The sequence below is a fragment of the Bradyrhizobium sp. Rc2d genome, from assembly GCF_900099855.1.
GTDB lineage: Bacteria > Pseudomonadota > Alphaproteobacteria > Rhizobiales > Xanthobacteraceae > Bradyrhizobium.
Genome location: NZ_FNCU01000059.1, coordinates 1 through 51,632, shown reverse-complemented (window position 1 = coordinate 51,632; position 51,632 = coordinate 1). Strand labels below are relative to the sequence as shown.

The following is a 51,632-nucleotide window of genomic DNA, read 5'->3' as shown; positions in this document are numbered from 1 at the left end:
CCGTATTTCAGAAGGTCCTCAGGCTCGACGTGACGGAAGATCTCGCCGGTACGGCGGTCCTCCGGCGCGAGCACCTGGGCACCGAAGCCGATCGAGGTCGACCGCCCGCGCGCCGAGATGATCTTCTCGAGGCCGGCGAAGGCGCCGCCGCAGATGAATAGGATGTTGGTGGTATCCACCTGCAGGAACTCCTGCTGCGGATGCTTGCGGCCGCCCTGCGGCGGGACCGAAGCCACCGTGCCTTCCATGATTTTGAGCAGCGCCTGCTGCACGCCCTCACCCGACACGTCGCGCGTGATCGAGGGATTGTCGGACTTGCGGCTGATCTTGTCGATTTCGTCGATGTAGACGATGCCGCGCTGGGCGCGCTCGACATTGTAGTCGGCGGACTGAAGCAGCTTCAGGATGATATTCTCGACGTCCTCGCCGACATAGCCGGCTTCGGTCAGCGTCGTCGCGTCCGCCATCGTGAACGGCACGTCCAGGATGCGGGCGAGCGTCTGCGCGAGCAGCGTCTTGCCCGAACCGGTCGGACCGATCAGCAGGATGTTCGACTTCGCGAGCTCGACGTCGTTGTGCTTGGTCTGGTGATTGAGGCGCTTGTAGTGGTTGTGCACCGCGACCGACAGGACCTTCTTCGCATGGCTCTGGCCGATCACGTAGTCGTCCAGAACCTTGCAGATTTCCTTCGGCGTCGGAATGCCGTCGCGCGACTTGACCAGCGAGGATTTGTTCTCCTCGCGGATGATGTCCATGCAGAGCTCGACGCACTCGTCGCAGATGAAGACCGTGGGACCCGCGATCAGTTTGCGAAGAGCATTGTTGGAGAGTGACTGAACCGACATCGCGGCCTCAAACCACATCAAAGTGGTCATAACCGGGAACATGATCATCCGAGGACCTCGTGGTGGTGAGGATCAGCTTCCGCATTTCGTCGCAAACAGGTCGTTGAAAGCGTTGATCACGGAATTGAGCGCAGTAAACATCCGTGCGCCGTCGGCGCGCTCGGCAGCGGCTTGCCGCAGCATCTCGGACTCATAAAATGAAGCGGCGTAGGCGCGACAAGTCTTCCCATTGTCGACCGCATTATCCGATTTGCTGTGGACAATCGCCGATACAGCGCGAGCGGCATCAACATCCTTGTTTAACGTGGACTCCGCCGCAAAACCGGGAATTGTAGGTGCATTGATCAGAGCAGAAGCGATGAGAACAGCCATGATCCTCATGAGCGGCCTCCAGACGCGAGTTGTCGCGACGAGACTTACATTTCTGGCGGTCTATTTTCTATTGCACGTGGGTTGTTCGATGGTACGGCTCTCGTTGCGCCACATAAACCTTGGCTTAGAAAGCCGAGTGACTGTTTCGGATGCCGGCAGAGAGGCCGCCGCCCTTTCCCTCTTAACGATTTGACGGCGCTACACCCAGTCCGCTGCGGATCGGTCGCCTGTAGTTTCTAGCTAAATTGTTGCGCTCAATTCTCGCGAGCCGATATCGCGACTGAGGCGACGAAACAGTAGCCGCGTCCGGGGATGTTGATGATGAAGCGATTCCCGTCCCGACCGTCGCGCAACGCGCGACGCAACGCTGACATATGAACCGTGAGGTTGGCGGGTTCAACGAAAACATTGGGCCAAACGCGAGCCATCAAATCCTGCTTGCTAACTAACTCTCCGTGGCGTTCGAGCAAAGCAATCAGTATTTCCAGAGCGCGACTTCCAAGAGGCACGGGCTTGTCACCTTCCAGCAAAAGGAACTGCGTTCGAAGCAGGCGAAACGGTCCGAACGAAACCTCTGTTGGCGTCGAGCCGGTTGCTTCGGTTCGTTTCGCGAAGAGTGGCCTGGCCGCAGCGGGGTGCTGGATGATGCGTACGACGTTAAGCTGCGGCTCAAGATCAAATTGCTCCAAGCGTCCGAAAGCTGCAGTCGATCGCATACTGACCTCACTTGCTTTGACAAGACTAATCCAGGCAAAAGATGCTAGTGACCCGTAATCTGACCATTTGGAGTGTCGCGAGCTATTCCACGCGGGTGGGTCGCAATGACCGATTGGTTGCATCGCGTAAACCTAGATTTAGAAGCCGGGCGACGGCTTCAACTGGACGGCAGATTGTAAGTGCTGTGGCGGGATCAAGTCAGAGGATATCTCAGTCGTGATGGCAGCACTTGGCGCAAATCACACCGTCGCCCAACAACCGCGCAACCGCGCGGCACTTCGTGATCAATCAATCGGCGTCGGATTCGTTAATGAAACTTCCTCCGTACATCGCTGCACCGAGTTACGATAGAGACGGCGGTCCCCTGACTGCCAAGTGGACAGCAGCCCGCTCCTGGTTCGCTCTGGAACTCGGTGCAGAGAATCGCAGCGGAACCGGACCCGAGAGCCGCAGTAGCAAGAAAGGTCGGCGGCGTAGTGCCCGCCGGCCATTCTCTTGATATTTGCTTTGGAGATCGCGCTACTGCTTAACTCATCCGGCCTTGCGAATAAACTCGCCCAAGACCTTAAGAGCGCTGCGGCGTATCAGGCACCAGCTTGAGCTTGTCAGCCATCCGGCCGAGTTCTGGAAGCGAACCGGCCTGCATCTTCTGCATCGCCCTGCTGCGATGCACCTTCACGGTGGCTTCGGTGATGCCGATATCGTGAGCAATCTGTTTGCTCAGACGGCCCCGCGCCACCTGAATTACGATCTCGCGCTCCCGGGGGCTTAGGGAGGCGAAACGCTGCTTAAGGGAGACCAAGTCCTTATCATTCTCCCGCCGCGCACGATCCCGGGCCAAGCCAAGCTGAACGGCATCGAGAAGATCCTGGTCGCGGAACGGCTTGGTCAGGAACTCGATCGCACCCCGCTTCATTGCCTGCACAGACATCGGTATGTCTCCGTGGCCGGTGACGAATATGATCGGGATCTCCCTGTTCGCCGCAGCTAGCTCACGCTGGAAATCGAGGCCGCTTTGGTCGGGCAATCTGATATCGAGCACCAGGCAAGTGGGGCAATCCGGTGGATCGGACTTGAGGAAGTCGGAAATGGAGGCAAATAGCTGAACGTTAATGCCGAGGGATCGCAGCAGGCGCCCGACCGACGCGCGGAGATCCGGATCGTCGTCGATGACCAATACCGTGGAGGTTGCCTCAGACATCGCTGCCACTCGGAAGAGATCGCGAAAATCAGCCTGCATAGTGGTTTGCAGGTCCGGCAGACATCGCATTTCTAATCCCAATCCTAGAACCTGAACAGTCCTTTTTTCTGAAGGATGCGCACGGGGTAAACCAAAGCTCGCGCGCTGATGCAGCTCGCTCGCGTCCGAGCTCTGGTCGGCTTTCGGCCTAAGTTCGATCTCGCTCGGCCGATACTTGCTCAGGCCATCAGCTCACGTATGCGCTCGTATGCAGTGCTAACAGCGGACCAAGCAATGCTTTCCATCCTTGAGCGAAGCCTTCTCGGCTCGCCGCTCGTAGTCGTCGGCAAGTCCATTAAGTTGAGCCGCAATTGCTCGGTCCGTCATCGTTTTGGCATCCGCGAAGCAAAGTCTGCACTCTCTTCAAACTTGCTTGCCTCCTTGTGAGATCTGACTCGTCACGACGCCCTCGCATGGTTTTCAGGGGGCTGGTCAAGAACGATTTGGAACCAGCCCATCCAATTGTGGTCACTTTGGCGGCGCTCCTTGAGGCGATCGACGCACTCCCTGGAACAAAGCGGCGTTCGCCATGAATAGTGCCGAACGAGGCCAAACTTGCCCTCACAGACCGCACATCGCATGGCCCTATCAGAACTGTGACTTTCCAGGCGGTAAGGCATTGTGTTCTCCTTTTGGCCCGTGCACATTTCGGATGCACCAAGACTAAGAGGAATGTCATCAACCGCTCAATTGCGCGCAGGTTAAGCTCTGGCATCCAAAAGGGGCGGGTCGATGATACGAAGGCTTAGGACGCTTGGACGCGTCCTGACGTCGCCCGCTGCGATCCCGCGACTGCTTTCGTCCGGCGGACGCCTCGATCACAAGCCATGCCGGATTGGCATCGCAATCATCATCCAGATAAACCAAAGTTTACGGGGCACAGGCGGCACGCTGGTGGCATTCTCTGAGCTGACAGCCAATTCGGCGCGGAGCTCCACTCCAATTGGATAGTTGTCTGCCCGTAGACGCGTCCAGCGAACGGCCATGGGCGGTATGATGAAAAAGGTACTGGTTTCGGTCGTTGAAGATGATCCCTTCTTTCGTGAGTCCATGTACAGGCTCATGAGATCGCTGGGCTATACGGTCGAAGTTTTCTCGTCTGCACCCGATTTTCTCGGCTCGCCGCGGCTGGCCGAAACAGCATGCCTGATCGCTGACATCCATATGCCTGCCATGACCGGGCTCGAACTCTACCGGCGCCTTGTCGACACGGGCAACGCGATACCGACAATCCTCGTGACGGCGTTTCCCAGCGATGCTGACCGGGCTCGCGCCCTGAACGATGGGGTCTTGTGTTACCTGCGTAAGCCGGTGGATGAGGACCATCTCACACGATGTGTTTGCGCGGCTCTCAGTTCCGGTGGCTCGCCTGAAGAGGAGTCGTGAGCTCGCTTCCGGCGTCGGGCAACGTGAACTGAAATGCAGCGCCGCGAGGTTCGTTCGCTCCCGCCCATAGCTTGCCCCCATGAGCATGGATGATGGAGCGGCAAATCGACAACCCCATGCCTGTTCCACTGGACTTCGTGGTGTAGAAGGCGTCGAAGACCCGATCGAGATACGCCGGATCAATGCCCGGCCCGGAATCGCGCACGGCCACGAGGGCGCCTGCCTGGTCCTGCTCGGTGCTGATCAACAGCTCTCTTGCTTCCTCGTCAACCGAGCTCATCGCTTCAGCCGCATTTAGAATCAGATTCAGCAAGACTTGTTGCAGTTGAATGCGATCCCCCAGAACCGGGAGCAACCCCTCCGCAAGCCGGGTCTGGACCGAAACACGATTTTTGAGGGTTACGCTTCGCGCCAATACGATCACCTCATTGATTGCCGCATTAAGATCGAAACGTTGCTTTGGCGGCGGCACTTTCTTGATTTGCTCTCGGATGCGATCGATGATTTCTCCAACTCGATCAGCGTCCCCAACGACACAGGAGAGTGCCTCCCTGACCTCGCCCAGGTCCGGCGGCTGCATCCTCAGAAAATTCTGGGCCGCCCGGGCGTTGTTGCGCGCGCTGGCGATCGGCTGCGCGATCTCGTGAGAGAGCGAGGCTGCCAATTCTCCCATCATGCTCACGCGGTTCACGTGGGCGAAATCCGATTGCATCTGCTGCAACCGCGCCAACGCTTGTGTGCGATCGTCGATGTCAGTTAGCAGGCAGTACCAGCGCGTGATACGCCCGGACTCGTCGCGAATTGGGGCGCCGCGATTTTCAAACCACCGATATTCTCCGTCAAAGCGCCTCAGGCGTAGTTCGTGATGGAAGGGAGTACCAGCGGCGAGTGACCTCTCATAAGCTTCAAGGACACGGGGGAGGTCTTCAGGATGTACTGCATCGCTTGTCCCCCAGTTCTTCAGCTCTTCAACAGTCCGGCCGAAATACTCGGTGAGTGGGCTGTTGACGGATTCGAGTTCGCCGCTCGGAGCCATGATCGCAACGAGTCCGGCTATCCCGTCAATGGCTGCCCGAAACTTCGCTTCGCTCGCCCGCAGCGTCTCTTCCGCACGCTTGCGCTCTGTCAAATCGAGCACGAATGCAAGGCCCTCGTCGCCTCCTTCCTTGAACAGCGCGGCGCCCACAAGCACCGGAACGCGGCTGCCGTCTTTCCGAAAATACTCCTTCTCGAAGGGCTGAACGATGCCGGTTGAGTTTAGTTCAGCCTGGGTGAGTACGTCGCGCTCGCGCCATTCGGGCGGGGACAGCTCGGTCCAACGCACGCGGCCCGAAACCAAGTCTTCACGGCCATATCCTACGAGACGTAGAAACGCGTCATTGGCTTCAAGAATCCGACCTTCGCGGTCGGCAATGAAGATCCCGATGATGTTGGCGTCGACCAAACGCCGAATCTTCCCTTCCCGATCCGCGAGGTCGTCATAAAGCCGCGAGTTTTCGAGCGAGATCGCCGCCTGCGACGCAAGCACCTTCAATACAGCGACGCGGCCTGGCGTGAACACGTTCGGGGTGAGATTGTTCTCAAGGTAGAGAATGCCGATGAGTTTTCGCTGGTTGATCAACGGTAGACAAAGAATGGAACGCGCGCGACGCTGAACGATGTAGGGATCGCCAGAGAACGGATTCCGAGATGATGCATCATCGAGAATCACCGTCTCGTGAGTGCGCGTTCCATAACGAGCCAGCGACTCCGGCAGCGCCGCTGCAATGTCGGCCCCTCGCGGCAGATGCACTTTTACATTCTCTCCACTAGTGATCGCTTCGGCCTCTATCCGCAGCTCATCACCTTGAGGGACAATCAAAAGACCTCGTTCGGCGCCGGCGCGCTCGAGGGCTGTGCGCATCAGTTTGTCGATAAGCTTTTCCAGCACCATCTCGCCGGAGAGCGCTTGTGAGACTTCGATCATCGTCGCGAGATCGAGCTGTTCGACCCGTGCGTCGATCGTGCCTGTTCGCATGGGCGTGCGCTCGTCCTGTCTCAGCCGCGGATGGAGCTCGTCGAGTTGCCGCACCTTTCCATCGGCCCCCCATCTGACGTAGCAACGACGAGCGTCTCGCAAATAGACATTCGCAATCTTTTCGAAGCCACGCGTCCGGTAAAAGCGCGCCGCAAGCTCATTCGCAAGTGCTTCGTTATGCACAAATCCGTTTGATCGCGCGGATTCTATGGCGCCTTCATACAGGTCTTCTGCATCGAGACGGCGACCGTCGATACGCGCGATCTCAGCGTCCACGAGGGCGACACGATTCTCGTAGTTTTCTGGACAATTCCGCGCCCAAATTTCAAGCTTCTCACGATCGGCGAACAAAGCATCCCGATATATGCGTCGCTGGTCTGCCGTCGCGAGATCCCAGGCCGCCGCGCGGCAAAGTGCGCCATAGAAGTGATACTCGGCCATCTCCAACAGCGACAATGATGTCCACAGCATCGGATGCGCCTTCGATGCCGCGTAGATGCCCGCAGCGTAGTCGCCGGCAAAATAGCGGGCTTGCAGCTTGCGGATCCAGTACCAGCACTCTGGAAGAGCGAGGGCCGGATTACTGGCAAGGTACTTCTCGAACCTGACCTCATCAAATCCCTCCTCGTCGAAGCAGCCGAACTTCTTCGTCAGACCGCGCAACGTGCGAATGAGGCCGAGCTGTCCAGTGCTCCAACCGACGATCAGCCCGAACCGTACCTTCTTTGCAAATTCCAAGCCCTTTTCTGCTTCTTTTTGCGTGTCAGCAAGCGCATCTCCCGCCATGAGATAGTTGGTTGTTATCTGACCGCAGGCGTAACCCGAATAAGTGATGTCACCGTTGCGATTTGCTATCTCGAACGAACGAACCAAAAGATCTCGACCAGACCGAACGTGCTTCGTCCACGGTATAACGAACCCGAAGGTTTCGTACGTCCGGGCCTGGAAGCGGTTCAATCCAGGTCGCTCGGCCAACTCACATCCAAGGCGCCCGAACCGATATCCTGCGTCGTAGTCGCCAAAATGGGGCCCGGCCAACATAGCGAACAGTTCATAGGCAATACACGAGGCATCGCTGTTGCCCCGTTCAAGGCTCAAGCTGACCGCCCTGCAGACCGCAACGGCAAATAAATGTGACGACGAAAAGAACGCCGGGACCGCGACCCTTATCAGGAGATCCAGCATCGCGAGGGAGGTGGCATCGCTCATCAACGGAGAGTCGATGATATCTTCGATTCGTCGACTTCCAAGCCAGGACCAGATGCCCTCATATTCGCGCCGTGCTTCTTTTTCCGTTGGACGCGAGGGCCAGTCGATGCCCAAAGATTGGAGCGACTCAAGGCCAACGGTCACGGCATGGTCGCTTCGGTCAATCGACATGTACAAATCAACCCGCAAGCACGCGACGGTCGTCTTCTCTTCCGTTGTCGCAGCTCGAGTCGAAAGTACATGTAGATGCTCCTCAGCTTCGGTAACCGCGCCGGACACGAATTCACATTGTGCGCGCGCCAACTCAAGCGCGAAGATAAGATCATGGCGGCGTTGCCAGCAATCATCGAGCAGCAGTGCCAAACCCGCCGTTAAATAACTGAGAGCCGAGGTGTAGGCGGCGGACGCTTGGGCGCGCTTGCCAGCCACTAAATTGAGCTCGGCTATCTGTTCGCAGTCGTCGCGTGAATTAACAAGCGCAACGCCACGGTTGAGTTGATTTACGATGTCGAAGATGGCTTCGTCCCGCTTTTCAGGTGGGATATGCGTCGCCAGCAGCCTGCCAATTCGGAGGTGAGCTTTGGCGCGTTGGCCTTTCGGGATCAGCGAGTACGCCGCTTCCTGGACCTGATCGTGGACAAAACGACAGGTGCCCTCCAAAATGACGATGAGTTCGGTTTGCAGAGCTTCTTGCAGCTCACGACGTAGCTCCTCGTCTGAATACTCGCAGACGATTGCGAGGTGTGCAAACTCGGCTCTATTGCCGAGACAGGCGAGCCGTTGCAAGAACTTTCGGGTGCGAATCGGCAGGCGACTCAGCTTGCCAACCATGAGGTCGACGAGGTTATCCGTATAGCCCTTGGCGTGAATGCGGACGAGATCCCAGAGCCAGCGCGCCGCACTGTAATCGAATGTGACCAATCCTTGCTCGACCAGCTCCGTAAGAAACTGAATCACGAAGTATGGATTGCCGGCTGTCTTCTCAAGCACCAGTTCCGCCAGCGGAGCCGCACCCTCGCAGTCACAGTAGAGCGAATCCGCAACTAATTGGCCAACGTGTTCGAGGGCGAGGGGCGAAAGGACGATATCCTGCACCGGTGCTCCAGCAGCTCGAAGCCGATCGAGGGTGCGCATCAGCGGATGAACGGACGTGACTTCGTTGTCCCGGTACGCGCCGATCAGCAGCACGTGCTGCACGTCCGGATGGATTAACAGATCTTCCAGTAGATCCAGCGTGGCTATATCGAGCCACTGTAAGTCGTCGAGGAAGAGGGCCAGCGGATGCTCCGACCGGGCGAACACCGCAAGGAAACGGCGGAAGACCATCTGAAAGCGTCGTTGCGCGTCCTGGGGTGGCAGCTCGGGGACGGGTGGGGGTTCCCCGATGATGAGCCTCACTTCTGGAACGAGATCCGCAATCAGTCCTGCGTTCGGTCCCAGCGCCTCCCGTAACGCATCGCGCCAAGGCGCAAGGTCGGCTTCGTTTTTGCCGAGCAGTGGCCGGATCAGGCTCTGAAAGGCCTGTGCAAGAGTCGAATAGGGAATGTCGCGTTTGTACTGATCAAACTTGCCGGAAGCGAAAAGGCCGCGTGGCGGCACTAGCACCGGCTGCAGCTCGTTGACGACCGATGACTTGCCGATGCCGGAATAGCCCGAGACCAGGACAAATTCCGGGGCACCGCTGTTGACGACGCGATCGAAGGCGGAGAGCAAGGTCTCGACCTCGCTTCGCCGCCCGTAGAGTTTCTCGGGGATCAGCAGTTGGTTCGGCGTGTCCTGCAGGCCGAGCGGGAAGTCATCGATGCGGCAGCGCGCTTCCCATTCCGCCAGACAGCGTCGCAGATCGCGCTCGACACCGCCAGCGGTCTGGTAACGATCCTCGGGTGTCTTGGCGAGCAGTTTCATGATGATCGCCGAGACGGGCGCTGGGACACTCTCTAAGCGTTCCCCTGGCGGCACCGGCTTTCTGGCAATATGGCAGTGCACCCACTCCATGGGATCGGCCGCCGTTAAGGGCAGAACGCCCGTGAGCATCTGGTATAGCGTGACGCCGAGGGCGTAGAGATCGCTGCGGGCGTCGATCGAGCGGTTCATCCGCCCGGTTTGTTCGGGTGCCATGTAGGCAAGCGTACCGGCGATGGTCTCGGGCGGCTCGGGCGCCTGCCGCTCGCGGGACAGGCGCGATGCGATGCCAAATCCGGTGAGCCGCACGTGTCCGTTCGCTTCGTTGAGCAGGATGTTGGCTGGCTTGATGTCTTTGTGGATGAGCCCGCGCTGATGCAGCTTGCCCAGAGCCGAGGTAACGGCGATAGCCAGGCGCAAGAAGCGTCCTATCTCCATGGGCCCACCGAGCAAACGGTCGAGCGGCTCGCCACCCAGATCATCGAGCACCAGCACGGTCCGACCGGCGTCGCGCATGAGGGCCAGCGGCCGCGCCGCCCATGCGGTGTCGAGCTCATCTTTCAGCTCGTATTCGTGCGTGAGGCGATCGAGTCTTGAGCGGGATGGGTGGTCGGTGGCAGGGGCAACAAGCAGCACGGCGAGCCGGTTCCCATTTTCGTCCAGTCGCCAGCCACGGCTGAACACGCGATCGCCGTCCTCCCACAACACCTGAGAGCTACCGTCCGAGTACGCGATGTTCAGCGACTGCTGCACCATCTGTCAGACTCCGGTGTCGGGCTTCGGCTTGAAGTCGGCTGATCAAGCTCTTCGTGCGCCACACGCGCGGCCTCTCTCCAGCCTGGAGAAATCGTACTCCATCGCCCGAGAAATGCCAGCCATCCCATGGTCTTGCCGGATGCGGCAGACGTGGATCCTCCTTCTTTTTAGCAGCAATTTGCAGCGATTTGCCCGGCTTTACTCGCTACGGCGGCACACGCAGGTCAATAAGCACCATACCCGCTGGTCCCAAAGGAACTCGGAGCGCAACTGCGACGCAGAAGGAAAGATGATGACGGAACTTGAAGCAAGCAAGTCGATCTTTTTCGCTTCCGCCGAGCAGGGGAGCTTAGGATCGCCGCCGTCCGCGCTGTGGTGGCGGTCGCCGCCGCGCTCGATTCGATCCTGACAGCGTTCGCGCTGGCCCCGGCCTCCGTGTAGCCCGCCCAGAGCGCGCCGAGCGATGAACGACCGACTCTCAACACTCAGACTGTTTGTCCGCGCCGCGCGCGTCGGGAACTTCTCCAGTGCTGGCCGCGAGCTCGGCCTGTCGCAGCCGTCTGCATCCCGGCTGATCGCCACGCTCGAGGAGGAGGTCGGCGCCAGGCTCTTCAGCCGCACCACGCGAGCGGTGACGCTGACCGAGGCTGGCGCGACGTACCTGATGCGCGTCGAGGCGATCCTGGCGGCGCTCGACGAGGCCGACCACGAGGCGCGCGGAACGGGAGAGTTGCGCGGCTCGCTCCGCGTCGGCACATCGTCAAGTTTCGTGCTCAGGGAAATCATCCCGCGGCTTCCCGCGTTTTTGAAGCAGCACGCGACGCTGAAGATCGAGCTCGTGGCGAACGATCGCTACCAAGACCTCGTGACCGAGGGCATCGACGTGGCGTTCCGGTTCGGCCCCCTGCCCGACTCGAGCGCGATGGCGCGCAAAATCATCCACCTGCCGAGGATACTCATGGCCTCCCCAGACTACCTACGGGAGCGCGGCACGCCCACAACGCCGTCGGACCTCGCGCACCACTCGGTCATCATCGGTCCGGCGCACCCCTCGCCGACCTTCTCCTTCCGCAAGGACGGCCGCGTCACCTCCGTGCGCGTTGACAGCCAGCTCGCTATAACGATCAACGAAGGAGCCACGGCAAGCGCCGTCGCCGGGCTAGGGATTGCCGCGTCGAGCGAAAACAGCGCGCGGGCAGAGCTCGCGGCCGGGCAGCTCGTGCGGGTGCTGCCTGACTGGGATTTTGGCTCGATGGAAGTGAATGCGCTCTTCGTCGGCGGAAAGACCATAAAGCCTGCCGCGCGAGCCTTTGCGGACTTCCTACTCAGGGAGCTCCGCCCACCTCGCCGCGAACTAGCCCGCTTCTCGGGGCCTCCAGAAAGCGTGTCCGTGCGTCCAAACCAATAGACCGAGCCGTTCCAACGCGTGCATGCAAGTGGCGTCCATACGCCATGATTGCGGCGCGCCCCGTCACGTCGTCGAGGCAACGGCTCGTCAGTATAGACAGGAGCAACTTAACGGAGAACGAGCCATGGAGCTTTATCAAGTTCGCTACTTCCTCGCCGTCGCGTCCACACTCAACTTCACCCGCGCAGCCGAGCAATGCAATGTCACGCAGCCCGCCCTGACCAAGGGGGTGCAGAAGCTCGAGCAAGAGCTCGGCGGCCAGTTGATCTACCGCGAGCGCCAGCTGACGCAGCTCACCGACCTTGGGAAGGAAGTCCTTCCGATGCTGGCGCGCACAGTGGCCTCGGCAGAGACGGCGCGTCGCAGAGCCAAGGAGTTCCAACGCAAGGAGGTCGCGCCACTGAAGATCGGCCTCGCCCCCTCTATCTCGGCGTCGCTCATCCTCGATCTGATCGCGGAGATCGCAAAGTTCGTCGCTGGACTTCACGTCGAGCTGCGTGAGGAGACAGCCGAGAAGCTCGTCGACCTCTTGCTTGCGGGGGAGATCAACACCGCAATGGTCGGGGACGTGCAGGACATTCCCGCCCGCATCGACGACTGGTTGCTGTTCGAGGAGCGCTACGTCGCGGTTCTCGCGCCGACACACCGGCTCGCAAACCGTCCCTCGATCGGCATCGACGACCTCCGCGAGACGGTCTTGCTGGAACGCGCCGGATGCGACGTCGCCCCGAAGATCCAACGGTCGTATTTCCCCGAGGAACCGCCGCGCCTGGGCCACTGCAGCGGTCACGACTTGCACCTGCAGCACATGGCCGCGGCTGGCTTCGGCGTGGTACTCGCGCCCGAGCACATGCCGCGCCTTCCGACGCTTAAGACCATTCCTCTCGAAGGCGACCCGGTTTTGCGGCAGGTGCGGCTGTTGGCTGTGCAGGGGCGCCGCTACTCGCCGGCGCTGGACGCTTTCGTCAAGGTCGCGCGGCTTCGCGACTGGTCGGTCGAAGTTCCCCGCCGGGACATGTCGCACGCAACGCTCCCGGAGATGGCAAGCGCGCCCGCATGACCACGACGCGCGCACGCCGGGGGGCTGGCTGCGCGATACAGACGTGGCATCGCCCTCGTTGGACGGGGATACTGCAGCAGACTTCCTTCCGCCAGACTCCGAGGCCATCTCCACTCCTTCGAGCAGCTGCGCAGCAACAGAGCCCTCGTCCTGAGTAAGTTGCGAGGCGACGGGTGTCTGCTCTGCACCGCTGAGCTGTGCGCCCAGGCCGCGAAGGAGTTCGAGAGCGTCGGCGCGACCCTCTAGTCGCGACACTCGAGACGAGGGATTTCCCGCGGCGGAAAGGCAAGTCCGCGGATCGCGCCACGAATCCACAACCCGTCGCCGTTCGTCCAGACACACGGCTTGCGCCGCTCGCCGCGGCTGTGGCCGGCAGACCATCGCTAACGGGCCTACTAACTTTGTCGGCTTGGGCGACAGAGACAGAAGCGACATCCGGGATAATCCGAGCCATGAGCCGGTGAAATGCCCCTTGGCGACGGCGCGCTCGCAATCGCCTACTACAAATCGAAGACAGACGGGTTGTCCTGCTCCATACGGAGGTGCCGCAAGAGCCGTCGGGCCTGGGCATGCGGTCGGCGCATGGTGTTTTCGAAGCGATGCGACACGACGGGAAGAGTGATCGCGAAGTGCCCTTTCATGTCTTCCGACGCGGCGCGCCCCCCGAGTACGGCGCACTCCTCGACGGCTGATCGCAGACGGACGGGACGCCGGCGCGCACAGCGCTTTTGGACGACGATACCTCACGCCTATCGAATGCATGTCCAAAGGGAATTTCTAATTTCGCGGGCCGCGTCCGATGCTGAGGTCCGCCGGGCAGGCCGAACACGCGCGGCCGCCTCGACGGGGATTGAAGCCGTTGCGCCGTATGCCGCGCGATCAACAGGGAGACCCCCCATGAAATTGTCGAGCACCGTCGGCCTGGCTGTCGCCGTGCCGCTCCCAAGGTTCCTGCCCCCACCTACCCGTAGTAGCGCGCAATTATGACAACAACCGAAGCGCTTCGCGGCATCCTGCGCACTTCGCGTGGCCAACCCATCCTCAAGCTCCAATCCGCGGAGCAGCGAGCTTCTCTTGCCCTCGATCTTCTTTCGCTGGGAAGCCGCGCCGCATTGGGGGTCTCGTTCCTCTTGTCGGTCAGCGACCGGCTCGGGTTCTACGGCAATCCAGGCGGGCGCGGAGTTTCCTGGGGAACATTCGAGCGATTTTTGGCCTACGCGGCCAAGGTAAATGCATTCGCACCAGCATGGATGATACCCTTTCTCGGCACGGCCGCGACGGTGCTGGAGCTCCTATTTGGCGTTACGCTGGTCCTCGGACTCGCGCTGCGGTGGGCGGCTTTCGGCAGCGCGGGCCTCCTTTTCCTATTCGGCTCGGCCATGGCGATCTCGTTTGGGATCAAGTCGCCATTCGACTACTCTGTATTCGCTGCGATGTGCTGTGCCCTATTTCTGGGTCTCGCCGGCTCGAAACGATGGACTGTCGACTCTCTATTATGATGCTCCACAGCTTGAGAAACGTGCGATAAGCTCTACGCGACTCCTTCAACCAGGCCTGGCTCGCGCCTGGCTGAGGCGCACAGCGCGGCCTTTTTGTTTGCAGATACGGCGCGGCTCGACACTCTCGAGTACAAGGATGTTGTCGACGACGAAGACAGAGCGGCGACGCTGCCGCGACTGCCGACCGGGCCGCAGTCTCCGTTGGTGTCGAGCTCTTTGCGGCTTGTGCCGGGCTACGTGTCGGGTGAGGTGTACCAACCTGTCCTTCGTCGTGGCATCAGTCGCGAGAGCCCACCAGATCACCGACGCCTACAAGTAGCGAGGCGTCGGGCTCAAACGCGTGCTCAGTAATCCACATCGACGTGGGAGGGAATAAGCGCTGCTGAGAATCTTGACGCCTGGGTGCGCCGATTCCAGTCGCGTCCAGCGCACCTCACGCGGTCGCGCGCGGCGGCGCCTACGCTCTCGCGGAATGAACGCTTCTCACGCGGCGTCGGATTCCACGATCGCATCTTCCGCCGGGCCCGCGCTTGAGAACGGGGCGCGCTGCGCTTTGGAGCGGTATTCTGACGGGTCGCTGCCGTAGTACCTGCGGAAAGTGCGCGTAAAGCTGCTCCGGCTCTGGTAGCCGACGCTTAGGGCGACCTGGTCGATCGACAGCGCGTTGGCTGCGAGCAGGTCAGCAGCGTGGCGCATCCTCACGCGGCGCAGCAGTGACATGGGCGACTCTCCGAAGGCGGCGGAGAACCGCGCCATGAAGGCTGAGCGGCTGAGACCGACGGCGTGCGACAGACTCTGAATGGTGTGCGGAAGGGACGGACGCGAGGCCATCTCGGCGAAAGCCCGTGCGATCGGCGGGTCGCTCAAGATCGAGAAGCGCTCCACCCACGCTTTCGTCGAGACCAAGCAACGCCGAAGCAGCGCGAGCAACACGAGCTTCAGCAGCGCCGCCGAAATCGGCCCTCCACCGACGTCCTGGGCCGCGAGCTCCGCCGTTGCATAGGCCATCACGCGGTCGAGCTGGTCGTGCACGTCGAACGTCTCGACAATGGGCGTTGCAAGGGATGCGAACAAGTCCAATGCTGGCCCGTAGTTGGCTCGGAAGGTCCCGCACACAAGCACCAGTGTCGGCTCCCCGTCTCCGACGGTGTGCCGGTGCGACGAGCCCGGCGCGAAGGCGCCTTCGCCGTGCTTGCCGACGTTCCGTGGGGTGGTCGGGCGCTCCGTCGCGACGATTGTCATTGCTCGCCCAGGCGGGACTATCACCAGCGTATGCGGCATCAGGTGTATGGGCGTTTCGTCGTCTAGGAGGATGAACCCGGCGCCTCGAAGACAGTAGTGGATGGTGGAGGCTTCCGCGCGGGCAACCGCCAGGTGGGCACCCGCCGCAAGCGCGCACTCCGACAGCCTGACGAAGGTGATGTCCAACGTGGTCATCAACTTGTCGAGGTCTTGTCGCGATATACGCCAGAACGGCTCAGCTGCCACGTCCAGAAGCCTTTATGGTGTTCAGGTCCACATCAGCTCGGCTCCGGGATGCCATCTCACGCAGGCAGCCAGCGTGCGCAACTGGGCGAAGAGGCCTTCCGCACTCCAACCTGATCTGGGATTTTGATCGGTTCGATCTTCGTTGCCTTAACTGAAGATGCTCAACAAATAGCCCGTTGTGGCTGACCGACTAGTGGTTGCAGCCGAATTAGATATATTCAGCCGCAACATGAATAATCCGACAGAACGTCTCAGCAACCGGCGAAACTTTATGAATTCGCGCGAACGCATGCCGAGGCGTGTCAGCAGGAGGCCCCAGCTTCGATCGCAGAGCCGGGCGGCCGCCCTAATGACGCGAGGTGATGCGGCCCCAGCGCTTGCCCCCAGTGCCCGGCTCGCAAACGATGGCCTTTTCCCTCGGGGCCGGTGGTCGTGATTTGCCGACGAGAAGGACAATTAGCGAGGTGGTATCGGCGACACTGAAAGTTCACTCAACCTTCGCCTTTAGCGCCATCTCGCCCGTACCAATACCCGAGCAGAAGGATAAGCCATCCGGCGATCAGCATCGGGATCCCTGCAAAGTAGAGAATGTGTTGCGCGCTGAGGTGATACGCGAGCAAGGCGCCAATCAACAAGGGGCCGCCAATGCCGCCTAATCTGCCAATCCCGAGAGCCCAGCCCACGCCTGTGGATCTGATCGACATCGGATAATAAATCGCCGCCAGCGCGATCGCGCTCTTCTGTCCGCCACTGATGCAAAAGCCCGCACAGAAAGCAGTCGACACCATCATCCAGCTCGGCTTGTCGATCGAATAGCCGAACAAGATAACGAACAGGACGCCAGCCAGATAAACCGTGGCCAGCGAGCCATAGGGCCCGATGCGGTCCATCGCCGGGCCGATCACGAATGCGGCGACGATGCCGCCGACAGTGGTCATGGTGGTGGCAAGCGCGACCGTGTTGAGAGAATGGCCGGCATTCGTCAGCATCGACGGCAGCCAGCTTTGCAGCGCGTAGAATTCGGCCAGGTTAAGCATGAACACGACCCAGATCACCAGCGTTCCGGCAGCGCGGCCGGACGAGAACAGACTTCCAACCGCGCTGCGCCGCTCAGCTGCCTCAGTGACGAACTGCGTCGGCCCCTGCACCGGCAACGCACCATCGACGCGACGCACCACGCGCCAGACTGCATCCGGTTGCGCCTTTGTGCGGATCAGAAAGTCCATCGACTCCGGCAAGAACATCAGCGCCAGGATTGCGACGACCATGGGCGCCGCTGCGCCGATCCACAGCATCGATCGCCAGCCATATTCAGGAATAGCCCACGCCGCGACAGCCCCGGCCGCGACGAAACCCAGCGAGAATCCGCAATAGATCGCGAGAACAAACGTCGCACGCAGTCGCGCGGGACTGAACTCTGTCGTCAATGCGATAGCGCTGGGCACCACCGACCCGAGCGCGATACCGGTCAAGAATCGCAGTGCGATCAATTCGGTGACATTGGTTGCGAAGACGGTTGCGAACGTCAGCAACGCGAAAGCAAAGGTGCTGATGATGACGAGCTTGCGATGCCCGTAGCGGTCCGAAAACGGCGACACGAGCAAATAGCCCACCATCAATCCAGTCAACGCCGACGAAAAGATCGGCCCGAGAAGCTGCTTATTGAGCCCCCACTCTTTAGCGATCGACGGCGCCATATAGCTGATGGCCTGCGTGTCGAAACCATCGAGAAACATGACGAGACTGCACAACAGGACGACACCGTACTGCGTGACGCCAGTGCGGCGCGAATTAATGAAGGATGGGACGTCAAAAGTAACCTCGGTACTCATTTCCTCACCTCTGCTGGCCAAATTATTTTTGGCCAGATTTGTTTTTTGATTTGATGACAGCGCGGCGATCGCGTCGCGCGCCAGGCACGAAGAATGTGCAGAGATCGTCACTCAACGGCTTGCAGGACTTGCAGCTGGTTTGTGTCGGACGATCCACTTGCCACGAAGGCATCGGCGTAGAAGCGGTCACTGTGCAATCCGCCGCGCGTCTTGAATTCGGTGCGCGCAGCTACGATCATCATCGGATTGCCGCAGGCATAGACATGGCGGTCCGACAGATCCGGAAGATCCTCGAGCACCGCGGCGTGCACCAGTCCATGACGTCCCTTCCAGTTCGCGTCGGGTTCAGACAGCACTGGAACGAACGTGAACCATGGATAGCGCTTGGCCCACTTCTCGCAGGTCTCCGCGAGATAAAGGTCGGCCCTGCTGCGTCCGCCCCAATAGAACTGCGCCTCGAGGTTGAGCCGCCGCCGGATCATGTCGTCGATGATTGATTTCAACGGCGCAAAGCCGGTGCCGGTCGCGACAAAGACGTAACGCGCCTGATCATCCTCGCGGAGGTGAAAATCGCCGAACGGCAGTTCGACTTCGAGCTTGTCGTCGAGCTGCAAGGAGGCCAGCACTTTTTCGGAGAACGCGCCGCCGGGCACATGCCGGATGTGCAGCTGGACGCCATCACTTTCCTGCGGCGCGTTGGCCATCGAAAAGCTGCGCTCATCGCCATCGGGCGTTCGGATGCGGAGATACTGCCCGGCCTTGAACTTGGCGCGAATGCTGGCCGGAAAGCGCAATTGCAGGATGGCAACATCATCCGCCGGGCGGGACATGCGAAACACCCGCGCCTGGATCTTCTTGCGCGCCAATGGGTCGTGGCGCTGGATGCGCCGCGGCCGAATGGTGAGATCGCTCTTGGCAATGGCGGTGCAGAACAAGACCTTCCCGGAGGGACCTGTGATTTCCTTCAAGCGTTGTTTGACGTCGCCCTTGCTCAGAAAGCCTTCGCAGGATGCGCAGACGCCCTTTCTGCAGGAATAAGGCATCGTGTAGCCCGCGCGCTCCGCTGCAACGAGAATGGTTTCGCCATCATTGCAGGTGAAGCTGATGTCGGCGTCCTCGACTGCGATCTGGTGCGTCATGCCGTTTCCTTGAATTGATTGGCACCTGCCACGAGTTGGATACAGCGCAGGACGGGCGTGGGATCGGCAATGCCCTTCCCTGCAATTTCGAACGCACTGCCATGGCCGACACTCGAAAACATCAAACCGGCACCGATCGACATCGCAGCCGAATTCCGGCCCGCAAGCAGCTTGATCGGGATGTGTCCCTGATCGTGATACATCGCAACGAACGCATCGAAGCCTTGCTGACCAAGCATCAGGTCAGCGCCCACCGGCCCCTCGATATCGATGCCTTCCACCTTCAGCCGTTCGACCAGCGGCTTAATGATGCGGTCGTCATCATCGCCAAAAAGGCCGCCTTCGCCCGCGTGGGGGTTGATGCCGAAAACGCCAAGCCGCGGACGCGGAATGCCGCGCAAGGCATCGATCGTTGTGCGAATGGCGCGCTCGATCAGCGTTGGCGTGATCCGATTGAGGGCGTCGAACAGCCGCTCATGCAAGGTCACGTGAACGATGCGCAGCCCGGCGCCGACCAGCATGAGGAACACCTCATCCTCCGGCACCTTCTTCAGCTGCGCCAAGAGGCTCGGATAACCGGAGAACTTAATGCCCGCGGCATTGACGTTGGTCTCGGAGTGCGGACACGCCACGATGCTGTGAGCACGCCCCTGCTTCATCAGGTCGAGCGCTGCCTCGACGTAGGCGACGGTCGCGCGACCGCCTTCCGCGCGGCCTTGCCCCGGCGTGAAGGCCGCGGCATCTAGTGCTGCGACAGGATGATAGAGCAGCGCCTGCCTGTCAGTGGATGTCACGGCCTGCGTCAGCGCTCGGCCGGGTGCAAATTTGTCAGCATAAAACTGAATGACGTGCTCATCGCCGACCAGAAACGGACGCGAGTCGGCCTGCGCCTCCGCGCACAGCACCGCGGCCTTAACCGCGATTTCAGGACCGATGCCATTAGGATCGCCAATGGTCAGCGCGACGGCTTTCGGCGTCATAACGGGAGCGCCAGCAGCGTGTCGATCCGCGAACTGTCACACACCACCGTGCGCTCGTTCAGTTGCGCCGTCCCATCGACGATCTCGTAGACATCGAAATAACGCCCGGTGGCATAAATCGATGTGTCACCATCCTGCAGGATGCGCGCCACCATGAATGGAGTTTCGCTGCGCACCTTTGCACCGTCCTCTGACAGGATCGACGGCAGGCCAAGGATGTGGCGATAGGTCTGCCGCTCATAAATATTGGCTTCGCGCAGGGCGGAGACACGGTCCGTCAGCATGCCGCGCGAATTGGCGAACACGATTCCGGCCTCGAGCCCGTCACGATAGTTCGATGCGGTCGTGATCTTGTAGTGGCACGGACCGTGAAACAGGCTCGGCCATTCCTCGAGACGATCGTCATCGATGCAGCGTGCATAATCCGCCTGCGCCTTGGTGATGTATTGCAGAGAGTTACCACTCATGGCGCTGTCCTTAGATTCCCATGTTGGAGCGATACGCCTTCCAGAAGCCGCGCACCGACGCCTCGGTCACCCGGCTCTCGCTGCTATTGGCCTCCGTGCCGCCCATCTCAAGGACCGCCTGATCATCGCTTGCGCCGGCAATGCCCCGCTGCACGAAGCCGCCGACACAACCATCCTCCATCGAGATGTAACCGGCTGGCCCAACGAGATTGCCCTGCTTGATGCGCGTTAGGCGCTGTTCGGGCGTGTCATCGGCGAAGCCGAGATAGGTCCAGTTCAGATCGGTTCTGTCGACCGCGCGCGGCACAATCTGGCGTACAGCGATCGCGTTCTGGATCTGCTGCAGCACGAAGGTTGGAAACACCGACAGGATCTGCAGCGTGCAGCCGTCGTGATACTCATCGAAGCTTTCCAGCAAGGTCGGATCGGCGAGCTTGTACTCGCTCTCGGAGCGCAGTTGTTGCTTGGCGTAATCGACATCTTTCACCGCCTCGGGATCGATCGCCGAATAGCTGACGTGGTGTCCGCCGCTCTCATCGACAATGATGCCGCCCTTCATCGACAGCCGGTTCAATTCGAAGGTCGTGAAGAAGAGATGCAGTATGCTGGCGTGATACGAGTCCTTGACGTTCTCCATATAGAGCTTCCAGTTGTTAGGAAGCACCTGCGTGAAGCGCCCGAGCACCACGGGCGTGCGGCCGCCGAGCACGCGCTCGATGCGGCTCATAATCTCTTCGCCGAGATATTCCTCGATCGATGGCACATCCTCGGAGAATGAGCCGAAGATCAGGCCGTGAATGATCGCGATGCGCAGCTTGCGCGGACCGTGCTGCTCCATCTTGAACAAGTCGGGCATGCCGCCCTTGCCTTTGATGCCGTCCTTGAAAGCAACACCTGTCAGATTCCCCTGCGGGTCGTAATTCCAGGCATGGTACACGCAGCTGAAATCCTTGCGATGCTTGCCGCGGTTTTCCAGGCAGATCAGCGCGCCGCGATGGGCGCAGCGATTTTCGAACGCATAGATTTCATTGTCGGTATCGCGGGTGACGATAACCGGCGTGTCGCCAATGTACGTCGTCAGGAAGTCGCCCGGCTCAGCCAGTTCGACTTCCAGGGCGAGGTAGTGCCAGTTCGATCCCTGGAATATCCGGCGCTGTTCCTCTGCGTAAACCGATCGATCCTGAAACACCCAATACGGCACGCGGGTAAGGCCTTCCGGCCAGTTGAACGGATGCGCGTTTTCCGGCGGCAAGACGATCTTATTCATCGGCGCTTCCCTACGCTTGACTCGAACTTGTATATGTTCGAATATCGAACATATACTTCATATTCGAACACTTTGAGCCACTCTAAATCGGCTGTCAAGGCGAGCTCCGCTATGGCGATCGCGGGACCCAAAGAGAAACGCGAAGGAATGGCGGGGCTCGCGAAGGGCCTCGCGATCATCGAGGCGTTCTCAGTCCACCCAGTGATGAGTGTCGCGGACGCAGCGCGCGCTTCAGGCGCCACACGCGCCGCTGCGCGCAGGTGCCTTCTCACTCTGGTCGAATTGAATTACCTGGAATTGTCGGGACGAGACTTCCGCCCCCTGCCGCGGTTGCGCCGGTTGGGCGGCATGATGTCCGAGCGCGATAAACTCGCGCAAATCGCGCAGCCTCTGCTGGAGCGCGCTCGCGATGAAGTTGCGGAATCGGTTTCGCTCGCAGTGCTTGACGACGATCAATCGCTTTTCATTGCGCGCGCGCAAGCCGAGCACTACGTCCAGACCGGCGTTCGCGTCGGCACCTATCTGCCGCTCTATTGCTCTGCCACGGGCCGAGTGCTGCTCGGCCACCATGCCGATGATGACATCGCGCGGCGGTTGAGCCGGCATCCAATGAACGCACGCTCGCCACGGACACTGACCACGATCCCGGAAATCCTGACTGCGATCAGAACTGCCGCAAAGAACGGCTACGCCATCAGCGACGAGGAGCTGGCGCCGGGGATCAGATCAATGGCCGTCCCGGTGTTTGGCGCCAAGGGCGACATTGTTGCCACCGTCAGCGTCAGCGCGGCCTCGGCCCGCGTCAAAGTCAGCGATCTGCGCAAACGCCTACTGCCTGTGCTGCTCCACTGCGCAAATCAGATCGCACAGCCGTTGAAAGAGCTGCGCTGAGGCGCTTTGACGCCGTTCGTACAGCGAGGGCGGTCATCCAAGCTACGCGGAGTGTCGGCTTCTCCCCGTGCGTCCCGTCGATTGCCCGGCGCTCCTAATAAGGCGGCTCCCACCGCGCCTTTGCGGCCTCCGCCCACCAGGCTAGGTCTTCTCCGCGCGCGTTGCTTCGAGCCGCGCGATCTCCTCGAACAAGTCGGAATCCCGTTCGTCATACAGCCAGCGGCACGGGATCGTCTTTTGAAGGCGGGACAGTCCCTCGAGACGTCGGAGCGAAAGAGGTTGTGGTCGCTATGGGGCAGCGTTGCAGTCAAATCGTGCATCGAACGCGTGTTTCCTTCAATGGCCCAATCGGGGGTGCCGCGGACCGCACGCCGCCGCGGCGGAAAGTTAATCCGCGGATCGCACCGCGAATCCACAATCCGTCGCCGTTCGTCCAGACACACGGCTCGCGCCGCTTGGCGCAGCCGTATCTGGGACAGTCCGGCCATGAGCCGGCTTGAAATGCTCTTCGGCGACGGCGCGCTCGCAGTCTCCTACTGAAAGCCGTGCATCGTCCTGCTCCATACGGAGGTGCCGCAAGAGCTATCCGGCCAAGTGTACGGATCGCGGCGGGCATGGCGTTTTCGAAGCCTTACGACGCGACGGGAAATAGAGTGATCGCGAAGTGCCCTTTCATGTCCTCCTCGCCGCCCGAGATCCCGAGTACGGCACACTCTTCGGCGGCTGATCGCAGACGGGCCGGACGCAGGGCGCACAGCGCTCTTGGAGACTATACCTCACGCCTATCGAATGCATGTCCAAACGGAATTTCTAATTTCGTCCGCTGTACCCGATCTTTGAGTCTGCTGGGCCGGCCGAGCAGACGCGGCTGCCTCGACAAGGATTGAAACTATTGCGACTAAGCCGCCGTGACGCGCGCGGGCAGCGAAGGAGCCCCCATGAAATTACCGAGGACTGTCGGCCTGGCAGTCGCCGTCTCGCTGGATGCCGGCACCGCGGCGGCGCTCGCGTTGATCAGTGGAGCGGCTCTTGCCGGCCCGACCGCGAACGTGCGTCAGGCAAACTGAGCTCCGCATCAGACGACCCAGCTTCCGCCGCACAAAGGGGCCGCCTCGCACATGGATGATCACGCGATTATGCCGCGATCAAAAAAGTGGACTGCAACTCCGATGAGCAATGATCAGAGCGACAAGACTTTCCATCCGAGCCGTCGAGGCTTTCTCGGCGTTGCCGCTGCCACGGGCGCCGCTTCGCTGGCTTCGGGTGCCCTGATAGGAACCACCGCGACGACCGCGGCTCTCGCGGAAGCATCTGAACCGGCTTCCTTCCGTGCCGTGGATGCGTCCGCGAGTACTATCGCCGCCAAGTTGCCGTCGCCAGTGCCCGGCTATCTGTCTTTCGGCCCGGACGAAGCCGGCTTCGTCGAGGTAATGGTCAACGTGATGTGTCCCGCGGATGCGCTGACACCCGGCGGCGTCGATTGCGGGCTTGCGGCCTACATCGACCGACAACTGGCAGGTGGTTTCGGTAAGGGCGCGCGCCTCTATATGCGCGGCCCCTGGCGAGAGGGTAAGCCTGAACTCGGCCATCAATTGCCACTCACACCCGAGCAGTTTTTCAAGGTGGGACTCGCCGCCGCGGATGCGGCCTGCCGGAAACGCAATGGCAAGGCCTTTAGTGAATTGGACGAGAATAGCGTCGACCGATTTCTCCATGAAATTGCCGACGGCAAGGTAACGGACGAGCGCGTCCACCTCGCCTCGTGGTTCAACGAACTCGTCTATCCGCTATTCGAGCAGGCCTGCTTTGCCGATCCCATCTATGGCGGCAATGTCGGCAAAGTGTTCTGGAAGGCGATTGGCTATCCAGGGCTCCCTGCGATTCATTCCCAAGACATGATCGATTTCCGTGGCAAGCAATTCCCGGGTGCTGCCGATCCGAAATCTATCGCCGACTTCGCCTAAGGGAAGAAATCATGGCTACACGCTTGAAACATCGCGCCGTCGTTTTCGTTGGCGGCGGATTCACGGCGGCGCTGGCTGCTCGCCAGCTGACAGCCAAGGGCGTCGATGTCGTCGTCCTTGAACGTGGAATCGACCGCACCCATACCGCCGCGACAAACCTGCCATCGCAGCGCGACGAACTGCGCTGGGACGTGCATGGTGATCTCTTTCAGGATTGGTCCGTCCAGACCTACACCCTTCGCCATAATGACGACGAAACGGCTCTGCCGATACGGCGTCTCCAGGCCTTCAAGCCCGGCGAGGGAATGGGCGGTGCGGCCAATCACTGGAACGGGCAGACCTGGCGCTGGAGCGAATCTGACCCGGTTTTGCGCACCCACCTTGAGAACCGGTATGGAAAGAAGGCTATTCCAACTGAAATGGCCATCCAGGATTGGGGCGTCACCTATGCCGAGATGGAGTCCTATCACGATCAGTTCGAAAAGCTGTTCGGCATTGCCGGCAAGGCAGGAAATCTGCGTGGCCGGATGCAGGAGGGCGGAAATCCGTTCGAGGCACCGCGACAGAACGAGTTTCCGCAAAAACCTCTGCCTATCACCGAAGCGGGCGTGATCTTCAGCGAGGCAACCAAGAAGCTAGGCTACAAACCTTTTCCGTTGCCGGCGGCGAATTCGCCGGAGGCCTACACCAATCCCGATGGTATGCAGCTTGGTCAGTGCCAGTTCTGCGGCCATTGCGAGCGCTTCATCTGCGAAGCCAATGCCAAGGCCAGCCCCGAAGTTCTACTCTATCCGTTGCTGAGAAAGCGCAAGAGCTTCCACTTGCGTCTGCAAACGCATGTTCTCAATATTCTTTATGATCGCAACGCCAGGCGCGTGACTGGCGTTCGCTACATCGATCGCGTGACCGGCGATGAGTACGAACAGCCGGCCGACGTCGTCGTACTTTCTTCTTTCACGATGTCGAATATTAAGTTTCTGCTGATGTCGGGGATCGGGACGCCTTACAATCCGAAGACTGGTCACGGGGTGGTCGGCAAGAATTTCTGCCATCAGACAATGTCCGGCACGCGCGTCTTCTTCAAGGACCGCTGGATCAACCCGTTCCTGGCCTCCGGTGCGTCACAGACCGTGATCGACGAGTTCAACGGCGACAATTTCGACCACGGCGGTCTTGGCTTCTTTGGAGGCGGCTACATCTACGCCAACGTGACCAATGGACGGCCGATTACGAGCCGTGCAGTGCCGCCCGGAACTCCGAAATGGGGCTCGACCTGGAAGAAGGCCAACGCCGATTGGTATGCCCACAATTTCACCATAACCGCCCATGGAAGCTGGTATCCGCATCGCGAGAATTATGTCGACCTCGACCCGACCTATGTCGACGCCTACGGGCAACCGCTCCTGCGCATGACATTCGACATTCGCGAGAACGAGCGCAAGATGTCCATCTATCTGTCGAAGAAGATCGACGAGATCGCCAAAGCAACAGGCGCGGACATTGCGCCGACGACAGCGCCCCGGACAGGGCCCTACGATAGCCGCGTCTATCAGACCACCCATGTCACGGGCGGCACGATCATGGGAAGCGATCCCGGCACCAGCGTTGTCTCCCCTCATCTGCAACACTGGGATGCGGAGAACCTGTTTGTCGTCGGTGCATCCGTCTATCCCTTCAATGCGGGCTACAACCCGACGGGCCCGCTAGGGGCACTCGCGCTTCGACTCGGCGACGATCTCAACGATTACGTTGCGCGGCCGCGCCACCTCTGATCCCGATCCAAAAAGGATGTTCCCAATGAAAGGCGCAGGGAAGATTGGCGCGTTTATCGCGGCGCTCGTATTTGCGGGAGCAACCGCGAATTCAGGCTACGCGCAGGACGCCGAGCACGGAAAAACCATCTTCAATGCTTGCGCAACGTGCCACGCTACGGATCAGGCCGATCGCGTCGGGCCGGGCCTGCAAGGAATCATCGGCAGGAAGGCGGGCGCGGTTCCCGGCTTCCGCTACAGCAACGCGATGAAGAAGTCCGATATTGTCTGGGATGCGAAGATCCTCGATGCGTATCTGGAATCGCCACAGAAGGTGGTTCCCGGAAACAGGATGCCCTACGCTGGGCTGAAGAACCCGACGGACCGGGCCGACCTCGTTGCCTATCTTGCGACGTTGAAATAGCGGCTCGTTGAGCGAGACGTCAGCAAGACACCATCCATTCGGACGTTAAACATCTATACAGCCGACTAATGTGTGCAGGCGTCCGAATTGCGCGATCCTGTGTCTGTCGGCTGATGAGCGAGGGAGACAGTAGGTGGAAAGCAACATCCGGGACAATCCGACCATGAGCCGGTTTGAAATGCCCCTCGGCGACGACGCGCTCGCAGTCGCGTACTACAAGGTCGAAGACGGCCGCGTCGTCCTGCTCCACACGGAGGTGCCGCAAGAGCTGAACGGCCTGGGATACGGATCACGATTGGCGCATGGCGTTTTCGAAGCGTTGCGACGCGACGGGAAAAGAGTGGTCGCGAAGTGCCGCTTCATGTCTTATGCCGCACGACACCCCGAGTACGGCGCTCCTCGATGGCTGATCAACGACGAACGAGACGCGCGCGCGAACAACGCTTCTAGGCGACGATCCCCATGATTATCAAATGCATGTCCAATGGGAATTTCTAATTTCGTCGGCTGTGTCGGATCCTCGCGCTGGGCGGGCCGAACGCGCGCGCCGCCCCGACAGGGATTGAAGCCGTTGCGCCGCGCCACGCGAGCAGCAAAGGAGACCGCCATGAAATTATCGATGAGCGTCGGCGTGGCTGTCGCCGTCTCGCTGGTCGCCGGGGCCGTGGCGACGTTCGCTCAGACCAGCGGAGCGGCTCCGGCCGACCCGATCGCGAACGAGGTGGACGCTGCCGGACACCTACGCGTGCCGGCTGACTACCGAACCCTCTACCAAGCGCTCGGAAACTGGGCGATTGCCGGCGACAGCGGCCAAGGCTCGAAGGAAATGCACGCCGTCTATGCGTCCCCGGGGGCGATCGACGCCTACCGGAGGACTGGGCACTTCCCAGACGGCGCCGTTCTGGTGAAAGAGGTCTTCGCGACCTCAACGAACGAGATGACCACCGGCACAGTAAGCCACGCTGACAAGCTCAAGGGCTGGTTCGTCATGGTGAAAGACAGCAAGGGAACGCACCCCGGCAACCCGTTGTGGGGCGACGGATGGGGATGGTCGTGGTTCGACGCGGACAAGCCGCTCAAGACTACCTCTACCGACTACCACACCGATTGTCAGGGGTGCCATGTGCCCGCCAAGGCCACCGACTGGATTTACGTGAACGGATATCCGGTCCTGCGTCACTAGGCGGCCGCATGCGTAGACGCTCTTCTCTTGCTGCTGCTTTCCAGAGGCCAATGTCGAGCCCGGCAAGCTGATGCAGCAAGCCGCGAGACAGATGGAGTTATTGTAACCTTTCGTTTCGGTTATCGACCTATCGGGTCCGACCGACGTTCAGACTACAACGAGCGCGTGGAGGTCAGCGTGTCCTTCTCGGTCTATGACATCACTGTTCCTGTCATGGTACATGGACTGAACGTGATGGACGACTATCTCGACGACGCCCAAGCGCTCGAACGGTCCAAGGGGTTTGAGCCCGGGAGGGTTCTTGGCGAGCGGCTCGCGCCCGACATGCTGACTTTCGGAGAACAGTTCTCCGTAAGCTGCAACAAGGTCGAGGCGCACATGGCGAAGTTGATGCAACACGATCCGCCGACACCCCGTAACACCCCGATGGTGTATCCGGCGTTGAAGGGGCGGCTCCTTGAGACTCGCGGTTTCCTCCAAAACGTGCAGCTGGACGAGATTGCTGGCGCGCAGTCCCACACATACGAACTGACGCCGCCTATCGTGCGCGGGTGGTTCGGCGGTGACGACTACATCCGACACCTAGTGCTGCCGGACTTCTTCTTCCACATCTCGATTGCGCACGCGATCCTCCGGCGCCTCGGAGCGAAGATCGGGAAGCGCAACTACCTCGGCAACCTCACTCAGCAAAGCGGCGGTGACTACTCATGAGAGGCGGGCGCAGTGCGCGGCACGGGCCGAGGCCTTCAAGACAAGAAAGCGAGTTTAAATGACACCGATAGTGAGCGAGTTGCGAGAGGTCATCGGCGCTTCAGCCCGGTAACTAACGACCGCGGGACCGAAGACAGTCTCGATTGCCTCGGCGCGCCCCCGATGGTTGCCGTAGCTCTGATTGGGGAGATCACCGCCGGTATAGCAAGCAAATCCACTCCGTGATTTCGACTGCCCGCCTCAATGGACGAAGGAGCGGGTTCTTCGCTAGTTTCCAATGACGGCTTTGGCTGCAATCATGGATGTCTCGAAGAAGCTCCCACCGGAAATTGTGATTGCCAGCCTAGTGAGGCCGCGCCCCATGGATGACAGCCGCAAGTCCGCGATCTCGATACCAGCCTGCGCTTCTACAAGGCGGTGCTGGCGCTGCTCGGCCACGGGGTCTGCTCCCCCTACGATACCGATTCCGGCCTCGGCCCAACCTACTACCCCTTCTTCCTGATTGATCCGGACGGCAACAATGCCGAGGCGGTGTGGATGGGTTAAGGCCCCATGGGCTCCGTCATCCCGTGCGCGCTGCGACGCGCACGGGATGACGGGCAAGGACTATGACGACGACTTGAGCCACTCCGTATCGATCGGCAGGCTGCGCACGCGCTTGCCGGTGGCGACGAAGATCGCATTGGTCACTGCGGCACTGACAATGGCTGTCGGAGCTTCACCAATGCCACCCGGAGCTTCCGCGTCCTTAATCAGGTACGTCTCCACCACCGGCACCTCGTCGATACGCATCGGCAGATAGGTGTCGAAATTGCTCTGCTCGACCCGTCCATCCTTGAAGGTGATCGAGCCATGGAGCGTAGCGGTCAGCCCGAAAAGCGTTCCACCCTGAACCTGCGCCTCGATCGTATCGGGATTGACGTACATCCCACAATCAACCGCACAGACGATCCGCTTGACTTTGACAGAGCCATCGGCCGCCACTTCGACCTCGGCGACCTGCGACAGGTAACTTCCGAACGCGAATTGGACCGAAACCCCGCGGCCATGCCGCGCGGGAAGTTGTGATCCCCACCCCGCTTTTTCCGCCGCAAGCGACAGAACAGCGAGCGCTCGCGGATTGTGACCGAGCAATCCCTTGCGGTAGGCAACAGGATCTTGCTTCGCGGCATGCGCGAGCTCATCCATGAAGCTTTCGACCACGAAAACATTGTGAGTCGGTCCGACGCCGCGCCAGAAAGCTGTCCGGACGCCAGGGGGCTCGACCCGGACAAAGTCGACGTGGATATTGGGCAGCGCATAAGGCCCGGCCGCCGCTTCTACGGCATCGGGGTCCAATCCATCCTTATACCAGTGAGGAATATAACGAGCAGTGACTGAGGAGCCAGCTATCCGATGCGTCCAGGCAACCGGCTTGCCGGTCGCATCAAGTCCAGCCGACAGTCGCTGGAAGTAGTACGGCCGATACATATCGTGCTGGATATCTTCCTCGCGGCTCCAGATCACCTTCACCGGACCGTCGACGTGCTTGGCGATCTTGACGGCGAGGATCGTGCCATCAGCTTCCAGCCTTCGGCCGAAGCCACCGCCAATCAGATGATTGTGAATTTTGATCGCGTCCTTTGGCAGGCCGGTGAGTTCGGCCACCTGAGACTGCGTGAGCGTAGGCGCCTGCGTCCCGACCCAGATGTCGCAACGATCCTTCTGCAGATGAACGGTGCAATTCATCGGCTCCATCGCCGCATGGGCCAGGAAGGGCACCTGATAGATGGCGTCAAGCCGTTGCGCCGCCTCCGCAAGAGCCTTCCCTACGTCGCCTTCGTTACGGCCAACCACGCCTGGCTTCTTCGATTCCTCTTCCAATTGCTTGACGATATCGTCGTTACTGATCTTGCCGTTCGGCCCGTCGTCCCACGTGATGGCGGCAGCCGCGAGCCCCTTCTTCGCCGCACCCATGTGATCCGCCACCACGGCAACAGCTTCATCGATATTGACCACCTGCCGGACGCCCTTCACCGTCAGCGCGGCCTTCTCGTCCACCGTTTTCGCCTTGCCACCGAGCACTGGCGAAATAGCAACCGCTGCAACCCTCATGCCCGGCACTCGCGCATCGATGCCGTAGAGCACGCGCCCATCGACCTTTATCAATGAATCCACGCGCTTGGCACGCGTGCCGATCAGGGTGAAATCCTTCGGATCCTTCAATTTGACGTTTGCTGCAGGCGGCACAGGCAATTTCGCGGCAGCCTTCGCAAGTTCGCCGTAGCTCAAATGCTTCGAGCCTGACGCATTGAACACGACGCCATCCTTGGCGCTGCAAGTCGCTGGATCGACATTCCAGCGCTTTGCGGCTGCCGCAATCAGCAGATTACGACCCACTGCCCCTGCCTGGCGCAGCGGCGTCCAGAAGGCACGTACAGAAGAGGAAGCACCTGTAGTTTGAATGTGCAGGAAAGGGTTGGCGTAAAGCGCGTCATTTGCCGGCGCGTGCTGAACCTGAATTTGATCAAGTCCGACTTCAAGTTCTTCGGCCAGAAGCATCGAGAGCGCCGTGTAAACCCCCTGTCCCATCTCAGCCATCGGCACGACCAAGGTCACGGCGCCGGTTGGATCGATCCGTATAAATCCATTCGGCGCGAAAGTACCCGTGACCTCGTTTTCGACCACCTGCGAAGCAGGCGCCGCGAAGACGGACTCGGCGCTTGCACCGGTTAGCGCAAAACCAAGCAGCAAACCTGCGCCCTGAAGAAAGGCGCGCCGCGACACCGCTGTTTGGCCCGCAACCCGATCTTTCAGAATAAGCTCACCCATGATCTCAAACTCCCGCAGCGTGTTTGATCGCAGCGCGGATGCGCTGATAGGTGCCGCATCGGCAGACATTGCCCGACATGGCCGCGTCGATTTCGTCATCCGTCGGCTTCGGAGTGTACTTCAGCAGCGCCGTCGCCGACATGATCTGGCCGGACTGGCAGTAGCCGCACTGCACCACCTCCAGCTCCAGCCACGCCTTCTGCAGGGCCGCGCCCTGCGGCGTCTGGCCGATCGCCTCGATCGTGGTGATCGCACTGTCGCCGACACTGTCGACCGGCGTCTGGCAGGAGCGGACCGGCTGACCGCCGACATGCACGGTGCAGGCGCCGCACAGCGCCTGGCCGCAGCCGAACTTTGTCCCGGTCATGCCGAGTACGTCGCGCAGCACCCACAAAAGCGGGATGTCGCCGTCAACATCGACCTCATGGAGGGTGCCGTTGATCTTTAACGTGAAAGCCATGGATGCCTCTCGGTGGCTAGGGCTGATAGGACGCAGCCGGTCGACCCGGACCGCGCCGGCCGACTGCATGCATGGGCACGCGTCCCTACGGACGAACGCGGATGATTGTCTTCCCCTTGCGTCGCTTGGTCGGGTTGAAGGCGGCGACGGCATCGTCGAGGGATGAGACGGTACCGATGTTCGTCCGCAGTCGTCCGTCCCGCACCCGCTGGACGATCTCACCCAGTTGGACACGATCGGACTCGACGATGAAATCGACCGCCAAGCCGTTGGCGGGCCGTGCCTCGGTCGGGCCGGCGATGGTCACCAACGTTCCTCCGGCTCGAATCTGGGCTGCGGACCGCTTCCCGATGTCGCCGCCGAAGACATCGAAAACCAGATCGACTGGGCCGACGTCTTCCAAAGCGTCGTTCTCGAGGTCGACGAACTCTTGCGCGCCGAAGTCGAGCACCGTCTGACGGTCGGGGGCGCGTCCGGTGCCGATGACGTAGGCGCCGGCCTCTCGTGCGAGCTGCGTTACCATCGAACCGACTACGCCGGCCGCGCCGTGCGCGAGGACGCTCTGCCCTGCCCGAAGGCGGCCGTGCTCGAACAGTCCCTGCCATGCGGTCAGGCCCGGCATCGGCAGGCTCGCGCCCACCGTGAAGTCGACGTCGCCCGGCAGCGGCGCGAGGTTGCGCGCCTCGACTGCCACATACTCGGCCAGGGTGCCGTCGCGAGTCCAATCCGTGAGGCCGAACACCCGCTGTCCTACCGACAGCCCCGTCGTGCCATATCCGAGCACGGTGACCACTCCGGCCAGCTCGTGCCCAGGGATCGACGGTGTTCGGTCAAGATCGAGGCGATCGGTCCAGGTCGGGGGCCACGTCAGCTCATCCCAGGTGAATCCCGACGCATGAACCTGAACGATGACGTCGTTTATCGCTGCCTGCGGCTCGGGCCGCTCCACCAGCTTCATCCCGGCCGTTCCCGCAGCCTGGTCCGTCACAACGATCGCCTTCATGGGAATTATCTCCTCGGTCATTTGTCTCTTTGGTGGAATGCTGCAAGGACGGAAAGCCGTCGCGCATCAGCATCACCGCAACTCACTCCGCCGCGGCCGCCATCGTTTGGGTCGGCTTGCCCTCGTTCTTGCCTTCCGCAAGGTTGCGCACCACCATGTAGAAGACAGGCGTGAAGATCAGGCCGAACAGAGTAACGCCGAGCATACCGAAGAACACGGCGACCCCGACCGCCTGGCGCATCTCGGAGCCGGAACCGGTCGACAGCACTAGCGGCAGCACGCCAAGGATGAACGCGAACGACGTCATCAGGATCGGCCGCAGGCGGAGCCGGCAGGCCTCGATGACAGCCTCCAGCCGCGGCCTGCCCTCGCGCTCGATGTCGCGCGCGAACTCGACGATCAGGATCGCGTTCTTGGCGGCAAGTCCCACCAGCACCACGAAGCCGATCTGGGTCAGGATGTTGACGTCCTGGCCCATGATGCGCACGCCGATGGTCGCCGCGAACAGGCACATCGGCACGATCAGGATCACCGCGACCGGCAGCGTCCAGCTGCCATATTGCGCCGCCAGCACCAGATAGACGAACAGCACACAGATCGGGAACACATAGAGGCCGGCATTGCCACCCGTCACCTGTTGATAGGACAGATCGGTCCATTCGAGGGAAAAGCCGCTCGGCAATGTTTCGTCGGCGAGCTTCTTGATGGTGTTGAGCGCCGTCGTCGAGCTTACGTTCGGCGCCGGCTCACCCTGCAGTTCGGACGCCGAGTAGAGATTGTAGCGCGCGACACGATCGGGGCCCGAGATGTTCTTAAAGTCCACGACGCTACCGAGCATCACCATATCGCCGGCGGCGTTACGAGTCCGCAGCCGCGCAAGATCGGTGGTCTCCTTGCGGAATGGCAGGTCGGCCTGCGCGGTCACGTGATAAGTGCGGCCGAACAAATTGAAGTCGTTGACGTAGGTCGAGCCGAAATAGGTCTGGATCGTGTCATTGATGTTGGCGATCGGCACCCCGAGCTTCTGCGCCTTGACGCGATCGATGTCGACGAACAGCTGCGGCGTGTTTGCAGAGTACGGCGAGAACACCGAAGTCAGGTTTGGCGACTTCCGCGCGGCGGCGACGAATTCGTCGGTCGCGGCCGCCAGCAGTTCAGGGCCGCGCCCTTGCCGATCCTGGATACGGATGGTGAAGCCGCCGCCGGTGCCGATGCCTGGCACCGCGGGCGGCGGAATGACGATGATGAAAGCGCCCTGGATCACCGACAACCGCTTGCGCAGTTCGGCGGTGATCGCGGTTGCCGTCATCCCCTTCTTCAGCCGCGCCTCCGGCTCGTCGAACACCGGGAACAATGCCGCGGCGTTGCCGGCCTGCGTGCGCGTCGCGCCGGAAAACCCGGCAAATGCCGCGACGCGAACGATGCCGGGCGTGTCCAGCGCAATCCGCTCGATTTCGCGGACCACCGCGGTGGTCCGCGCCAACGACGCGGCGCCTGGCAATTGCACTGAGATGATGAGGTAACCGCGATCCTGCGCGGGAATGAAGCCCTGTGAGGTGGTGGCGAGCAGCCAGCCGGCGCTGCCGATCAGCGCGAGGTAGATCACAAGCATCACCACCGTATGCCGGATCACGAAGTCGGCGGCCGCAGCATAGCCGTGCGCTAGGCCGTCGAAGATGCGGTTGAACAACGCGGTGAAGCTCTCCCAGCCTCGCGCGATGACGTTCCAGCGCGTCGGCGGGCGCTTCTCCTCGTGCGGCACCAGGATCTGCGAGGCCAGCGCCGGCGACAGCGTCAGCGAGCAGAAGAGGGAGATCGCGGTTGCGACCGCAATGGTGACCGCGAATTGCTGGAAGAACTGTCCGGAGATGCCGCCGAGGAAGGCGGTCGGCACGAACACCGCGCACAGCACCAGCGCGATCGAGACCAGCGCGCCACCCACCTCCTCCATCGTCCTGAGCGCCGCCTCGCGCCGGCTCATACCGTGCTCGAGATGCCGCTCGACATTCTCGACCACCACGATGGCGTCGTCGACCACGATGCCGACCGCGAGAACCAGACCGAACAGCGTCAAATTATTGATCGAGAATCCGAGCGCGGCCATCACCGCGAAGGTGCCGACCAGCGACACCGGGATCGCAATGATCGGGATGATCGCGGGCCGCCAGCCCTGCAGAAACACAAGCACCACGATGACGACGAGCGCCATCGCCTCATAAATCGTCTTGATCAGCTCATGGATAGATTGAGCGATGAATTCGGTGGGGTTGTAGCCGATATTGTAGTCGAGCCCCTTCGGGAAGCTCGTCTTGAGCTGCGCCATCGTGTCGGAGATATGCTTGGCGGTCGCGAGCGCGTTCGATCCGGGCCGTTGCGTCACCACCATTGCGACGGCCGTCTTGCGCAAGATTAAGCTGTTGGTGGCGTAGGACAGCGCACCGAGTTCGACGCGGGCAACGTCGCGCAGCCGCACGGTACGGCCATCGGAGCCGGCCTTCACCACGATGTCCTCAAACTGCCGGATATTCTTGAGGCGGCCGGTGAAGACGAGGTTCGGCTGGAATGCGCGATCCACAATCGGCGGCTCCGCGATCTGTCCGCCCGCGATCTGCAAGTTCTGCGCGCGGATCGCTGCCAGCACCTCGGTCGAGGTCAGACCGAGATTGGCGATCCGGTCGGGATCGAGCCACAGCCGCATCGAGTAATCGCGCGCGCCGAACATCTGGATGTCGCCGACGCCGTCGATCCGCAGCAACTGCTCGCGAACCTGGAGCAGCGTGTAGTTGGAGATGTAGAGCTGGTCGAAAGTGTCGTCAGGCGACAGCATGAACACGACCATCAGGATGTCGGGCGAGTTCTTGCGCGTGGTGACGCCATTACGCTGCACCTCCGCCGGCAGCCGCGGCTGCGCGATCGCGACGCGGTTCTGCACCAACACCTGGGCCTTGTCGAGGTCGGTGCCGAGCTTGAAGGTGACGGTAATGGTGAGCTGGCCGTTCGAGGTCGCCTGGCTGTAGAGATACAGCATGTCCTCAACGCCGTTGATCTCCTGCTCGATCGGCGCGGCAACGGTGTCGGACACGGTCTGCGCGGAGGCGCCCGGATATTGCGTGGTGACCGTGACGGTCGGCGGCACCACTTGCGGATATTCTGAGACCGGCAGCGTCTGGTAGGCGATCGCGCCGACAATCAAGAGCACGATCGACAGCACCATCGCCAAGATGGGCTGGTTGATGGAGAGCCTTCCGAGATTCATAGCTTGGCACCTGCCGGAGCCTTCTCGCCTACCGGCGACTGCGCCATTTTCGGCGTCACCTTGGCGCCGACGCGGGCACGCTGCAGGCCGTTGACGATGACGTGATCCTCCGCCTTAAGGCCCTCGCGAATCACGCGTAGCCCTTCGTCGAGCGGCCCGAGCACTACCGGCCTTACCTCCACCGTGTTGTCGTCCTTGACCACGAACACGATCTTGCGCGACTGGTCGGTGGCGATAGCGGTGTCAGGGATCAGCAGCGCCTCGTAGGGCGCGGAGCCGATGATTCGGACGCGACCGAATTGCCCGGGCAGGATCGAGAGATCCTTGTTCGGGATCACGGCGCGGCTGCGCAGCGTCGCGGTGGAGACGTCCAATCGATTGTCGAGGAAGTCCATCTTCCCGTCATGCGAGGGCTTTGTCTCGCCGGTCAGCGTCACCTGCACCGGGTTCGAAGTGTCGCGCGAGCTCGGACGCTTGCCTTCGAACCAGAGCTTGCTGTTGCGCTGATAGGTCTCCTCGTCGACGTCGAAGTAGATGTAGATCGGATCGAGCGACACGATCGAGGTGAGCAGCGTCGCACCGCCGTCGCTGCCCTGCACGAGGTTACCGAGGGTCACCAGATGCCGGCTGACGCGGCCGGTGATCGGCGCGAGCACGTGGGTGAATTCGACATTTAGCTGCGCGGCCTTCAGCGCACCCTCGGCCTGCGTCTCGGCCGCATGAGCCGCCTGCAAGGCCTGACGGCGCTGATCGACGACCTGTTCGGAAACTGCGCTAGTCTGGACCAGTTTTAGCCCACGATCGAGCTCACGCTTGGCAAGCTCGGCCTTGGCCCGCGCGTCGTCGAGTTGGCCCTGAGCCTGCAACGCGACCGCTTCGAACGGGCGCGGATCGATGATGTAGAGCAGATCGCCGGCATGGACGATCGCACCGTCCTTGAACTCGACGCTGTTGACGAAGCCGCCGACGCGGGCGCGGACCTGGACCTCGTCGATCGCCTCGAAGCGGCCGGTGAACTCGTCCCAGTCGGTGACCGTACGCTTGACCGGTTGCGCGACTGTCACCGGCGGCGGAGGCGCGGCCGCCCGCGATTGCGCCTTCTCGTTGCAGCCAGCGAGCGCCAACGCGAACAGCATACCGATCGATGCGCTGCCGCATCGTGCGAGGCGACGCAACGAACCACGATCGAGCCGGGTCGCCGGAGCCGGATGCTCCGTTCTGTCAGTCGTACTCACTTCCGTCTCTCTCCAAGGACATAGAATGTTGCAATTAAATTGGACAGGTCGCGTTCGCGTTGTTACCGTCGGTCGGTCTCGTCGTGACATTGGAGTCGAACGCTCGCCGGAGCACTTCGTCCGTCATGCGGCTTCCGTTGTCCGCGACGATGATTTCTACCACCCCAGTCGACGCTCCTGCGGCACACTGTTCTTCGCAAAGATTACGACCTCGCCACCGTGTTGCAGCCCGGCGCTAGTGTCCGCAAGGAAGCAGCCGCGTCTAGGAAAGGGGAACTCCGCTGACCCCACCGCCAAGAGGCGCAACGACTTCAATTGCGCCGTTGCTTTGCATATCGAGCCTCAGGCTTCTCAATCCGGCATCGTGTTCCGCGCGTCGGTTTCGGCACTGAAAGTTTCGGTTGGGAGAGTGACCTTGCAACGCCGGCGATGGAAATCACCTCTCGGCATAGAGTCGATAGACGCCAGTTATTATCGCTCGCCGCGCGACGTGATGCCGTAGCGAGCAATGCCACGAGCCACATCGCACCTCGAAACCACGCTTCTTTTCAGCGGAGATTTCTAAGCCACGATCAGTCGCGAAGTCGGCAATGAAGCCGTCGCGGCTTGCTTAACCGGTGCCGCGAAATTCGCGCAGTGAGCCCCGAGAGATATGATCGCACATGGCACACGAGAACGGCAGGAAGCGCGCGGGGCTCTCTGGGCCATTCATAATCCGCATGAATAACTCAAATACACTTTTACGATCTAGCGCCTCTTGGACGAATTGGTCACTTTGCGCACCAACGCATGCGACGATCACTCAGGAGATGACCAGCCTCCGCGGAAGCTTCAGTCTGAAGCTACCCTCGCGCGTTGCGTTGACGCCGATCGGCGCATTCACTGGCTCAACGGCGACGGTGATCGCCAAAACGAGACATCTCGCGTATTATCTTTGTAAGCGAGATGTGGCATGCATTTTCGGCCACGAAACCCGGTCGGGAAATAGGACGAAAATAGAGAAGCGGTGAACGACTCTACCCTCTTTTCGTGAACGTTCTTTGCCGAAGAGTGAGTTTGTGGCTATCGAAACAATCAAGAATCGATGCGGTACCTCAAGGCAATACGCGAAGACAAGTTTTCGAACCTGTCTTGTTGTCTCGCACACCGGTTTCTTTGTTGTGATTCTGTAGGTCGATGATGGAAGCATTCGTTCGCCAGCAAAATCGCAGACGGATTTTTGCGAAGCGCCTTGACTATTTGGCTCTGGTTCCCGCAGCGGGGGCGGTTTGTGATCCATTTCTGCTCAATGCTTTTCATGCCATCGTCGGCCCGCAAGCCGTAAGCCTGCCACCGCTCGCAGTCGCCAGCGCGACCTTCATCCTCGTCGTTGCGTTCGTCGTGCCCTTTCTTGGGATCGCTCTGGCTTGTCGACGCATATCCGATCCCGGTTCAAGACGCCTCGCCTATGCGAGCGTTGTGTCGCCAACGCTTTATGTGTTTCTCGGCGTTGTCCAGGCCTTGATCAAGAGCCCTATTCCGGACGAGGTCGTCTGGTGCGCGATTTGGCTGGCAATTGCGATCTGGTCGCAGTCTGCCCGAGATCCGGTCTCGGCAGCTGTGCCTGCAGTCGGGGGGTGGCGGGTTGTCCACGGGGTAACGGCCGTGGTCCTGAGCCTATATGTGGTGTTTCATCTCACCAATCATCTGTTCGGCTTGATAGGACCGGATGCGCATGCGGCCGTTATGAAGATCGGACGCGTGGTTTATCGCTCTGCCGTAGGCGAACCGTTGTTGGTGGCGGCCATGCTTTTCCAAACCGGGACCGGCCTCTTTCTGGCGTGGCGCTGGAGCGCCACGGCGCATGACTTCCAGCGGACCTATCAGGTTGCTTCGGGAGCCTATCTCTCAGTGTTCATTCTCGGCCACATGAATTCGGTCCTCATCTACGCGCGAGGCTTCCTCGGCATACCGACGGATTGGAATTTCGCGATCGGAGCCCCGACTGGGCTCATTCATGACGCATGGAATATCCGTCTGTTGCCTCACTACGCGCTCGGCGCCTTCTTCGTCCTGAGCCACCTTGCTTCAGGGCTGAGAGTGGTGCTGATCGCACACGGTGTCGATCAACGCAATGCCGATCGCTTTTGGGGTGTCTGCGTCGCGATGAGCGCCATCGTCGCGGCAGCAATCATCGCGGGAATGTCCGGCGTCAGGATCGGGGCATTGGCTTTGTGACTTGCGAACGTGATTATCGCGGTCGCATACGCCGTTCCCCTCAAAGGGCGGGACTCCCTGACCCTGGGTGGCGCGCGGTCTGAGAATTTTTCTTACTTGGTTTCCTGTCGGACGCTCCGGAAAAGAACCGTGCTCTCGTCTATGCCGCAGCCAAGGGATAACCAGCGTCCGGCGACCGATGGTGGAGGTCGCAGGGAAATCCTGACCCAATCCGCTTCATACTCAGCTGCTTCGTATGTTTGCTACCGCTCTCTCATGTCGACGGGACTAGCCGAATCGAGAGATTATGAAGAAAGGCGGTCGGTGTCATCTTTGTTACTTGTCGGAAGGCAAATGAGAAGGCCGTGGTGCTGCCGAAGCCTACATCTGCCGCCACCTGCGAGATCGCACACCCCGCCGAGAGTTGATCGATTGCGAGGGCTACTCTTGCTCTTTGCCGCCAGGCCTTGAAAGTCAATCCCGTTTCTATCGGGAACATGCGGCTGATCGTGCGAATCGACGTTGCTGCGCGACGGGCAAGATCACTTATGCCGAGGTGCATCTGCGGATCCGCTAAAGCCAGATCAGCGACGCGTCTTCCGACCACGCTTGTTGGCATCGGAAGGAATACCGGAACGTCGGGCGTCTCGGTAAGCTCGTGAAGAATCAATCGAACGGCAAGCTCGGCTTTTTCGGACTGTATATCGAGCTTAAAGGCGGCGAGGATTAATTCCCGTAGAAGAGGTGTAACCGTCAAGGCAAATATGTAATCCAGTGGCCTTTCCGGCGCCCACTTCTGTAAAGCCGATGGGTGCCAATAGATCATCCGCAATTCGGTGTCGGAAAGCATATCGACCCGATGAGGTATGCCGGCTGGCATCCAGAGCGCAAGTTGGGGCGGGACGAACCATCCTCCAGACGCAGTGTAGACCTGCAGCGTTCCCGAAGTAGCAAAGATCACCTGTGCTTCTTCATGCGCGTGCAATCCGACGGCATCACCTCGGGGGAACGTCCTGCGAAGAATCCTGAACGGCATAGGTATCTGCGCTTGGCGCGTCATATACGTCGATTGGCCACACATCGTTGACACGCGTTGGTATCATTGCGTGACGAATTGGTCGAGCGTCCCGTCGCCCAGACCGGATTGCCCATTTCGATCCCGACCTGTTCTAACAAGAGAGCTAATGTTGAAGAGAATACCGATTACTGGCGTGCAGTTATGGCCGACGCCACTCACCTGTTCGCTCAACGTTAGGTGCCGATCTGCGGAATCCGTTACTGAGAATACGCGCAAGATCCGCGGCCCAAAGTTCGCACCGAAGATTGCATCCTGATGGGCGGCGAATGTTTAATGGCGTCGCAGCGCCGCCGGGCGATGCTCTGCATCTTGCTTGGACTTGGTCTAAGTTCCCTCGGAAGCGCGATTGTTAATATCGCCTTGCCAAGCATGTCGCGTTCATTCGCAAGTAGTGGCGCGACGACCGTGTGGGTCGTGAATGCCTATCAGCTCTCGGCAACGGTCTGCTTGTTGCCCGTTGCAAGTCTGGCCGAATCACTCGGTCTAAAGCGCGTTTATGCCTCCAGTCTAGCTATTTTTGTCCTCGCGTCGCTGGGTTGCGCTTTCGCTCCAACACTTCCGATGCTGGTGAGTGCGCGCTTGATTCAAGGTGCCGGAGCGGCCGGGATTTCTGTGGCCGGCATTGCACTTGTACGCGCGATCTATCCGCAGCGCATGGTCAGTAAGGGCCTCGCGCTGGTCGCATTAGCGGTGGCGATACCTGGAGCATTGGGGCCTACCATCGCCGCGACAATACTTGTCGTCGCAAAATGGCCTTGGCTGTTTCTGGTGAATGCGCCGTTCGGCCTCGCCGTACCGCTATTTGTTGCCGCTGCACCACCAGACGTTCGGGTTGCTCGCCCTCTCGATCTGACCGGCATAGCTCTCAGTGCTTTAGCGTTCGGGCTTTTCGTCGCCGGTATCGGCACGCTGGGTATTGGCGATGGACGCATTGCGACGGGAGAGATCGTAGTAAGTTTTTTCTGTTTTAGCCTCTTCGTTCGACAACAGCTTCAGCATCCTTTTCCGATGTTGCCATTCGATCTTTTCCGTATACCTCTGTTTGCCCTATCGGTGTGGACATCTGTCTGCTCCTATGCGGCACAAATTCTGGCTTACGTCTCCTTGCCGTTTTTATTTGAGACGGGGATGCATCTTTCAGCCGTGGAAACGGGTCTTCTCGTGACGCCCTGGCCGCTCATGACTGCCGTTACGGCTCCGATCGCCGGTCGCTTGACAAGCCGCTACCCCGCCTCGGTGCTTTGTAGCATTGGCTTGATGTTTTTGTCGGCCGGTTTGCTTCTGATGGTCTTCTTGCCGACAACTCCGTCGAAGTGGGATGTCGTATGGCGGCTGGCCCTTTGCGGTATCGGCTTTGGCCTTTTCCAGACCCCGAACAACACTGCGATGATGACGGCTGGACCCATAGGGCGTAGCGGGGCCGCAAGTGGGATGAATGCTGCGGCTCGCTACGTCGGATGGTCACTTGGTTCCGCCTTGGTCTCACTGATCTTCGGTTTGGGCGGAGATCATGGCGCGGTCTTTTGTTTGGCCGCCGGAATGGCTTTCGCTCTGATGGGAAGCGCTACCAGCAGCGCTCGTCGCTTCAGATAGCGTCCAAATGCGGGACGGCAGTATCTCGTCAGAGCTTTGTGTGGCGATATCTGCGCTATGTGCTCGCCGCTGCACACAAACGTAGCTTTCGACGAGCCGCCGCCGAACTCGGGGTTCGGGAATGGACGATCAGATGTAGCATCCGAGACTTGGAAGATGAAGTAGGGGTTCCGAGCTTATACGGTACCCCTGGTGGCGTAGACGCTCGCCAACGCAGGCAAAAGATTCCTAAAATCATGCTCACAAGGCGATGGGTCGCATCAAATACGCCTTAGACGATGGCGTCCGGCGTCGGGGTTATTGCGGCCGTAAAGGCGCCGCCGATCGAGGTCGCGGCGGCTACGGCGAGACCGACCTCGTAGCCAGACTCGAAAGACACGACACCGGCGGCCAGTGCCACGCCGACAAGCTGCGCGATCCGGCTCACCGCATTGTTGATGCCGGAGGCGAGCCCTTCGTTCGTCTGATCAACGCTCGACATGACGGACGCGGTGAGCGGTGCCACGAGCACTGCGAAGGACAGGCCAAGCAGCGTCATGGGTGCGATAACGCCAAGTATCAAGGATTCCTTCTGACTGAGTGCCATCCAAACATATGCCAGTGCGGCACCTACCGGTCCCGCGATGAGCATGGTCCGCGCGCCAATCTTGTCCGCCAACCCGCCGAAGACATTCGACAGGAGTCCCACGCCGAGCGTGAAAGGCACGAATGTCAGCCCGGCATCGGTCGTCGATAGGGTGCGGCGATCGACGAGATCAAAAGGTAGCAGGAAGAACATGATCGAAATCCCCGTATAGATCATCAGGGTCGCGACGTTCAGCCCGAGGAAGGCGTGGTTCTCAACAAGGCGCGGTGGCGTCATCGGATGTTCGCTTCTGCACTCCCAGAACGCATAGACCGCGAGCCCGACAATGCCGAGCCCGGCGACGATCGCGATCGTCGTGCCTGTCCGAGCCGGAGCGTCCGCGACGCCCTGAGCTTCACTAGGTCCGATCTGGCTGAGCGCCCAGGCGAGCGCCCCGAGCGCCGAAGCCAGGATCGCGGCGCCGATCACGTCGAACCGGCGCTGAATGCGGCCATCTTTGGGCGCAAAGACCAGCAGAACTCCCACCGCTATGAGCGCGAGTGGCAGGTTGATCCAGAACACGGATGGCCAGCCCAGGATCTCGGTCAGCCAGCCGCCCAAGACAGGGCCTCCAGCGGTGGTGAGAGCCGACGCCGCGGCCCATACGCCGACTGCTCGATTTCGCTCCGTGCGCGGATAAGTGGCCCCGATCAGGGCGAGACTGGCAGGGGTAACGATTGCAGCGGCCGCTCCCTGAACGACGCGCGCGGCGATCAACCAGGCGGGCGAAGGCGCCAACGCGCAAGCCGCGGACGCCAGACCGAACAGGACGCAACCGAGCGCGAGCATGCGCGCTTTGCCGCAAATATCGGCGAGCGCACCGCCGATCAATGTCAGCGAGGCGAGCGCCAGCATATACCCGTTGAGAACCCATTGAACGGAGGCGAGGTCCGCACCGAAATCCGCGCGCAATCTCGGCAACGCGACCGGAAGCGCCGTCCCGTCGATGAACGCCATCGAGGATGCGAGCACGCAGGCGACCAGCACCATGCTCCGGTGTCGACCCTGCTCTCCCCGCCCGAGCTCTCCCGGGCCCGATTCCGCATCGATAACGCCGCGGCTGCATGGCTCTACGGACGGCCGTGCCATTCATCGACCTCCCCGCCAATCCGCTGGTCTTCAGTTCTTTGCTAAAGATTTGAGGTGGCGGACGAAGCCGAGCACATCATCGGGCATCAGACGGCCGATCGCGCGGGTCGAATAGACGGCCGTCACCACTTGGCCTTCGGGATTGAGGACGAAGCCGGTTGCCTGGAGACAGACGGGATCGTCATTGACGAAGGCGCCGGTGACCGCGGAAACCGCTCGCGCGTCGGCGCCGTAAGCGACCGGGAAACCAAGCTTGTGCTTTTCGACGAGTGTCTCCGACTTTTCCCGATCGTCTACCGATACCGCGACGACCTTGATACCTTCCCCAGCGAATTGGTCCGCCGCGCGCGCGAAAGCGGCAAGCTGGGCGTTGCAGTACGGACACCAGGAACCGCGGTGGAATAAGACCACGCCGAACCCACCAGCCAGATCCACCGGCAAATGGATTTCGCCGCCACCGACGCGAGCAAAGGTAAGAGAGGGAAAGACATCGCCATTTTGCAGCATTACAATTGGTCTCGTTGTTTGAACTGCCGGGCGCTCAACGCGCCTGCAGTTCCCGCGAGAACGGCCGTCGCATCTAGGAATAACGTAACTTCGCTGATCCCACCTCCGAGAGGCATGACGACTCAATTACGTCGTTACTTTGCATATCGAGCGCCTAGCTTCTCGATTCGGCATCGCGTATCGGTCGCGGCAGCGAAGGTCTACGACGAGGGTTTTGAGAATGACCTTGGAAGGCCGGCGAGGGAAATCACCTCTCGTTATACAGTCGATAGACGATCGTTATTGCCGCTAGCCGCGCCACGTGATGCCGTATCGAGAAATGCTATCAGCCGCACCTGCAGAGACTTCTAAACCCGTTCGCTCGCCGTATCGGCAACTCCCGTGGCGGCTTGCGCGCGGCTCGTGGCTATCCGCTCCGGAACTGATAAGTGGGCATGGCGTCGATGATGTGTAACTGGTGTTGCCCGACGGCAGTACGCTTGACGCATGGCCTGCCCGATTTTCCAGGTGCGTTGCGGAGAGGCAACACGCTCTTCCGCTGGAGACCGGAGCAGCAGCCGTCTCTACGTACGCCATCGACACCTCAAAGCCGCGGTGAACGCGTGGGAATGGAAACCATAACAGTTAGATATTTCCCGAGTGAAATGCCGCCGGCGTAGCATCGCCCAAGAGGCGCTTTGGAGTCGTTGAATTGATGTCGCGAGGAGTGACCGGCGAACGGACGCGGCGGCGCGGCTTCAAGCTGCCGGCCAATGATCTCGCGCGCCGCCGATCACGCGACCTAACCTGAGGGATTGGGTTGTGAGCAGCGCGCCCCTGATCCAGACCGGCCGCAGCCTGGCGCTCTCCGAGCCTAAGGCCGTTGGCGCGCAGGGCGGCATCAAAGTGCTCGGCTCCGGTCTGAACCTTCGGGTGCTCGTCCCCCTGATCGTCGGTCTGGGCGGCCTATTCGGCCTCATCGTGAACGAACGGCGATTAGGCGGCAACGCCATGCTGCCCCCGTCCCTCTTCGCCTCGCGGTCGGTCGTCGGCGCGAACCTGTTCACTGCGCTCTTCGACGGGCCGTTCACGGTCATGCGAACCTTGATGCCGTTCCTGATGATCCGGGACTCGCACCTGCCGACGCTGGTGGCGGGCCTAGCATTCATTCCCCTGCAAGTGCTGCTTACGGTCGTGTTGCCGCTCGCCAGCATGCTTTGCCGCCGGTTCGGCTGGCGCTTGCCATTCTTCGCCAGCAGCGCCGTCGTCGCCTTGGGATGCGCCGTCGCGCTCCGTGTCGGTTCGAACGCGACTTATTGGACGCACATATTATCTCCTATTCTGTCGTTGGCGCTGGGCATGAGCCTGGTGATCGCGCCGTTGGCGACTCTCGTTCCGCGCCGGAACCGCATCTGGCGTCAACAGCGCGGTCTCGCGCGCCGGGTCGCTCTTCGCGATCGCCCCGCTCGGCGGCATCCTGCAGCAGGGCGGTCCCCAGCTGCTCTCGGGATTCCACATGGCGATGGCTGGCGCCGCGGTCGCTGCGTTCTCGCCACGCTCGCGGTGTTCATTATCGAGCCGGGGCCCCGCGTCGAGTTCATCCCGCCCGCCTGACCCGTTCGGCGCGGAACAAGACCATCTATCGGAAGAAGGAGAAAACCCATGAAGATCCACACCATCATCGCTGCCGCCTGCGCGGCCCTCGCCATCCCGATAGCCGGCGCCGTCTCGGCCCATGACGGCAAAACGGAAACCGTCACGAAGAACTTCGAGGCGGCAATTCCCAGTATGCCTGGCAAGTCGCTGCTCGCGGTGGAGGTCGATTACGGACCGGGCGCGGCCTCTCCGTCCCACACCCACGCGAAGTCGGCTTTCATCTACGCCTATGTGATCTCGGGTGCGATCGAGTCGAGGGTGAACGACGGCGAGACGCGCATCTATCGAGCCGGCGAGAGCTGGTCCGAACCACCGGGTGCGATCCATTCGATCAGCCGCAACGCGAGCAAGACCGAGCCGGCAAAGCTGCTCGCTGTCTTCGTACTCGACACCAATGACAATCCTCTTACCGCGCCCATCAAATAAAGGCTATCCGGATTTGCGTGTTAAATCTTGGCAATCCAGGGCACACGCGCTCCGGATTATCGTGTTGACGACAAGTTGTAGGATCCGCACCCAGGCGACCACCGCTCGGCGCTGCGCGGCGCGCCAATGCGGAGGCGGAAGGAGAACGCCCGTTGCAGTCGTTCACAGCGTGGGAATGTTTCCTTGCCCGAATGAGAGCGCGATGACCGAGAAGCTGTTGCCACCGTGGGAAGAAGTCCTGTCAGCTGCATGTCTACTGCAAAGGATTCTCCCGGATGCTGTGCTGGTCGGCGGCACCACCGCATCGCTTTACGCCAAGCACCGCTTTTCGCGTGACGCCGACGCCGGATCGAGACCGAGCCGGCCCGCCAATGTAAGGCGCGCGCTCATTTTGTGAAACGGTGAGTGGCAGGCCGCAGGGCATTCACCACGAGGTCACCGTCTCGCCGCCGCGGGGCGGCGTGAGAACCGGCTGCTGGACTGACATTTGTAGCCTCCTGATCGTGTTAAAGATGACTATCCACCACCCGAAGAGAGTGACCTTGCAACGCCGGCGAGGGAAATCACCTCTCGCCATAGAGTCGAGGGGATCGTTATTGCCGCCGCGCCGCGGAGGTGGTCGGCTTTAGAGGTCGAGCGCCATAAACCTTCGTATCGTATCGGTGCCTCCTTTAGATGCCCGACAGTTACCGACGTTCAATTGAGCCGCTGATCGCGATCATCTTAGGTTGGATGCGTTGGAAAAATGCATAGGCTGTGAAGTGCGACAGGCGCGAGATGAACAATCACTTTTGGCATACAACACTTGTTGCATTCATCGTCATGCTGTCGATTTCCACAATCGGTCAAGCACGCGCCCACGATCATCAGCACCCTGAGTTGAACAGTTGGTATGAGAGCTTGTACAGCGGCAAAGGGCCCTGCTGCGATGGCAGTGATGCGAAGCGCGTTGATGACGCCGATTGGAACACTAAGGACGGTCACTATCGCGTGCGCATTGATGGAGAGTGGATTGATGTTCCGAACGACGCTGTCGTGGATGGACCGAACCGCGCTGGTCGCACGATGGTCTGGCCCTACTATCTGAACGGCGCTTTAGTTGGCGTCAGATGCTTCATGCCGGGGAGCATGGGCTGATCGCGAGCGCAGGGCGATCACGCTCTTGCACATAAGCGTGAGTGAGACATGTCCAATCCCGTCGCAAAGATCGTCGATCGTCACCTGAAAATCTGGAACACTCGACACGCTGCTGAGCGCATCACAGCCATCCCTTCAACCTATGCAGAAGACGTGGTCATCGGCGAGCCGGCAGCGTGGTTTTCAGGTTTTGCGGGCGTTGAACTTGCAATTAAAGCAGTACAGGCGCAGATGCCGGGAATGGACCTCGCGGTCACTGGCCCGATCCAAACAACGGGGGACATGTCTACGTACACTTGGACGCTCGCGGGGAAAGATGGCAACCCCGTCGTCAAGGGCCGGGAATGTGATCACGGTGAAGCATGAACGGATCATCAGCCGATACATTTTTTTCGACATCTGACCTTTACGACGCGCGCGGCCTTTGCGCCCCTCGTTTTTCGGGGGCAGCTCGGATCGAATGGCGGATCGGGGGACTTGGCTTCGTGTCACCACGCCGGATTCTCGAAATGCTTCTGAGGCGACCTGCCCCATCTGCAAAATGGCGATGTCTTTTCCTCTCTTATCTCGATCCGGCATCCGGTCGGCGACGTGGCGCACGACAAATCCACCGCAGGAGCGGCGTCATAGTCAAGGACGGCGGCGCGCGTTGGCGGCGGCAACGGGTTTAGAAGTCTCTGCAGATGTGGCTGGTGGCATTCCTCGCTACGGCATCACGCGGCGAAGCGGCAATAACGATCCTCTATCGGCTCTATGGCGAGAGGTGATTTCCCTCGCCGGCCTTGCAAGTTCATTCTCCAAAGCATCGTCTTACCGAAACTTTCAGTGCCACCGCCGAGACGCGATGCCGGATTGAGAAGTCAGGAGGCTCGAATGCAAAGTAGCGACGTAAACGCAGCAGCAGCGAATGGTAAAGAGGCCACCTATTTCGGTGTGCCGTGGGAAGATGCCTACGGATACGCACAGGCGATCAAGATTGGTGACACGATCCATGTCTCCGGCCAGCTCAGCCACGACGAGAAGGGGATCCTGATCGCGCCTGCTTCTCTCGATGAATTCGGCAAGCCGGCCGAGCTCTCGATGATGGAACAGCAGATGCGGGCGACCTATGCCAATGCCGTCAAGCTTTTGGCGCGCTTCGGGGCAACGCTGGACAACGTCGTCGAGGAGACGCTCTATGTGCTCGATGTCGTCGCCGCATTCGCCGCCCCAGGCAAGGTGCGCAAGGAGGCCTACGGCACGGCACGACCTCGGTGCGCCAGCAACCTGATCGGTGTGACGAGACTGGCCTTTCCTGAACAGCTCATCGAAATCACCTTCAAGGCTATGCTGTAAAGGCGCGCGCGAAATGACTGGCCGCACGACGGACATTGGCGAGCCGCGAGAGATCGCGGAGAAGCCCGCGGTCCGAATTGGCCTACGGTAAGGCCGCCTCAGTTGGCGGCCTCCTCATTCCGAATGTCACCTGTTGGCCCGAAGGCGATGATCGCGAGGGTCGCCAGCGTGTCAGCAGTCGAGGCCAGACCGGACAAGCGGCGACGCGGCCAAATCGACGCGAATGACCATAGCAGACCTTTAGAGATCACCGATCATGATCACGTTTTTTCAACATAACGGTACAATGTGATCACAACGATAGCCGGTATCCCCCAGAAGATTGCTACTAAGAGACTAACAAAACCAAAGGTGTTCGCATCCTTGCTCCCACCGAGAAGCAATGTAGCCACCACCACCGATATAGCGACAATTCCAACAAGCTTCGCAAAAGATTTCGCGTTCACGAGCCTTGACCCTTGAGGTGGATGATCACTCCATACCGGGTGAAGATCGATGGCGAACATAACCTGGAATTGGCCGCTGGGCAGCCCAATGCCGCAACTCTTCACCGGCGCGTGCTGAAAAATCTGTAAGGCGGCGACAGGTCCCTATTGCCTCTTCGCGAACATTCGCGGCATGGGGAAACGTCCGAAGTCGAGGTGAGACCAGAAGTCACCCGCTAACGCTCAAACCGACGCTCATGACCCGTATCGGGCCTTCGCGTCGGCCCGCGCTCTGTGCGGATGGTAATCAGAGATGGCGCACGCAGATCACAACCGATTGTCCGGGCGCACAGGCAACGTGAAGGCAAAAACGGCCCCTTTAGGCTCGGCCCCGGTTGCCCACAATCGTCCCTCGTGCGCCTCAATGATTGAGCGGCAGATCGAGAGACCCATTCCCAAACCGCTCGACTTGGTCGTGTAGAAGGGATCAAATAGGCGATCGATGCTCTCGGGCGCGATGCCGGGGCCCGAATCCTGCACCGCGATTCGTATTTCTTTCTGGTCGACTCTGTCCGTGTTGATTAGCAGCTGTCGCGTCCCTTCGTCTGAGCCGCTCATCGCTTCGACCGCATTGACAATCAGGTTGAGGACGACTTGCTGCAGTTGGACTCGATCCCCTTAAACAGGCGGCAGCCCCTCGGTGAGCTGCGTCTGAATGGAAACACGGTTCTTGGCCGCTTCGAGTCGGGTCAGTGCAACGACCTCGAGGATCGTTTCGTTGATAGCCAATGCGTCCCTTCGCGGAGGGGCCTTCTTGACCAGCGCGCGTGTCCGATCGATGACGTCGTCGGTCCGGAGGCCCGCCTGCACGATAGCGTCGAACGCTTGCCGGGCCTCGTCCAGATTTGGCGGTTGGGCACCGAGCCAATTCATGCCGGCGTTGGCGCAAGCGACGACCGCTGCGAGCGGCTGCTTGATTTCGTGGGCAATCGATGCCGTCAGGTGGCTCATCGTAGCGACGCGGTTCGCGTGCGCGAGTTCCATCTGTGCCTGAGTGTATGCCCGTTCGGCTCTCTTCTGAGCGGTCAGGTCGAGCACGAAGGCAACACCCTCCTCTGACGCTTCTTCGAACATCGCCATTCCGACCAGCACCGGCACGCGGCCACCGTTCCTTTGGACGTATTCTGTCTCGTAGGGATGGACCACTCGGGTCGCCTTTAGCTCGGCCAAGCGTTGCTTGTCGACACTGCGCATTTCGGTGGGAGTCAATTCCGTCCGGCCCAGACGCTTGGAGACGAGATCGTCGCGGCTGTATCCAGTAATGCGGAGAAAGGCTTCATTCGCGTCAACGAGCCGATCGTTAGGACCCCAGATGAAGATACCGACGATGTTGGCGTCGATCAGGCGACGCACTTTCGCCTCCCGCCTTTGAAGTTCGACGAGAAGTTCGATGAAGCCGATAGACATGGAAATCATCGCGAACAGAATGACCAGCCAGTTGAGGTCGCGATGAAGAGCCTCCATGGCCTTCCTTGCTTCACCCATCTCAATGACCATCGGAAGCACGTGCATGGTCGCGAGGTCGGCCGCATAAAATAAAGCAACAGTCAGCAGTCCCAAGTTGATGAGCAGCAGGCTGATTCGCGGCCGTTCGAAGCGCTTTCCGTGACCGATCAGTCGGCAACGCCATATGCCATAGACGGTAACTGCTATGATCAGGAGATCGATAGTCGTCATCAGAGGCACGGAATCCGAGATCATGGCTTCGTCCGGAACTCGCGGCCGAATGAACTTAGCCGATCGTGTCGCATGCGCAGAACATTAATCTAGTCTCAATTATTCGGAACAACTAGCGGGTGCTCGCACTCTGTGACCGACGAAATGTCCGGTCATGGTCCATCGGAGAAGCCGTCGCTCGCCCCCTCAGGGTCTGCTTGGCGGAGTCAAGCGGACGTGAATTGCTCGTGTTAAGCTATTCTCAGTTTGACCCTGGCTGTGTGAAAAGCCACGAGTCAGCTACGATTCCTCCGTTTCCTGATGGGGGATACGGATGGGACGCTTCGTTGAAGGTGCGGACAGATCCCAGCTGACGCTCTTGCCGGAATGTTTGGAGGATTGGGTAAGCGAAGACAACGCGGTCCATGTGATCGACGTGTTCGTCGAGGCGCTCGATCTGCATGGAATGGGGTTTGAGCGTGTGATCGCCAAGGAGACGGGCCGGCCCTCCTATCATCCGGCAGTCCTTCTGAAGCTTTACATTTACGGTTATCTCAATCGGGTGCAATCCAGTCGCCGCCTGGAACGTGAGGCGTG

General features: G+C 60.5%; 44 protein-coding genes and 2 pseudogenes. 22 read left to right on the top strand and 24 right to left on the bottom strand.

What is annotated here, in order from left to right:
- The 4 genes from clpX to BLV07_RS40245 all read right to left on the bottom strand — a co-directional run.
- The coding region (gene clpX / locus BLV07_RS40265) for an ATP-dependent Clp protease ATP-binding subunit ClpX (RefSeq protein ID WP_091897627.1) at positions 1-845 on the bottom strand (845 nt) is incomplete at its 3' end.
- Between the two features lie 72 nt (positions 846-917).
- Positions 918-1,217, bottom strand: a complete 300-nt coding sequence (locus BLV07_RS40260) for a hypothetical protein (RefSeq protein WP_091897591.1) — start codon at positions 1,215-1,217, stop codon at positions 918-920.
- A 254-nt stretch (positions 1,218-1,471) separates the two neighbouring features.
- Positions 1,472-1,933 carry a winged helix-turn-helix domain-containing protein gene (locus BLV07_RS40250; RefSeq protein WP_176946079.1) on the bottom strand — a complete coding sequence of 154 codons (462 nt, stop codon included), beginning with the start codon at positions 1,931-1,933 and terminating at the stop codon, positions 1,472-1,474.
- A 566-nt stretch (positions 1,934-2,499) separates the two neighbouring features.
- A complete protein-coding gene (locus BLV07_RS40245) occupies positions 2,500-3,135 on the bottom strand; it encodes a response regulator transcription factor (protein ID WP_091897624.1) in 636 nt (211 codons plus the stop codon).
- Between the two features lie 1,023 nt (positions 3,136-4,158).
- Here BLV07_RS40245 and BLV07_RS40235 point away from each other — a divergent pair.
- Positions 4,159-4,560 (top strand): response regulator transcription factor, encoded by a 402-nt coding sequence (locus BLV07_RS40235; protein ID WP_349525587.1) that lies wholly within the window; start codon positions 4,159-4,161, stop codon positions 4,558-4,560.
- Here BLV07_RS40235 and BLV07_RS40230 read toward each other — a convergent pair.
- Positions 4,526-10,444: an AAA family ATPase gene (locus BLV07_RS40230; protein ID WP_091897583.1), complete on the bottom strand. Its 5,919-nt coding sequence runs from the start codon at positions 10,442-10,444 to the stop codon at positions 4,526-4,528. The two genes, BLV07_RS40235 and BLV07_RS40230, sit on opposite strands and share 35 nt — an antisense overlap.
- Positions 10,445-10,907: 463 nt before the next feature.
- Between BLV07_RS40230 and BLV07_RS40225 the strand changes: the two genes are divergently transcribed.
- From BLV07_RS40225 to BLV07_RS40210, 3 genes are all read left to right on the top strand, one after another.
- The gene (locus BLV07_RS40225; protein WP_091897581.1) at positions 10,908-11,852 is read left to right on the top strand and encodes a LysR family transcriptional regulator; all 945 of its coding nucleotides are present in this window, start codon (positions 10,908-10,910) and stop codon (positions 11,850-11,852) included.
- 124 nt (positions 11,853-11,976) lie between these two features.
- Positions 11,977-12,912, top strand: a complete 936-nt coding sequence (locus tag BLV07_RS40220) for a LysR family transcriptional regulator (RefSeq protein WP_091897578.1) — start codon at positions 11,977-11,979, stop codon at positions 12,910-12,912.
- A gap of 983 nt (positions 12,913-13,895) precedes the next feature.
- Positions 13,896-14,411, top strand: a complete 516-nt coding sequence (locus tag BLV07_RS40210; protein WP_091897575.1) for a hypothetical protein — start codon at positions 13,896-13,898, stop codon at positions 14,409-14,411.
- 483 nt (positions 14,412-14,894) lie between these two features.
- Here BLV07_RS40210 and BLV07_RS40205 read toward each other — a convergent pair whose 3' ends face one another.
- From BLV07_RS40205 to BLV07_RS49370, 7 genes and pseudogenes are all read right to left on the bottom strand, one after another.
- Positions 14,895-15,848, bottom strand: coding sequence for an AraC family transcriptional regulator (locus BLV07_RS40205; protein ID WP_210187847.1), 954 nt, complete (start codon positions 15,846-15,848; stop codon positions 14,895-14,897).
- Between the two features lie 542 nt (positions 15,849-16,390).
- Positions 16,391-17,842 carry an MFS transporter gene (locus BLV07_RS40200; protein ID WP_210187846.1) on the bottom strand — a complete coding sequence of 484 codons (1,452 nt, stop codon included), beginning with the start codon at positions 17,840-17,842 and terminating at the stop codon, positions 16,391-16,393.
- The gene (locus BLV07_RS40195) at positions 17,839-18,870 is read right to left on the bottom strand and encodes a 2Fe-2S iron-sulfur cluster-binding protein (protein WP_091897566.1); all 1,032 of its coding nucleotides are present in this window, start codon (positions 18,868-18,870) and stop codon (positions 17,839-17,841) included. Before BLV07_RS40195 ends, BLV07_RS40200 begins: the two co-directional genes overlap by 4 nt.
- A complete protein-coding gene (locus BLV07_RS40190) occupies positions 18,867-19,850 on the bottom strand; it encodes a PdxA family dehydrogenase (RefSeq protein ID WP_091897563.1) in 984 nt (327 codons plus the stop codon). Before BLV07_RS40190 ends, BLV07_RS40195 begins: the two co-directional genes overlap by 4 nt.
- On the bottom strand, positions 19,847-20,317 hold the full coding sequence (locus BLV07_RS40185; RefSeq protein WP_091897560.1) for an aromatic-ring-hydroxylating dioxygenase subunit beta: 471 nt from the start codon (positions 20,315-20,317) through the stop codon (positions 19,847-19,849). The genes BLV07_RS40190 and BLV07_RS40185 overlap by 4 nt, the downstream gene beginning before the upstream one ends.
- Positions 20,318-20,327: 10 nt before the next feature.
- A complete protein-coding gene (locus BLV07_RS40180) occupies positions 20,328-21,173 on the bottom strand; it encodes an aromatic ring-hydroxylating dioxygenase subunit alpha (RefSeq protein WP_244551382.1) in 846 nt (281 codons plus the stop codon).
- 93 nt (positions 21,174-21,266) lie between these two features.
- Positions 21,267-21,584, bottom strand: a pseudogene (locus BLV07_RS49370) (Rieske 2Fe-2S domain-containing protein); the annotation flags it as partial.
- Between BLV07_RS49370 and BLV07_RS40175 the strand changes: the two are divergent.
- On the top strand, positions 21,549-22,475 hold the full coding sequence (locus tag BLV07_RS40175) for an IclR family transcriptional regulator domain-containing protein (protein ID WP_349525588.1): 927 nt from the start codon (positions 21,549-21,551) through the stop codon (positions 22,473-22,475). The pseudogene BLV07_RS49370 and the gene BLV07_RS40175 overlap by 36 nt on opposite strands.
- A 141-nt stretch (positions 22,476-22,616) precedes the next feature.
- Here the strand turns inward: BLV07_RS40175 and BLV07_RS49365 are convergent, their stop codons facing one another.
- Entirely contained in the window at positions 22,617-22,727 is a 111-nt protein-coding gene (locus tag BLV07_RS49365) for a hypothetical protein (protein ID WP_176946081.1), read from the bottom strand.
- Positions 22,728-23,413: 686 nt separating this feature from the next.
- Between BLV07_RS49365 and BLV07_RS49925 the strand changes: the two genes are divergently transcribed.
- The 7 genes from BLV07_RS49925 (at position 23,414) to BLV07_RS40145 (ending at position 28,508) form a co-directional block, all read left to right on the top strand.
- Positions 23,414-23,542 carry a hypothetical protein gene (locus tag BLV07_RS49925; protein ID WP_283806583.1) on the top strand — a complete coding sequence of 43 codons (129 nt, stop codon included), beginning with the start codon at positions 23,414-23,416 and terminating at the stop codon, positions 23,540-23,542.
- 51 nt (positions 23,543-23,593) lie between these two features.
- Positions 23,594-24,439: a gluconate 2-dehydrogenase subunit 3 family protein gene (locus BLV07_RS40170; protein ID WP_210187845.1), complete on the top strand. Its 846-nt coding sequence runs from the start codon at positions 23,594-23,596 to the stop codon at positions 24,437-24,439.
- A gap of 11 nt (positions 24,440-24,450) precedes the next feature.
- Positions 24,451-26,211: a GMC family oxidoreductase gene (locus BLV07_RS40165; RefSeq protein ID WP_091897551.1), complete on the top strand. Its 1,761-nt coding sequence runs from the start codon at positions 24,451-24,453 to the stop codon at positions 26,209-26,211.
- Positions 26,189-26,614, top strand: coding sequence for a c-type cytochrome (locus tag BLV07_RS40160; protein ID WP_244551379.1), 426 nt, complete (start codon positions 26,189-26,191; stop codon positions 26,612-26,614). Before BLV07_RS40165 ends, BLV07_RS40160 begins: the two co-directional genes overlap by 23 nt.
- Before the next feature lie 133 nt (positions 26,615-26,747).
- Positions 26,748-27,080, top strand: a complete 333-nt coding sequence (locus tag BLV07_RS40155) for a GNAT family N-acetyltransferase (RefSeq protein WP_244551378.1) — start codon at positions 26,748-26,750, stop codon at positions 27,078-27,080.
- Between the two features lie 141 nt (positions 27,081-27,221).
- Entirely contained in the window at positions 27,222-27,797 is a 576-nt protein-coding gene (locus BLV07_RS40150) for a cytochrome P460 family protein (protein ID WP_091897612.1), read from the top strand.
- Positions 27,798-27,974: 177 nt separating this feature from the next.
- A complete protein-coding gene (locus tag BLV07_RS40145) occupies positions 27,975-28,508 on the top strand; it encodes a DUF1993 domain-containing protein (RefSeq protein ID WP_143035663.1) in 534 nt (177 codons plus the stop codon).
- Positions 28,509-28,775: 267 nt separating this feature from the next.
- On the opposite strand, the gene BLV07_RS48100 is transcribed toward BLV07_RS40145, so the two are convergent.
- From BLV07_RS48100 to BLV07_RS40120, 6 genes are all read right to left on the bottom strand, one after another.
- On the bottom strand, positions 28,776-28,946 hold the full coding sequence (locus BLV07_RS48100; RefSeq protein ID WP_176946078.1) for a hypothetical protein: 171 nt from the start codon (positions 28,944-28,946) through the stop codon (positions 28,776-28,778).
- A 168-nt stretch (positions 28,947-29,114) separates the two neighbouring features.
- On the bottom strand, positions 29,115-31,319 hold the full coding sequence (locus BLV07_RS40140; RefSeq protein WP_091897539.1) for a xanthine dehydrogenase family protein molybdopterin-binding subunit: 2,205 nt from the start codon (positions 31,317-31,319) through the stop codon (positions 29,115-29,117).
- A 4-nt stretch (positions 31,320-31,323) separates the two neighbouring features.
- A complete protein-coding gene (locus tag BLV07_RS40135; RefSeq protein WP_091897537.1) occupies positions 31,324-31,779 on the bottom strand; it encodes a (2Fe-2S)-binding protein in 456 nt (151 codons plus the stop codon).
- Positions 31,780-31,864: 85 nt separating this feature from the next.
- Positions 31,865-32,782, bottom strand: a complete 918-nt coding sequence (locus tag BLV07_RS40130; protein WP_091897609.1) for an NADP-dependent oxidoreductase — start codon at positions 32,780-32,782, stop codon at positions 31,865-31,867.
- Positions 32,783-32,864: 82 nt separating this feature from the next.
- The gene (locus BLV07_RS40125) at positions 32,865-36,038 is read right to left on the bottom strand and encodes an efflux RND transporter permease subunit (RefSeq protein WP_091897534.1); all 3,174 of its coding nucleotides are present in this window, start codon (positions 36,036-36,038) and stop codon (positions 32,865-32,867) included.
- Positions 36,035-37,213, bottom strand: a complete 1,179-nt coding sequence (locus tag BLV07_RS40120) for an efflux RND transporter periplasmic adaptor subunit (protein ID WP_502690286.1) — start codon at positions 37,211-37,213, stop codon at positions 36,035-36,037. The genes BLV07_RS40125 and BLV07_RS40120 overlap by 4 nt, the downstream gene beginning before the upstream one ends.
- A gap of 1,236 nt (positions 37,214-38,449) precedes the next feature.
- Here BLV07_RS40120 and BLV07_RS40115 point away from each other — a divergent pair.
- Entirely contained in the window at positions 38,450-39,490 is a 1,041-nt protein-coding gene (locus tag BLV07_RS40115) for a hypothetical protein (RefSeq protein WP_244551377.1), read from the top strand.
- 253 nt (positions 39,491-39,743) lie between these two features.
- Here BLV07_RS40115 and BLV07_RS40110 read toward each other — a convergent pair whose 3' ends face one another.
- Entirely contained in the window at positions 39,744-40,505 is a 762-nt protein-coding gene (locus BLV07_RS40110) for an AraC family transcriptional regulator (RefSeq protein WP_091897603.1), read from the bottom strand.
- A gap of 315 nt (positions 40,506-40,820) precedes the next feature.
- On the opposite strand from BLV07_RS40110, the gene BLV07_RS40105 reads away from it, so the two are divergent.
- Positions 40,821-42,140 (top strand): MFS transporter, encoded by a 1,320-nt coding sequence (locus tag BLV07_RS40105; RefSeq protein ID WP_210187844.1) that lies wholly within the window; start codon positions 40,821-40,823, stop codon positions 42,138-42,140.
- Positions 42,141-42,178: 38 nt separating this feature from the next.
- The gene (locus BLV07_RS40100) at positions 42,179-42,415 is read left to right on the top strand and encodes a LysR family transcriptional regulator (protein ID WP_244551376.1); all 237 of its coding nucleotides are present in this window, start codon (positions 42,179-42,181) and stop codon (positions 42,413-42,415) included.
- Here BLV07_RS40100 and BLV07_RS40095 read toward each other — a convergent pair.
- Both BLV07_RS40095 and BLV07_RS40090 read right to left on the bottom strand, forming a co-directional pair.
- Entirely contained in the window at positions 42,412-43,854 is a 1,443-nt protein-coding gene (locus BLV07_RS40095; protein ID WP_091897525.1) for an MFS transporter, read from the bottom strand. The two genes, BLV07_RS40100 and BLV07_RS40095, sit on opposite strands and share 4 nt — an antisense overlap.
- A gap of 30 nt (positions 43,855-43,884) precedes the next feature.
- Positions 43,885-44,361 carry a redoxin domain-containing protein gene (locus tag BLV07_RS40090; protein WP_210187843.1) on the bottom strand — a complete coding sequence of 159 codons (477 nt, stop codon included), beginning with the start codon at positions 44,359-44,361 and terminating at the stop codon, positions 43,885-43,887.
- Between the two features lie 801 nt (positions 44,362-45,162).
- Here BLV07_RS40090 and BLV07_RS40085 point away from each other — a divergent pair.
- The 6 genes from BLV07_RS40085 to BLV07_RS40060 all read left to right on the top strand — a co-directional run bounded on the left by BLV07_RS40085 (position 45,163) and on the right by BLV07_RS40060 (position 48,894).
- Positions 45,163-45,954: an MFS transporter gene (locus BLV07_RS40085; RefSeq protein ID WP_091897522.1), complete on the top strand. Its 792-nt coding sequence runs from the start codon at positions 45,163-45,165 to the stop codon at positions 45,952-45,954.
- Positions 45,955-46,002: 48 nt separating this feature from the next.
- Positions 46,003-46,422, top strand: coding sequence for a cupin domain-containing protein (locus BLV07_RS40080; protein WP_091897519.1), 420 nt, complete (start codon positions 46,003-46,005; stop codon positions 46,420-46,422).
- Positions 46,423-46,624: 202 nt separating this feature from the next.
- A complete protein-coding gene (locus BLV07_RS40075; RefSeq protein WP_176946077.1) occupies positions 46,625-46,819 on the top strand; it encodes a hypothetical protein in 195 nt (64 codons plus the stop codon).
- A 380-nt stretch (positions 46,820-47,199) separates the two neighbouring features.
- Positions 47,200-47,559 carry a hypothetical protein gene (locus tag BLV07_RS40070; RefSeq protein ID WP_176946076.1) on the top strand — a complete coding sequence of 120 codons (360 nt, stop codon included), beginning with the start codon at positions 47,200-47,202 and terminating at the stop codon, positions 47,557-47,559.
- Between the two features lie 48 nt (positions 47,560-47,607).
- Positions 47,608-47,925 carry a hypothetical protein gene (locus tag BLV07_RS40065; RefSeq protein WP_091897513.1) on the top strand — a complete coding sequence of 106 codons (318 nt, stop codon included), beginning with the start codon at positions 47,608-47,610 and terminating at the stop codon, positions 47,923-47,925.
- Positions 47,926-48,432: 507 nt separating this feature from the next.
- Positions 48,433-48,894 carry a Rid family hydrolase gene (locus tag BLV07_RS40060; protein WP_091897510.1) on the top strand — a complete coding sequence of 154 codons (462 nt, stop codon included), beginning with the start codon at positions 48,433-48,435 and terminating at the stop codon, positions 48,892-48,894.
- A gap of 752 nt (positions 48,895-49,646) precedes the next feature.
- Here BLV07_RS40060 and BLV07_RS40055 read toward each other — a convergent pair.
- Together BLV07_RS40055 and BLV07_RS40050 are read right to left on the bottom strand one after the other, a co-directional pair.
- A pseudogene (locus tag BLV07_RS40055) lies at positions 49,647-49,985 on the bottom strand (ATP-binding protein); the annotation flags it as partial.
- 12 nt (positions 49,986-49,997) lie between these two features.
- Entirely contained in the window at positions 49,998-51,080 is a 1,083-nt protein-coding gene (locus BLV07_RS40050; RefSeq protein ID WP_091897504.1) for a PAS domain S-box protein, read from the bottom strand.
- Positions 51,081-51,369: 289 nt separating this feature from the next.
- Here BLV07_RS40050 and BLV07_RS40045 point away from each other — a divergent pair.
- Positions 51,370-51,632, top strand: a 263-nt coding sequence (locus BLV07_RS40045; RefSeq protein ID WP_143035661.1) for a transposase, incomplete at its 3' end; no start/stop codon positions are given.

Coding starts and splice junctions, on each gene's coding strand:
- BLV07_RS40095 (WP_091897525.1), bottom strand. CDS start 43,854: ATGGCACGGCCGTCCGTAGAGCCATGCAGCCGCGGCGTTATCGATGCG.
- BLV07_RS40220 (WP_091897578.1), top strand. CDS start 11,977: ATGGAGCTTTATCAAGTTCGCTACTTCCTCGCCGTCGCGTCCACACTC.
- BLV07_RS40075 (WP_176946077.1), top strand. CDS start 46,625: ATGACCGAGAAGCTGTTGCCACCGTGGGAAGAAGTCCTGTCAGCTGCA.
- BLV07_RS40230 (WP_091897583.1), bottom strand. CDS start 10,444: ATGGTGCAGCAGTCGCTGAACATCGCGTACTCGGACGGTAGCTCTCAG.
- BLV07_RS40165 (WP_091897551.1), top strand. CDS start 24,451: ATGGCTACACGCTTGAAACATCGCGCCGTCGTTTTCGTTGGCGGCGGA.
- BLV07_RS40250 (WP_176946079.1), bottom strand. CDS start 1,933: ATGCGATCGACTGCAGCTTTCGGACGCTTGGAGCAATTTGATCTTGAG.
- BLV07_RS40150 (WP_091897612.1), top strand. CDS start 27,222: ATGAAATTATCGATGAGCGTCGGCGTGGCTGTCGCCGTCTCGCTGGTC.
- BLV07_RS40050 (WP_091897504.1), bottom strand. CDS start 51,080: ATGATCTCGGATTCCGTGCCTCTGATGACGACTATCGATCTCCTGATC.
- BLV07_RS40110 (WP_091897603.1), bottom strand. CDS start 40,505: ATGCCGTTCAGGATTCTTCGCAGGACGTTCCCCCGAGGTGATGCCGTC.
- BLV07_RS40090 (WP_210187843.1), bottom strand. CDS start 44,361: ATGCTGCAAAATGGCGATGTCTTTCCCTCTCTTACCTTTGCTCGCGTC.
- BLV07_RS40135 (WP_091897537.1), bottom strand. CDS start 31,779: ATGGCTTTCACGTTAAAGATCAACGGCACCCTCCATGAGGTCGATGTT.
- BLV07_RS40185 (WP_091897560.1), bottom strand. CDS start 20,317: ATGAGTGGTAACTCTCTGCAATACATCACCAAGGCGCAGGCGGATTAT.
- BLV07_RS40225 (WP_091897581.1), top strand. CDS start 10,908: ATGAACGACCGACTCTCAACACTCAGACTGTTTGTCCGCGCCGCGCGC.
- BLV07_RS40260 (WP_091897591.1), bottom strand. CDS start 1,217: ATGGCTGTTCTCATCGCTTCTGCTCTGATCAATGCACCTACAATTCCC.
- BLV07_RS49925 (WP_283806583.1), top strand. CDS start 23,414: ATGAAATTACCGAGGACTGTCGGCCTGGCAGTCGCCGTCTCGCTGGAT.
- BLV07_RS40235 (WP_349525587.1), top strand. CDS start 4,159: ATGGGCGGTATGATGAAAAAGGTACTGGTTTCGGTCGTTGAAGATGAT.
- BLV07_RS40060 (WP_091897510.1), top strand. CDS start 48,433: ATGCAAAGTAGCGACGTAAACGCAGCAGCAGCGAATGGTAAAGAGGCC.
- BLV07_RS40190 (WP_091897563.1), bottom strand. CDS start 19,850: ATGACGCCGAAAGCCGTCGCGCTGACCATTGGCGATCCTAATGGCATC.
- BLV07_RS40180 (WP_244551382.1), bottom strand. CDS start 21,173: ATGCCCGACTTGTTCAAGATGGAGCAGCACGGTCCGCGCAAGCTGCGC.
- BLV07_RS40080 (WP_091897519.1), top strand. CDS start 46,003: ATGAAGATCCACACCATCATCGCTGCCGCCTGCGCGGCCCTCGCCATC.
- BLV07_RS40140 (WP_091897539.1), bottom strand. CDS start 31,319: ATGGGTGAGCTTATTCTGAAAGATCGGGTTGCGGGCCAAACAGCGGTG.
- BLV07_RS40115 (WP_244551377.1), top strand. CDS start 38,450: ATGATGGAAGCATTCGTTCGCCAGCAAAATCGCAGACGGATTTTTGCG.
- BLV07_RS40170 (WP_210187845.1), top strand. CDS start 23,594: ATGGATGATCACGCGATTATGCCGCGATCAAAAAAGTGGACTGCAACT.
- BLV07_RS40245 (WP_091897624.1), bottom strand. CDS start 3,135: ATGTCTGAGGCAACCTCCACGGTATTGGTCATCGACGACGATCCGGAT.
- BLV07_RS40210 (WP_091897575.1), top strand. CDS start 13,896: ATGACAACAACCGAAGCGCTTCGCGGCATCCTGCGCACTTCGCGTGGC.
- BLV07_RS40195 (WP_091897566.1), bottom strand. CDS start 18,870: ATGACGCACCAGATCGCAGTCGAGGACGCCGACATCAGCTTCACCTGC.
- BLV07_RS40130 (WP_091897609.1), bottom strand. CDS start 32,782: ATGAAGGCGATCGTTGTGACGGACCAGGCTGCGGGAACGGCCGGGATG.
- BLV07_RS40125 (WP_091897534.1), bottom strand. CDS start 36,038: ATGAATCTCGGAAGGCTCTCCATCAACCAGCCCATCTTGGCGATGGTG.
- BLV07_RS40065 (WP_091897513.1), top strand. CDS start 47,608: ATGTCCAATCCCGTCGCAAAGATCGTCGATCGTCACCTGAAAATCTGG.
- BLV07_RS40205 (WP_210187847.1), bottom strand. CDS start 15,848: ATGACCACGTTGGACATCACCTTCGTCAGGCTGTCGGAGTGCGCGCTT.
- BLV07_RS40175 (WP_349525588.1), top strand. CDS start 21,549: ATGCGCGTTTTCCGGCGGCAAGACGATCTTATTCATCGGCGCTTCCCT.
- BLV07_RS40105 (WP_210187844.1), top strand. CDS start 40,821: ATGGCGTCGCAGCGCCGCCGGGCGATGCTCTGCATCTTGCTTGGACTT.
- BLV07_RS40070 (WP_176946076.1), top strand. CDS start 47,200: ATGAACAATCACTTTTGGCATACAACACTTGTTGCATTCATCGTCATG.